Origin of the sequence: Asanoa siamensis (assembly GCF_016862555.1) — a bacterium.
Taxonomy (GTDB): domain Bacteria; phylum Actinomycetota; class Actinomycetes; order Mycobacteriales; family Micromonosporaceae; genus Asanoa; species Asanoa siamensis.
The window spans coordinates 56,791-111,124 of sequence record NZ_BONE01000024.1 but is presented as its reverse complement, the minus strand read 5'-3'; the positions used below and the strand labels follow the sequence as shown (position 1 = coordinate 111,124).

The 54,334-nt window shown below is 72.3% G+C and carries 47 protein-coding genes, 1 pseudogene and 1 riboswitch (1 of these 49 cut by a window edge); of the genes and pseudogenes, 26 read left to right on the top strand and 22 right to left on the bottom strand.

Annotated elements, in window-relative coordinates; translation table 11 throughout:
* Together Asi02nite_RS16940 and Asi02nite_RS16935 are read right to left on the bottom strand one after the other, a co-directional pair.
* On the bottom strand, positions 1–1,634 hold a 1,634-nt coding region (locus Asi02nite_RS16940; protein ID WP_203713994.1), incomplete at its 3' end, for a DUF4832 domain-containing protein.
* A gap of 48 nt (positions 1,635–1,682) precedes the next feature.
* On the bottom strand, positions 1,683–3,044 hold the full coding sequence (locus Asi02nite_RS16935) for a DUF4832 domain-containing protein (RefSeq protein WP_203713993.1): 1,362 nt from the start codon (positions 3,042–3,044) through the stop codon (positions 1,683–1,685).
* A 136-nt stretch (positions 3,045–3,180) separates the two neighbouring features.
* Between Asi02nite_RS16935 and Asi02nite_RS16930 the strand changes: the two genes are divergently transcribed.
* From Asi02nite_RS16930 to arfA, 10 genes are all read left to right on the top strand, one after another.
* A complete protein-coding gene (locus Asi02nite_RS16930) occupies positions 3,181–4,080 on the top strand; it encodes a carbohydrate ABC transporter permease (protein WP_203713992.1) in 900 nt (299 codons plus the stop codon).
* A gap of 8 nt (positions 4,081–4,088) precedes the next feature.
* Positions 4,089–4,970: a carbohydrate ABC transporter permease gene (locus tag Asi02nite_RS16925; RefSeq protein ID WP_203713991.1), complete on the top strand. Its 882-nt coding sequence runs from the start codon at positions 4,089–4,091 to the stop codon at positions 4,968–4,970.
* 27 nt (positions 4,971–4,997) lie between these two features.
* Positions 4,998–6,347: an ABC transporter substrate-binding protein gene (locus tag Asi02nite_RS16920; protein ID WP_203713990.1), complete on the top strand. Its 1,350-nt coding sequence runs from the start codon at positions 4,998–5,000 to the stop codon at positions 6,345–6,347.
* A 71-nt stretch (positions 6,348–6,418) separates the two neighbouring features.
* Positions 6,419–7,906: a glycoside hydrolase family 36 protein gene (locus tag Asi02nite_RS16915; RefSeq protein ID WP_203713988.1), complete on the top strand. Its 1,488-nt coding sequence runs from the start codon at positions 6,419–6,421 to the stop codon at positions 7,904–7,906.
* Between the two features lie 51 nt (positions 7,907–7,957).
* Positions 7,958–9,127: an ROK family transcriptional regulator gene (locus Asi02nite_RS16910; RefSeq protein WP_203713987.1), complete on the top strand. Its 1,170-nt coding sequence runs from the start codon at positions 7,958–7,960 to the stop codon at positions 9,125–9,127.
* Complete coding sequence (locus Asi02nite_RS16905) at positions 9,124–9,864, top strand: LLM class flavin-dependent oxidoreductase (protein ID WP_203713986.1); 741 nt, start codon at positions 9,124–9,126, stop codon at positions 9,862–9,864. The genes Asi02nite_RS16910 and Asi02nite_RS16905 overlap by 4 nt, the downstream gene beginning before the upstream one ends.
* Before the next feature lie 314 nt (positions 9,865–10,178).
* Positions 10,179–11,504: an extracellular solute-binding protein gene (locus Asi02nite_RS16900; protein WP_203713985.1), complete on the top strand. Its 1,326-nt coding sequence runs from the start codon at positions 10,179–10,181 to the stop codon at positions 11,502–11,504.
* Between the two features lie 23 nt (positions 11,505–11,527).
* On the top strand, positions 11,528–12,481 hold the full coding sequence (locus Asi02nite_RS16895; RefSeq protein WP_239126765.1) for a carbohydrate ABC transporter permease: 954 nt from the start codon (positions 11,528–11,530) through the stop codon (positions 12,479–12,481).
* 2 nt (positions 12,482–12,483) lie between these two features.
* A complete protein-coding gene (locus Asi02nite_RS16890; RefSeq protein ID WP_239126764.1) occupies positions 12,484–13,335 on the top strand; it encodes a carbohydrate ABC transporter permease in 852 nt (283 codons plus the stop codon).
* A 6-nt stretch (positions 13,336–13,341) separates the two neighbouring features.
* The gene (gene arfA, locus Asi02nite_RS16885; protein WP_203713984.1) at positions 13,342–14,838 is read left to right on the top strand and encodes an arabinosylfuranosidase ArfA; all 1,497 of its coding nucleotides are present in this window, start codon (positions 13,342–13,344) and stop codon (positions 14,836–14,838) included.
* Positions 14,839–15,023: 185 nt separating this feature from the next.
* Here the strand turns inward: arfA and Asi02nite_RS16880 are convergent, their stop codons facing one another.
* From Asi02nite_RS16880 to Asi02nite_RS16865, 4 genes are all read right to left on the bottom strand, one after another.
* On the bottom strand, positions 15,024–16,034 hold the full coding sequence (locus Asi02nite_RS16880) for a LysR family transcriptional regulator (protein ID WP_203713983.1): 1,011 nt from the start codon (positions 16,032–16,034) through the stop codon (positions 15,024–15,026).
* Between the two features lie 81 nt (positions 16,035–16,115).
* Entirely contained in the window at positions 16,116–17,123 is a 1,008-nt protein-coding gene (locus Asi02nite_RS16875; RefSeq protein WP_239126763.1) for a LacI family DNA-binding transcriptional regulator, read from the bottom strand.
* Between the two features lie 30 nt (positions 17,124–17,153).
* Positions 17,154–17,957, bottom strand: coding sequence for an SDR family NAD(P)-dependent oxidoreductase (locus tag Asi02nite_RS16870; protein ID WP_203713982.1), 804 nt, complete (start codon positions 17,955–17,957; stop codon positions 17,154–17,156).
* Positions 17,958–17,968: 11 nt separating this feature from the next.
* Entirely contained in the window at positions 17,969–18,931 is a 963-nt protein-coding gene (locus Asi02nite_RS16865) for an SDR family NAD(P)-dependent oxidoreductase (RefSeq protein ID WP_203713981.1), read from the bottom strand.
* Between the two features lie 109 nt (positions 18,932–19,040).
* Here Asi02nite_RS16865 and Asi02nite_RS16860 point away from each other — a divergent pair, with 109 nt between their 5' ends.
* Entirely contained in the window at positions 19,041–19,622 is a 582-nt protein-coding gene (locus tag Asi02nite_RS16860) for a TetR/AcrR family transcriptional regulator (protein ID WP_203713979.1), read from the top strand.
* Here the strand turns inward: Asi02nite_RS16860 and Asi02nite_RS16855 are convergent.
* Positions 19,619–20,254, bottom strand: a complete 636-nt coding sequence (locus Asi02nite_RS16855) for a response regulator (protein ID WP_203713977.1) — start codon at positions 20,252–20,254, stop codon at positions 19,619–19,621. The genes Asi02nite_RS16860 and Asi02nite_RS16855 overlap by 4 nt on opposite strands.
* A gap of 109 nt (positions 20,255–20,363) precedes the next feature.
* On the opposite strand from Asi02nite_RS16855, the gene Asi02nite_RS16850 reads away from it, so the two are divergent.
* Positions 20,364–21,329, top strand: a complete 966-nt coding sequence (locus tag Asi02nite_RS16850; protein ID WP_203713976.1) for an Acg family FMN-binding oxidoreductase — start codon at positions 20,364–20,366, stop codon at positions 21,327–21,329.
* Here Asi02nite_RS16850 and Asi02nite_RS16845 read toward each other — a convergent pair.
* Both Asi02nite_RS16845 and Asi02nite_RS16840 read right to left on the bottom strand, forming a co-directional pair.
* Positions 21,310–23,010, bottom strand: a complete 1,701-nt coding sequence (locus Asi02nite_RS16845) for a GAF domain-containing sensor histidine kinase (protein WP_203713974.1) — start codon at positions 23,008–23,010, stop codon at positions 21,310–21,312. The two genes, Asi02nite_RS16850 and Asi02nite_RS16845, sit on opposite strands and share 20 nt — an antisense overlap.
* A gap of 34 nt (positions 23,011–23,044) precedes the next feature.
* Entirely contained in the window at positions 23,045–24,025 is a 981-nt protein-coding gene (locus Asi02nite_RS16840) for an Acg family FMN-binding oxidoreductase (RefSeq protein ID WP_203713972.1), read from the bottom strand.
* A gap of 137 nt (positions 24,026–24,162) precedes the next feature.
* On the opposite strand from Asi02nite_RS16840, the gene Asi02nite_RS16835 reads away from it, so the two are divergent.
* Positions 24,163–24,975, top strand: coding sequence for a universal stress protein (locus tag Asi02nite_RS16835; protein WP_203713971.1), 813 nt, complete (start codon positions 24,163–24,165; stop codon positions 24,973–24,975).
* Here the strand turns inward: Asi02nite_RS16835 and Asi02nite_RS16830 are convergent.
* On the bottom strand, positions 24,968–25,528 hold the full coding sequence (locus Asi02nite_RS16830) for a hypothetical protein (RefSeq protein WP_203713969.1): 561 nt from the start codon (positions 25,526–25,528) through the stop codon (positions 24,968–24,970). The two genes, Asi02nite_RS16835 and Asi02nite_RS16830, sit on opposite strands and share 8 nt — an antisense overlap.
* 219 nt (positions 25,529–25,747) lie before the next feature.
* Between Asi02nite_RS16830 and Asi02nite_RS16825 the strand changes: the two genes are divergently transcribed.
* On the top strand, positions 25,748–26,833 hold the full coding sequence (locus tag Asi02nite_RS16825) for a DUF808 domain-containing protein (protein WP_203713967.1): 1,086 nt from the start codon (positions 25,748–25,750) through the stop codon (positions 26,831–26,833).
* A gap of 23 nt (positions 26,834–26,856) precedes the next feature.
* On the opposite strand, the gene Asi02nite_RS16820 is transcribed toward Asi02nite_RS16825, so the two are convergent.
* The 3 genes from Asi02nite_RS16820 to Asi02nite_RS16810 all read right to left on the bottom strand — a co-directional run bounded on the left by Asi02nite_RS16820 (position 26,857) and on the right by Asi02nite_RS16810 (position 30,627).
* Complete coding sequence (locus Asi02nite_RS16820; protein ID WP_203713965.1) at positions 26,857–27,432, bottom strand: dihydrofolate reductase family protein; 576 nt, start codon at positions 27,430–27,432, stop codon at positions 26,857–26,859.
* A gap of 83 nt (positions 27,433–27,515) precedes the next feature.
* On the bottom strand, positions 27,516–29,168 hold the full coding sequence (locus tag Asi02nite_RS16815; protein WP_203713963.1) for a RecQ family ATP-dependent DNA helicase: 1,653 nt from the start codon (positions 29,166–29,168) through the stop codon (positions 27,516–27,518).
* A gap of 70 nt (positions 29,169–29,238) precedes the next feature.
* Positions 29,239–30,627: a short-chain fatty acyl-CoA regulator family protein gene (locus Asi02nite_RS16810; RefSeq protein ID WP_203713961.1), complete on the bottom strand. Its 1,389-nt coding sequence runs from the start codon at positions 30,625–30,627 to the stop codon at positions 29,239–29,241.
* Positions 30,628–30,799: 172 nt separating this feature from the next.
* Here Asi02nite_RS16810 and aceA point away from each other — a divergent pair, with 172 nt between their 5' ends.
* On the top strand, positions 30,800–32,065 hold the full coding sequence (aceA, locus tag Asi02nite_RS16805; protein WP_203713959.1) for an isocitrate lyase: 1,266 nt from the start codon (positions 30,800–30,802) through the stop codon (positions 32,063–32,065).
* Positions 32,065–33,606, top strand: coding sequence for a malate synthase A (gene aceB / locus Asi02nite_RS16800; protein ID WP_203713957.1), 1,542 nt, complete (start codon positions 32,065–32,067; stop codon positions 33,604–33,606). The genes aceA and aceB overlap by 1 nt, the downstream gene beginning before the upstream one ends.
* Positions 33,607–33,668: 62 nt before the next feature.
* On the opposite strand, the gene Asi02nite_RS16795 is transcribed toward aceB, so the two are convergent.
* Positions 33,669–34,031 (bottom strand): hypothetical protein, encoded by a 363-nt coding sequence (locus Asi02nite_RS16795; protein WP_203713955.1) that lies wholly within the window; start codon positions 34,029–34,031, stop codon positions 33,669–33,671.
* Positions 34,032–34,071: 40 nt separating this feature from the next.
* Here Asi02nite_RS16795 and Asi02nite_RS16790 point away from each other — a divergent pair, with 40 nt between their 5' ends.
* A complete protein-coding gene (locus Asi02nite_RS16790; RefSeq protein WP_203713954.1) occupies positions 34,072–34,647 on the top strand; it encodes a cadmium resistance transporter in 576 nt (191 codons plus the stop codon).
* Here the strand turns inward: Asi02nite_RS16790 and Asi02nite_RS16785 are convergent.
* Both Asi02nite_RS16785 and Asi02nite_RS16780 read right to left on the bottom strand, forming a co-directional pair.
* Positions 34,642–35,535, bottom strand: a complete 894-nt coding sequence (locus Asi02nite_RS16785) for an aldo/keto reductase (protein ID WP_239126762.1) — start codon at positions 35,533–35,535, stop codon at positions 34,642–34,644. The two genes, Asi02nite_RS16790 and Asi02nite_RS16785, sit on opposite strands and share 6 nt — an antisense overlap.
* Before the next feature lie 87 nt (positions 35,536–35,622).
* Positions 35,623–35,814, bottom strand: coding sequence for a hypothetical protein (locus tag Asi02nite_RS16780; RefSeq protein WP_203713952.1), 192 nt, complete (start codon positions 35,812–35,814; stop codon positions 35,623–35,625).
* A gap of 373 nt (positions 35,815–36,187) precedes the next feature.
* Between Asi02nite_RS16780 and Asi02nite_RS16775 the strand changes: the two genes are divergently transcribed.
* Entirely contained in the window at positions 36,188–36,865 is a 678-nt protein-coding gene (locus Asi02nite_RS16775) for a hypothetical protein (RefSeq protein ID WP_203713950.1), read from the top strand.
* A 42-nt stretch (positions 36,866–36,907) separates the two neighbouring features.
* Here the strand turns inward: Asi02nite_RS16775 and Asi02nite_RS16770 are convergent, their stop codons facing one another.
* From Asi02nite_RS16770 to Asi02nite_RS16745, 6 genes and pseudogenes are all read right to left on the bottom strand, one after another.
* Positions 36,908–37,426 carry a 2'-5' RNA ligase family protein gene (locus tag Asi02nite_RS16770; protein WP_203713949.1) on the bottom strand — a complete coding sequence of 173 codons (519 nt, stop codon included), beginning with the start codon at positions 37,424–37,426 and terminating at the stop codon, positions 36,908–36,910.
* On the bottom strand, positions 37,427–39,037 hold the full coding sequence (locus Asi02nite_RS16765; protein ID WP_203713948.1) for a SpoIIE family protein phosphatase: 1,611 nt from the start codon (positions 39,035–39,037) through the stop codon (positions 37,427–37,429).
* A 59-nt stretch (positions 39,038–39,096) separates the two neighbouring features.
* Positions 39,097–43,005 carry a ThuA domain-containing protein gene (locus tag Asi02nite_RS16760; RefSeq protein WP_203713947.1) on the bottom strand — a complete coding sequence of 1,303 codons (3,909 nt, stop codon included), beginning with the start codon at positions 43,003–43,005 and terminating at the stop codon, positions 39,097–39,099.
* 133 nt (positions 43,006–43,138) lie between these two features.
* Complete coding sequence (locus Asi02nite_RS16755; protein WP_203713946.1) at positions 43,139–43,627, bottom strand: MSMEG_6728 family protein; 489 nt, start codon at positions 43,625–43,627, stop codon at positions 43,139–43,141.
* Entirely contained in the window at positions 43,627–45,432 is a 1,806-nt protein-coding gene (locus Asi02nite_RS16750) for a glycoside hydrolase family 15 protein (RefSeq protein ID WP_203713945.1), read from the bottom strand. The genes Asi02nite_RS16755 and Asi02nite_RS16750 overlap by 1 nt, the downstream gene beginning before the upstream one ends.
* An 11-nt stretch (positions 45,433–45,443) precedes the next feature.
* Positions 45,444–46,385: pseudogene (locus tag Asi02nite_RS16745) on the bottom strand (glycoside hydrolase family 5 protein); the annotation flags it as partial.
* A 132-nt stretch (positions 46,386–46,517) separates the two neighbouring features.
* Here Asi02nite_RS16745 and Asi02nite_RS16740 point away from each other — a divergent pair.
* The 8 genes from Asi02nite_RS16740 to Asi02nite_RS16705 form a co-directional block, all read left to right on the top strand.
* Positions 46,518–47,936 carry an MDR family MFS transporter gene (locus tag Asi02nite_RS16740; protein ID WP_239126760.1) on the top strand — a complete coding sequence of 473 codons (1,419 nt, stop codon included), beginning with the start codon at positions 46,518–46,520 and terminating at the stop codon, positions 47,934–47,936.
* A 135-nt stretch (positions 47,937–48,071) separates the two neighbouring features.
* The gene (locus Asi02nite_RS16735) at positions 48,072–49,259 is read left to right on the top strand and encodes a DUF1996 domain-containing protein (RefSeq protein ID WP_203713943.1); all 1,188 of its coding nucleotides are present in this window, start codon (positions 48,072–48,074) and stop codon (positions 49,257–49,259) included.
* A gap of 374 nt (positions 49,260–49,633) precedes the next feature.
* On the top strand, positions 49,634–50,278 hold the full coding sequence (locus Asi02nite_RS16730) for a DUF1275 family protein (RefSeq protein WP_203713942.1): 645 nt from the start codon (positions 49,634–49,636) through the stop codon (positions 50,276–50,278).
* A gap of 44 nt (positions 50,279–50,322) precedes the next feature.
* A riboswitch (TPP riboswitch) is annotated at positions 50,323–50,435 on the top strand.
* Complete coding sequence (locus Asi02nite_RS16725; RefSeq protein ID WP_203713940.1) at positions 50,425–51,741, top strand: cytosine permease; 1,317 nt, start codon at positions 50,425–50,427, stop codon at positions 51,739–51,741. (Overlaps the previous riboswitch by 11 nt.)
* Entirely contained in the window at positions 51,738–52,343 is a 606-nt protein-coding gene (gene thiE, locus Asi02nite_RS16720; RefSeq protein WP_203713938.1) for a thiamine phosphate synthase, read from the top strand. Before Asi02nite_RS16725 ends, thiE begins: the two co-directional genes overlap by 4 nt.
* Positions 52,340–53,434: a glycine oxidase ThiO gene (gene thiO / locus Asi02nite_RS16715; RefSeq protein WP_203713937.1), complete on the top strand. Its 1,095-nt coding sequence runs from the start codon at positions 52,340–52,342 to the stop codon at positions 53,432–53,434. Before thiE ends, thiO begins: the two co-directional genes overlap by 4 nt.
* The gene (thiS, locus tag Asi02nite_RS16710) at positions 53,431–53,628 is read left to right on the top strand and encodes a sulfur carrier protein ThiS (RefSeq protein ID WP_203713935.1); all 198 of its coding nucleotides are present in this window, start codon (positions 53,431–53,433) and stop codon (positions 53,626–53,628) included. Before thiO ends, thiS begins: the two co-directional genes overlap by 4 nt.
* Before the next feature lie 5 nt (positions 53,629–53,633).
* Positions 53,634–54,334 carry the 5' portion of a thiazole synthase gene (locus tag Asi02nite_RS16705; RefSeq protein ID WP_203713933.1) on the top strand. The gene runs 70 nt beyond the window's last position, so the window shows 701 of its 771 coding nt (coding positions 1–701); its start codon is at positions 53,634–53,636; the stop codon falls past the right edge of the window.

The following is a 54,334-nucleotide window of genomic DNA, read 5'->3' as shown; positions in this document are numbered from 1 at the left end:
CCCGTGCAGCCGCCGGTGCTCATCGCGCCGAGGTTGACCCAGCCGTCGCTGCCCTGGTTGGCGTTGGCGAACGAGAGCGGCAGCCGCGGCCGCCACTGGTCGATGACCCAGTCGGTCAGCCGGCTCGCGGCCGGCCGCGCCCGCAGCACATCCGGCGTGACCGCCTCGAGCGGGCTGCGGACCTTCAGCACCAGGCTGTAGGATCCGGCCGGGACGCCCGCCGTGCTCAGTGTCGCCGAGAAGTTCACCGGGCGGCCGAAGTCGAGGTAGGTCGGGTCGCCGCCCACGTTCCAGTCGGGGAACGCGCGGATTCGCAACGGCTGCACCTGCCGCAGGTCCCAGTTCGTGTCCCAGGTCTTGACGATCGCGCCGGCCGAGTTACGCAGGCCGATCACGGTCGTCCACGGGTAGTAGAAGGGCGCCACACCGTTGTTCTGCATGGTGACGCCGACCTTGAACGAGGACCCGGACGCGGTCGCGTTGAAGTTGGCCTGCGGGATGTGCAGGTTGTAGCCCATCTTCCGCACGCCGGCCGAGACCTTCGGGTCACTGGTGCTGTAGCCGCCCGCGCCGGTCTGGTTGATCATCCAGCTGATGTGGGTGAGCTCGGTGGCCGCGAGCACGTCGTCGACCTGCCCCGAGCCGCCGGGCCAGTTCGCGTACAGGCTGCCCTGGATCTCGGGCCGGGCCTCGCCGCCGATCGACTGCGTGACCCACCGGTTCTCGGTGCCGGTGTTGAGCTGGAGCTGGAGGAACGCGTCGTCCCAGCCGTTCATCGACTGCGGCAGCGTCATGCTCTTGAGCTGCCCGCCCCGGAACTCCTTGTAGGGCCACGAGTCGTCGTGGAACCCGATGTTCGCGTTCTCGGTGCCCGCGAGCGGGTAGCGCACCTCGAGTTGGATGTTCGAGAACGCGCTGTCGTACGCGCCGATGATGGTCCTGATGGTGGTGTCGGTCGGCATCAGGTTGGGATAGCCGTCGGCGGTGTCCCGGTCGTAGGGCCACGTGTGCCACTCGCCCCAGAGGCCGACCAGGCCCAGCGACATGAACCCGACGCGCGGGTCCGCGGTGCCGCCGGGTCCGGCCCGGTCATAGCGCGCGGCGAAGGCGTTGATGAAGCTGACGAGCGCCGCGATGACGTCGGGATCGTCGTAGTCGGGGCTGACCGTGCCCCAGAACCCGTTGGTGCGCAGGGCCATCTTGCCGTTGAGGCACGGCGGGATGCCGTTGCCGGGATGGGTGCCGCTGCCGCCCGGGTACTCGACGTAGAACCGGAACGCGACCTGGCGGCCCCAGACCGCGGCCTCGTCGAGCGCCTTCTCGAAGACGCTCCAGTCGAACGTGGCGCAGCTGTTGGGGTCCTTCATGACCTCGTTGAGCGCGAAGTAGCTCCAGACGAGGCCGCCCGGGTACTTGGTCGACAGGTTGTCGCCCGGGAAGAGGTAGGGCGCGAAGCCCTTGAGCGGCTGCCCGAGCGGGGCGTCGGCGTAGGCGTAGGTGCGGGTGGTCAGGCTCGTGTCGGGGCCGGGGCCGGCCGGCGGTCGCGGTGGTGGACCCGCCGGCGCCGCGGCCGCGCTGGTCGAGACGAGCACGACGGCCAGCACGGCCGCGGTGAGGGCGAACAGTCTTCGCATGAACCGTGTTCCCTTCGGGACGGAGGAAGGAACAGGTGCGTGGTGCCGTCAGCGGGTGGTGACGGCGCCGAGCCGCAGCCAGCCGGACGCGTTGTCCTGGCTGGTGTTGGCGAACCGCAACGGGATGCCGTTGCGCAGTGGGTTGGGCACGCGCAGCACGATGTCGTAGCTGCCGCGCCGCAGACCGCGCGTGTCCACGCGGGTCGACAGGGTGACCGGGTCGGCGCCGGGCTGGATGCCCGTCATCGTCCACGGGGTGTGCCAGCGCCGCACGACGCGGCCGTGGCGGTCGACGGCGGCCAGTTCGGCGCGCCAGTCGTAGTAGAACGGCGCCGCGCCGCGGTTGGCGATCCGCACCGACACCCGTTCGCGGGACAGCGCCGCCTCGGTCACCGTCAGCTCGTAGCCGAGGGAACGGGACGCGACCAACGCGCGCTCCTTGTTGTCGCCGGTGTAGCCGGTGCCGGCGAACGCCGCGTGGTTGATCAGCCACGACGCGTGGGTCTGGTCGACCGACGCGGCGAAGTCCTCGTACTGCGGGCAGCTCACCGGCTCGTCCCACAGGCACGTCTGGATCTCGGGCCGCAGCTCACCGCCGATCGGCTCCTGGCGCCACTTCTCTGTCACGCCGTTGTCGACGAGCCGCTGCACGAAGTGCCACGAGGTCGGCGGCAGCGTCTCGAACGCGAACGAGTCGTCGTGGTAGCCGATGCCGAGGTCCTTGTTCTCGGGGCTCGGATAGCGGGCCAGCAGCCGGGTCTCGTCGAAGGCGCGCTCGTAGCGGTCGAGGATCCGGGTCAGGATCGCGGTGTCCGGCATCCAGTTCTCGGGCTGGGTCCAGCCGTCGTAGGGCCAGGTGTGCCACTCGCCCCAGAACCCGATCAGGCCCAGCGTGACGAACCCGATCCGCGGGTCGCCGTCGTACCGCCGGCCGAAGGCGGTGATGAAGTTCTCGAGCGCGGAGACCAGCCGCGGGTCGCTCCAGTCGGGCGCCACGCTGACGCCGTTGTTGCCGAAGTCCGGGTACGGGCGGGTGAGCAGGCCCTGGTCGAGCAGGTACTGCGGGATGCCGGTGGGCCTGCCGGGATAGTCGACGTAGAACCGGAACACGGCCTGGTGCCCGCGCGCGGCGATGGCGTCGAGCTGCTGCTCCAGGGCGTCCCAGCGGAACTGCTTCGGGCCGGTCATCACGTCCCGCAGCGGGAGGTAGAACCACTCCATGCTGTAGGGGAACGTCGCGTAGTCGCCGGCGTACGGCAGGAAGCCCTTGAGCGGGTTGTCGGCGGGCGCGGGCGTGTAGGCCAGCGCCGTCCACTGTGAATGGTGCGCGGGCGTCGCCACGGCGGGCGTGCCCGCGGCCAGGCTGAGGGTCGCCACCAGGGCGGTGGCGAGGCGAAGTGCGCTCTTCATGACGGTGGGTCGTCCTCCTCGGAAGATCAACGAAGTAATACGAAGAGGTATTGACAAAATTTCGAAGGTCTACATCATTATTCGAGAACGGGGCGCCTGGCAAGAGGTCGACGGGGACACGGATCAGAGGCGATCGATGACAAGCTCGACACCGCACCATCCCGCGAGACGGCGCGACGACCGCCGCGCGGCGTGGTGGTTCCTCGTGCCGGTGCTGGCCGGCTTCGGGGTCTTCTACGGCTACCCGGCCGTCCGCGGCCTGTGGTACTCGGTCACCGACTACACGATGCTCAACACGCCCTCGTTCGTCGGCGCGGAGAACTACTCCGCGCTGATGCGCGACGGCGACTTCTGGAACGCGCTGAAGGTCACGGCCTGGTACGTGCTGCTCAACATCGGCTCGCAGACGTTGCTGGCCCTGGCGATCGCGGCCCTGATGCACCGGCTCACCCGCTCGGTCGTGCTGCGGGCGACGCTGCTGCTCCCCTGGCTCGTCCCCAACGTGACCGTCGGCCTGCTGTGGATGTGGTTGCTGGACACCAACCTCGGCTTCCTCAACCACCTGCTCGGCACGGTGGGGATCGGCCCGGTCGGGTTCCTGTCCGACGCGAGCCTGGCCATGCCGTCCATCGCGGCCATCAACACCTGGTCCTACACCGGCTACACGGCGCTGCTGCTCTACGCCGGCATGCTGCAGATCCCGCAGTACCTCTACGAGAGCGCGGCGATCGACGGCGCCGGCGAGTGGCGGATGTTCCGCCGCGTCACCCTGCCGCTGCTGCGACCCGTACTCGCGCTGGTCCTCGTGGTCTCCCTGATCGGGTCGTTCCAGATCTTCGACACGATCGCGGTGACCACCAAGGGCGACCCGGTCGGCGCGACCCGCGCCATCTACTTCTTCATCTACGAGGAAGCCTTCCGGTTCTTCCACCTGGGGTACGCCGCCGCCGCGGCGATCTGCCTGGCGCTGATCCTCGGCGTCCTCACCGCGGTACAGATGCGCCTGCTGCGCGCGTCCCGCTCGGATCTGGCGTAGGGGGCGTGATGCGCAGGAGGTTCAGTCCCGGCCGGGTGCTCGGCTGGACGGTGCTCACCGTGGTCGTCGTGGGCAGCGTCTTCCCCTTCTGGTGGATGGTCCGCACCGCGATCACCCCGGCCGCCGACATGTACACCGACAGCTCGGCACTGCTGCCCGACAACCCGACGCTCGTCAACTTCGCCCGGGTGCTGGGCCTGACCAGCGAGGCCGAGGCCCGGGCCGCCGGCGGGTCGGGCGCGCACGTCGACTTCGCCCGCTACCTGGTCAACTCGGTCGTCTACTGCGCGCTGATCGCCGGGTTCCAGACGCTGTTCTGCGCGATGGCCGGTTACGCCTTCGCCCGCCTGCGCTTTCCCGGCCGGGACCTGGTGTTCGGCATCCTGATCAGCGCGCTCATGGTGCCACCGATCTTCACGCTGCTGCCGAACTTCGTGTTCGTCAAGGAGCTCGGCCTCATCAACACGATGGCCGGCATGGTCGCGCCCAGCCTGCTGATGACGCCGTTCGCGGTGTTCTTCCTCCGCCAGTTCTTCCTGTCGCTCCCGCGCGACGTCGAGGAGGCGGCGATCCTCGACGGCAACGGCCCCTGGGGCGTCTTCTGGCGCATCGCGCTGCCGATGAGCCGCGGCCCGCTGATCACGATCGGGCTCACCACGATCGTCTGGGCCTGGAAGGACTACCTCTGGCCGCTGCTGGTCGGCCGGGCCGAGGAGAACCGGCTCGTCACGGTCGCGCTGGGCGTGTTCCTGCAGCAGTCACCCAACACGCAACCCGACTGGACCGGCCTGATGGCCGCCTCGACGCTCTCGGTCGTGCCCGTCCTGGTGCTGCTCGTCTTCATGGGCCGGCGCCTGGTCCAGTCCCTGAACTTCACCGGAAGCAAGTGACCCCTTTCCCGCAGAGAAGAGGCTGAGATGATCCGCAGATCACGAGCCGGGGCAGCGCTGCTGTCGTTGGCCGTCGCGGCCGGGCTGGCCGCCTGTTCGTCCTCCGGCGACGAAGCCGGCGGCGACGCCGTCACCCTGGACTACTGGCTCTGGGACGACAACCAGAAGGCGTCCTACCAGGCCTGCGCGGACGCGTTCCACGCGGACAACCCGAACATCACCATCAAGATCAGCCAGTCGGCCTGGGACGTCTACTGGCAGAACCTGACCACCCAGGTCGCCGCCGGCGACGCCCCCGACGTCTGGACCAACCAGGGCTCCTACTACCCGCAGTTCGTGACGTCGGGCCAGATCCTCGACCTGGAGCCCTACGTCAAGGCCGACAACGTCGACCTCTCGCAATATCAGGCGGGCCTGGCCGGCCTGTTCGAGAAGGACGGCAAGCGGTACGGCCTGCCGAAGGACTGGGACACGATGGCCGTGGTGTACAACACCGACCACCTCAAGGCCCAGGGGCTCGACGCGGCCGCGCTCGAGGACCTGTCCTGGAACCCGACCGACGGCGGCACCTTCGAGCAGGCCATCGCCAAGGCCACTGTGGACAACAACGGCAAGAACGGGTTGGATCCGGCGTTCGACAAGACCAAGGTGAAGGTGTACGGGTTCCTGCCCGAGTGGGGCGACGGCTCGCAGGGCCAGAACGGCTGGGGCAACTTCGCCGCCATGCTCGGGTTCACCTACCTCGACAAGAACCCGTGGGGCACCCAGTTCAAGTACGACGACCCGCGGCTCGCGCAGGTGATCGACTGGTACAAGTCGCTGATCGCCAAGGGCTACAGCCCGGCGCTGGACCTCAAGTCGACGTTGGCCAGGGACGCGCTGCTGAACGCCGGCAAGGGTGCGATGACCATCACCGGCTCCTGGATGATCAACAGCTACCTGGGTGACTCGGCGAAGGTGAAGTTCGCGTTCGCGCCGCTGCCGGCCGGGCCACAGGGCCGAAAGTCGGCCATCAACGGCCTCTCGGACGCGATCTGGGCGGGCACCGAGCACAAGGACGAGGCCTGGAAGTGGGTCAAGTTCCTCGCCTCCAGCGACTGCCAGGACATCGTCGGCGGCAACGCGGTCGTCTTTCCGGCCATCAAGACCGCCAGCGACAAGGCTCTCGCGGCCCACGAGGGCAAGGGCCGGGACGTGCGGGCATTCATCGACCAGGCCACGGCACCGAACGGCACGTTCTTCCTGCCGATCACCGACCACGGCAGCGAGGTCAGCAAGATCGTCCAGGACGCCATCCAGTCGGCGGTGCTGGGCCGGACCGACTCGGCGACCGCGCTGAAGAAGGCCAACGAGCAGGTCAACGCGCTCTTCAAGTAACTCTGATCGACTCCGGCGCGGCGGGCACGACCCATCTGCCCGCCGCGCCGCCCTACCCGCCGAGGAGAACAATGGCACTGCTCATCGAGCTGTCCGGCCGTACCTTCGCACTCGAGCACGATGGCCCTGGCAGCCCGCAAGCAGCCGACGGGGGTTTGGTCCTCCCGCCGGGCCGGGTGGCGCTGCTGCACGGACTGGGCGACGCCCTGTTCTACCGGCACGGGCAGAACTCGTGGAGTCCCTGCGGCTGGCGGCGGCTGTCCGAGCCACCGCTGCGGATCGCGAACCCGCAGCGCCGGGTGACGGCCGACGACGACGCCTGGGACGAGGCGGGCCGGCACCACTCCTCGGCGGTGGCCGCGCTCGACGCCGGCGACGGCAACGTGCTGCTCCTCGGCGCCCTCGGGCTCGGCGTGCCGCGCCTGACCTCCGACCGCGACGCCCTGGCGGGCTTCTACGAGAGCGGTGCCGCGCCCTGGTTCGCCGCCTACGGGCCGGAGGACGAGGTGTTCGCCGCGTACACCCGGCAGTTGGCCGCCCGGCTCGGCAGCAGCTCACGGACGGCGGGCAACGTCTGGTGCTCCTGGTACGCGTACTACGAGACGATCACCGAGCAGCAGCTCGCCAAGGACCTCGACGACCTGCGCGGCCTGCCGTTCGACGTCGTGCAGGTCGACGACGGCTGGGAGCGGCTGGTCGGCGACTGGGAGCCCAACCAGAAGTTCCCGTCGGGGATGCGGGCGCTGGCCGACCGGATCACCGACGCCGGTATGACGCCCGGGCTGTGGCTGGCGCCGTTCATCGCCCTGCCGGACGCGCCGGTGGCGCCGGAACTGCTGCTGCGCGACGGCCGCGGCGACCGGGTGATCGCGGGCCACAACTGGGGCAGCGGCTACCACGCGCTCGACCTGTCGCGACCGGCCACACTGGACCACATCGCCGCGCTCACGCACCGGGTGGTGCACGAGTGGGGCTTCAAATATCTCAAGCTCGACTTCATCAACGCGGGGGCCGCGCCCGGCGCGCGGGTCGACGCCGCGGAGCGCGAGCAGACCTACCGCGACGCGCTCGCGCTGATCCGGCGGGTCGCCGGCGACGACGTCTACCTGCTCGGCAGCGGGGCGATCCTGCTGCCGTCGCTGGGCATCCTGGACGGGCTGCGCAGCGGGCCCGACGTCGCGCCGATGTGGCAGAACTACGCCAGCGACGACCCGTCCGACGCGATGGCCCGCAACGCCGTGGTCAACACCGTGCACCGGCTGTGGCAGCAGCCGCTGGTCGAGGTCGACCCCGACGTCATCTATTTCCGCAGCCGGCTCAACCTGCTCACCGACCAGCAGCTCGCCTGGCTGCGGGACCTGGCCGACATCTGCCGGTTCCGGGCGATCTCCGACCCGCCGAGCTGGCTGACGCCGACGGAGCTCGACGCGATGGTGGGCTACCTGACGGCGCGGCCGTCGGTCCAGCGGCTCTCCCGGTACGCGTACTCCGTCGATGGTCGCCCGGTGGACTTCACCGCCGCGATCGGTCCCACCGCCGGGGCGTACCCGATCTCCTGACCCTCGGCTATTTTGTAAAGGTCAAAGCGTATTAGGAAAAAGGGACACAGTGTGACAGAGCTGGCGACCACCGGAACGGACCTGTCGCGGCTGCGCGAGCTCAACTCGTTGAGCATCGTGCGCGCGCTCCGCGACCACCCGCCGTCCACCGTCACCGAGCTGTCGCAGCGCACCGGGCTGTCCCGGCCGGCCGTCGACGTCATCGCGCAGGGGCTCGTCACCGACGGTTGGGCGAGCGTGCTGGAGCCCGGTGCGAGCAGCGCGGTCGGCCGGCCCGCACGCCGCTACCAGTTCCGCTCCGGCGCCGGGCACGTGCTCGGCGTCGACGTGGGCGTCCACAAGATCCTGGCGCTGCTCGCCGACCTCGACGGCAACATCGTGCATTCGGTACGCCGGTCCGTCGCCGCGGACGCCGGCCCCGCCAAGCGGCTCGCCGAGCTCGACAAGGTGATCAACGCCTGTGTGTCCGACGCGGGCAAGGACTTCACGGACATCTGGGCCGTGACGGTCGCGGTCACGGGCGCCGTCGACGCGGCCGGGCAGACCAGCTTCTTCACCCCGCTGCCCGGCTGGAAGAGCGTCGACCTGCCCGCCCACCTGGCCGGCCGGTTCACCTGCCCGATCCTGGTGGAGAACGACTGCAAGCTCGCCGCGCTGGCCGAACGCTGGAAGGGCGCCGCCACCGACGCCGACGACATCGTCTACCTGCTCGGCGGCATGCGGAACGGCGCGGGCCTGATCATCGACGGCGTCCTGCGCCGCGGCTTCGGCGGCGCGGCCGGCGAGATCGGCGCCCTCAAGCAGGTCCGCTGGCTCGACGCACCCGAGCACCTGCAGAGGTGCCCGGGCGTCCCGGCCAGCGTCAGCCCGGACGACGCGGCGGCCTGGGTGTTCAACGCGGCGCGCGAGGGCGACCGGGCGGCGCGCACGGCCGTCCGCCGCTACGTCAAGGACCTCGCCGTCGGCGCCGCCGCCCTCGTCCTCACCCTCGACCCGCAGGTCGTGGTCTTCGGCGGCGGCTTCTCCCGCTCGGCCGACCTGGTGCTCGACCCCCTGCGCCGCGAGCTCGAGCGGCTGTGCCTGCGGATGCCGGAGGTCCGGGCGTCGACGCTGGGCGCCGACTCGGTGGCGCTCGGCGCGCTGAAGCTGTCGCTCAACGAGGTCGACGCCCGCCTGTTCAGCGCGGGCCTGTCGGCGCCGGTCGCACCGCGCCGCGCATGAGGTACGCGCTCGGCCTCCCGACCGTCGGCATCTTCGGCGAGATCGGTCCCCTGGTCGACCTGGCGGTCAGCGCGGAGTCGCACGGCTGGGACGGGATCCAGCTCTGGGACCACCTGCTCTTCGACGAGCCCGGCTGGCCGGTCACGAGCTCCACGGTCGCGGCGGCGGCGATCGCGGCCCGGACCTCGCGGGTCCAGCTCATCCTCACCGTGGTGCTGCCGCGCCGTCAGGTGCAGGACGTGGCCCGCGACACGGCGGCGCTCTCGGCGCTCTCGGGCGGGCGGCTGACGGTGCTGGCGACGATCGGGTCGCTCGACGAGGAGTACGCCGCCTTCGGGCTGGACCCTTCCCTGCGGGCGCGGGGGCGGGCGCTCGACGCGGGCCTCTCGACGCTGACGGGGCTCTGGTCGTCGTGGGGCGTGCCGCGGATGCCGATCTGGTGCGGTGGGCGCTGGCCCCGCCGGGCGGGCCTGCGTCGGGCGGCCCGCTTCGACGGCGCGGCACCGCTGTTCGACGCGGCGCGCACGGTCGAGGACGTCGCGGAGGCGGGCCGCTTCCTGCGCGGGCTCGGCGGCGACCACCTGGACCTGACGATCGAAGGAGCGTCGTCGACGGCGGCCGAGGTCACCCCGTACGCGGCGGCGGGCGCCACCTGGTGGGTGGAGGCGCTCGGCTGGTGGCGCGGCGACCTGGCCGCGGCGGCCGCGCGGATCGCGCAGGGACCACCGCGCGCCTGACCGACTTATCAGTCGGGGTGATTTCTGCTTTGCGTTTCGGTCCTTGCCCACGGAGAGCCACGCGGCGTCCGCCGGCCGCCTGCCGAGCGGGCCCCGTCGCGCCCACCGACCACGCCGCGCCTACGCAAACCTGACGCGAACGTGTCACCCGGGCGACGCCGAGCCCTGCGGATCTTTCTCGATTCGTGCCCGGCCTTTCTGAGTTTGCGAAAGCCAACCTGTGGACGCGCCCTCCACACGACGGCGAGGCTCAGTCAACGCGCCGACGCGGAAAGGGTTGAAACGATATGGCGAACGATCCCGATCGGCGGAACATGGCAGTGAGTCGCCGGCGGCTGTTGGGGGTGGCGGCCGCGGCCGTGGGGCTGGGCGCGAGCGGTGCGCTCGGGGCGTGCTCGTCCGTTGTCGGTGGGCTCGGGGCCGAGCGGGACACCGGCACCCTGGACTTCTGGAATCTGTTCGGTGGCGGCGACGGCGTACGCATGCAGCAGATGCTCGACGGCTACCGGAGCGCGCACCCCGAGGTCGAGCTCGCCGCCGTCACCCTCGCCTGGGGCAATCCCTACTACACCAAGCTGTCCCTGGCCACCGTCGGTGACCGGCCGCCCGAGGTGGCGATCTCGCACCTGACCCGGATGAAGAACCTCGTCCGCGCCGACCTGCTCGAGGAGCTGCTCCCCGACGACCTGGCCCGGCACGGGATGTCGCCCGACAAGTTCAACCGGCGCGCGTGGGAGGCCGGGCTCGTCGACGGCAAGGCGTACGCGATCCCGATCGACACCCACCCGTTCGTGATGTTCTACAACACCGAGATCTGCCAGCAGGCCGGCCTGCTCGACGCGGACGGCAAGCTCAAGCCGTTCGAGGGTGAGGCGGGTTTCGTCGACGCCATGCGGCGGGCGAAGGAGGTGACCGGCACGTTCGGCGGCGCGGTCGCGTTCACCTCGGAGACCGCGACGCCGTGGCGGATGTTCCAGTCCTTCTACGCGCAGCTCGGCGGGAAGATGCTGGCGGAGGACGGCACGAAGGTCGTCATCGACGACGCGAAGGCCGCCCGGGCGCTGGAGTTCATGCAGGGCCTCACGCGGGACGGCCTGTTTCCCAACCCGATCGACTACCAGGGCTCGATCGCGATGTTCGCCAACGGTGAGATCGGCTTCTTCTTCCAGGGCGAGTGGGAGATCACGACGTTCCAGACCGCCAAGCTGCCGTTCAGCATGACGTTGTTCCCCAACGTCTTCGGCGGCGGCTCGTACGCGGTCCAGGCCGACTCGCACACGTTCGTGCTCCCCAAGCAGCCGCACCGCGACCAGGCGCGGCTGGACCGCTCGCTGACGTTCGTGCGGTCCATGTTGGACCAGAGCAGGACGTGGACGGAGGGCGGCCACGTCCCGCTCTGGTTGCCGTTCGCGGAGAGCCCCGAGTTCGCCCGGATGAGCCCGCAGTCCGAGTACGCCTCGGCCGCGGACTCCGCCGCCTACGACGAGGACGGCTGGTACTCGGGATCCGGCTCGAACTTCGAGATCATCACCGGCTCGGCCATCGGCGACGTGCTGGCCGGCGCCGCGACACCGCAGCAGGCCATCGCCCAGATGCGCGGCAACCTCGAGCAGCTCGCAGGCACCGCGTCACCGCTGTAGACCGCGCGTCCCGGGAGGCACCCGTGTCAACGCAGACATCCGCACAGACCGACACCGACGCGCACCGCGGCATCGCACCGACCGCCCCGCGGGCGAGCGCCGGGACGCTGGGCCACGGCCGGCCGGCCGCCGGCTTCCTGGCCCCGTTCGTCGTCCTCTATCTCCTGTTCATCATCGGGCCGGCGGTGTACGGGCTCATCCTCAGCTTCACGAACGCCAGCCTCGTCAAGCCGGGCCTCAACGGTTTCGCTGGGCTCGGCAACTACGGCGAGGCGTTGGGCAGCGCCGCCTTCTGGTCGTCGCTGTGGCACACGCTCTGGTTCACGATCCTGACCACGCCGCCGCTGGTCATCCTCGGCTTCCTGCTGGCCCTGCTGGCCAACCGGGTCGCCCGTGGACGGTGGTTCTTCCGGCTGGCGTTCTTCGCGCCGTACATCCTGCCGTCCGCGGTCGTGGCCCTGATCTGGATGTGGCTCTACACGCCGGCGCTGGGGCTGCTCGACACCGCGCTCGCCAAGGTGGGCATGACGCCGCCGAGTTGGCTCGGCGACGCGGCCTGGGCGATGCCCTCACTGGCCATCACGACCGTGTGGTGGACGCTCGGCTTCAACTTCGTGCTCTACCTGGCGGGCCTGCAGGAGATCCCGCGCGACCTCTACGAGGCGGCCGCGATGGACGGCGCCGGGCCGTGGCAGCAGATCCGCAGCATCACCATCCCGATGCTGGGCCGCACGACCACGCTCGTCGCGGTGCTGCAGGTGATCGCGTCGTTGAAGGTCTTCGACCAGATGTACCTGATGACCGCCGGCGGACCGAACTTCGCGACCCGCTCGATCCTGCAACTCGTCTACGACGAAGGCTTCACCAACTTCCGTGTCGGCTACGCCGCGGCAGTGTCGATGCTGTTCTTCCTCGTGGTCCTCGCGGTGTCGGCCGTGTGGTTCACCCTGGTCCGCCGGCAGGAGAAGGTGGTTTAGCCATGACCAGCACTGGTGTGACCATGGAACGGATCCAGAGCCGGGAGAGGCTGTTCAACCGCATCTGCGCCGGCGTGCTCATCGCGTTCGCGCTGCTCTGGCTGCTCCCGTTGCTGTGGGCGGTCGACACGGCGCTCAAGCCCAACGAGGAGACCACGCGAACGACCTGGCTCATCGACAACCCGACGGTCGACGCGTTCACGCGTACGTTCCGCGACACCGACATGTGGAGCTGGTACGGCGCCTCGTTCATCATCTCCAGCCTGACGGCGCTGGGCGTGGTGGTCGTGGCCAGCATGGCGGCGTTCGCCATCAGCCGGATGCGGTTCCGCCACAAGAACCTGGTGTTCTGGGGCATCCTGGCCGGCATCATGATCCCGGGCCAGGTGCTGATCGTGCCGTGGTTCCGCGAGTTCGACGCGGTGAACCTGCTCAACACGTACTGGGCCGTGATCCTGCCCCAACTCCCGGCCGCGATCGCGGTGTTCATCTTCAAGCAGTTCTTCGACGGCCTCCCCCGCGACCTCGAGGAAGCGGCCAGAATGGACGGTGCGAGCTTCTTCCGGGTCTACCGGCGGATCGTGCTGCCGCTGGCCCGCCCCGCGGTGGCGGCCGTCGCCATCTTCACCTTCGTCACGACGTGGAACGACCTGTTGTGGCCGCTGCTGGTGCTGAGCAACCCCGACCTGATGACGGTGCCCGTCGGGCTCGCCACGGTGCAGGGCGCCTTCGGCATCCGGTACGCGGACACGATGGCGTCGGCCATCCTCGGCGCGATCCCCCTCGTGGCCGTCTTCCTGCTGTTCCAACGCCAGATCGTCCAGGGCATCGCCGGCTCCGGCCTGAAGGGTTGATTCTCCGTGCACTTCGCTTCGCTCACCATCGATCCCGCGTTCCGTGTCGGCGAGGTCGACCCGCGGCTCTACGGCAGCTTCGTCGAGCACCTCGGCCGGTGCGTCTACGAGGGAATCTACGAGCCCGGCCACCCGACCGCCGATCCGCGCGGCTTCCGTGGCGACGTCGCGTCGTTGACCCGCGAGCTCGGTGTCCCGATCGTGCGGTACCCGGGCGGCAACTTCGTCTCCGGCTACCACTGGGAGGACGGCATCGGGCCCGTCGAAGAGCGGCCGACCCGGATCGACCTGGCCTGGCGCACGATCGAGCCCAACCACGTCGGCGTCGACGAGTTCCAGCGCTGGGCGGGCTCGGTCGGCGCGGAGACGATGATGGCGGTCAACCTCGGCACCCGGGGCATCGACGCCGCCCGGTCCATCGTGGAGTACTGCAACCACCCGTCGGGCACCTACTGGTCCGACCTGCGGCGGGCGAACGGCGCCGCCGACCCGTACGACATCAAGGTCTGGTGTCTGGGCAACGAGATGGACGGCCCGTGGCAGATCGGGCACAAGACGGCAGTGGAGTACGGCCGCCTCGCGGCCGAGACGGGCAAGGCGATGCGCCTGGTGGACCCGTCCATCGAGCTGGTGGCCTGCGGGAGCTCCAACCGCGCGATGCCGACGTTCGGCTCGTGGGAGGCGACCGTGCTGGGGTCCTGCTACGACGTGGTCGACTACGTCTCGCTGCACGCGTACTACCAGGAGCGCGACGGCGACCGCGGCAGCTTCCTCGCGTCGGCGGTCGACATGGACGCCTTCATCGAGGCGGTGATCGCGACGGCCGACCACGTCCGCGCGGTGGGCCGCCACCGGAAACGGATCAACCTGTCGTTCGACGAGTGGAACGTCTGGTACCAGACCCGCTTCGCGGGTGAGAAGAACCTGTCCATCGAACGGACGCCGCGCCTGATCGAGGACGTCTACTCGGTGACCGACGCGGTGGTGGTCGGCAACCTGCTGATCAGCCTGCTCCGCCACGCGGACCGCGTCCGGATCGGCTGCCAGGCCCAACTGGTCAACGTGATCGGCCTGATCATGACGGAGCCGGGCGGCCCGGCGTGGCGGCAGAGCAGCTACCACCCGTTCGCGCTGACCTCACGCCACGGCCGCGGCACGGTCCTGCGCCTGGAACCGACCGGCCCGTCCTACGACACCGCGGTCCACGGCCGGGTCCCGGTCCTGGACGCGGTCGCCGTCCTGACCGAGGAGGACGGGGTGGTGCTGTTCGCGGTCAACCGGGACCAGTCGCAGGAGCTCACGCTCGACGTCGACGCCCGCTCGCTGCCGGCGCTGACGGCCGCGGACCACGTGGCGCTCTTCGACGAGGACCCGGACGCGGTCAACGACGCGACCGACCCGGACCGCGTGGTCCCTCGCCCGCTGGACCCCCCGAAGCTGGACGGCGGCCGGCTGCAGGCGGTCCTCCCGCCGCTGTCGTGGAACATGATCCGACTGACCTGACCCCCGACCCGGTTTCTCGGTGGCTTTGCTCTGCTTCCAGATACGCACCGCAGGTCAGGGCGGGTGGTGCGTGGATGGAAGCAGAGCAGAGGGCGGGCGGCGGTGGGTGTGCGGGCTGATCGGTGGATTCGGGTTAACCGGCCAAATCGCCGCGGGCCAGCCGGCCAGATGGGCGCCGGCTCCGGCTAGCTGGCCAGATCGACGCGGGGTGCGCGGGGGTCGCGCCAGCCTTCCGCGCGTGATAGTTCGCGGGCCAGGGCGACGAACAACCGGACCTCGCGGGTCGGGCGTTCCGCGCGCCACAGGATCGACCACGGGTAGCGCGGGACCGCCGGGGCCAGTGGGCGCCAGCGGGCCGGGGCCGCCAGGTCCGCGGTCGAGGCCGGGGCGCAGGTGACGCAGCCGCCGCCGGCCACCAGGTCGACGGCGGCCCGGAGGTGTTGGACCGTGTGCGGGTGCGGCGCCGGGACGAAGCCCGCCGCGCGGCAGATCTCGGTGACGAACTCCGCCAGCTCCGGCGCCCGCGTCTCGTCGGGGAGCAGGAACGTCTCGCCGGCCAGCGCCGCGAGCGGGACAACCGGGAGGCGGGCCAGCCGGTGGTCGGGTGGGAGCAGCACCCCGAGGGGGTCCAGGCGGAACAGGTCCGAGGCGATCCGCGCCGGGATCGCGCAGCCCCGGCCGATGCCCGCGTCGAGGCGGCCGTCGGCGAGCATGCGGCACTGCTCGGGGACGCCCGCCTGCACCTGGTGGAGCTCCACCTCGGGGTGGCGGGCGCGGAACGCGCGCAGCACCGGGCGGACCGCTTCGTAGCCCTCGTCCAGCAGGCCCATGCGCAGCGCCGGTGGGGTCGACGTCAGGCGCTGGGCCAGGCCCGCCGCCCGGTCCACGTGCTCCAGGATCTGGCGGGCCTCGAGCAGGAAGCGGGCACCCGCCGGGGTCAGCTCGATGTGGCGGGTCGTGCGATTGACCAACAGCACGCCGAGCGTGCGCTCCAGGCGCTGCACCTGCTGGCTCAGCGCCGACTGCACGATGTGCTCGCGGGCCGCCGCCCGCCCGAAGTGGAGCTCCTCCGCCAGCGAGACGAAGTAGCGCAGCTGCCGCAGCTCGATGCGGGCCGCGGCCACGGCGTCGGGGACGCCGTCGGATCGGTTCACCAGGCGGCGGGGGAAGGCGGGGGATGCGCCCAACTCGGCCATGTCGGCGCGCCTCTCTGGATATGAACTTGAATGTTAGCGCTAACATTTGTCGACCGGTCGATGAATGTCAAGCGTCCGACCTCAGCGGGTGGAGCTCTGCCGGACCACCAACTCGGCCGGGACGACCGCGCGCCGCTCGAGCGGGCGGCCGGCCGTCACCTGCTCCAGCAGCAACTCGATGCTGCGCCGGCCGACGGTCGTGAAGTCCTGCCGGACCGTCGTCAGGGGCGGGGTGAAATAGGCGGCTTCGGGCACATCGTCGAAGCCGGCGACGAGCACGTCACCGGGTACGCGTACGCCCGCCTCGTGGAACGCCCGCAGCAACCCGAGCGCCATCTGGTCGTTGGCGACGAACACGGCCTCCACATCGGACCGTGCCGCGAGCCGCCGCCCCGCCGCGTAGCCCGACGACGGGCTCCAGGTGCCCCGCAGCGGCCGGTGCACCGTGGCGCCGGCCGCGCGCAACTCCGCGCGCCAGCCGAGCACCCGCCCCTCGGCCTCGATCCAGTCCCCCGGGCCGGCCACGTGCCACACCGTCGCCGCGCCACGGTCGAGCAGGTGCCGGGTCACCCGGCGCGCGCCCGACTCCTGGTCGACGCTGACCGAGCCCAGCCCGGGCACCGCGCCGCCCTCCACGACGACGGCCGGCACCTCACCGGCGAGCGCGGCGAGCACCTCGGCCGTGCCCGACAGCGGCGCGATCACGATGATCCCCTCCACCGCCTGCTTGGCCAGCCGGTCGAGCGCCGCCCGCACGGACGTGGCGGTCAGCGCGGTGAGGCTGTCGATGCTGACGACGAACCCCGCGTCGCGGGCGGCCTGCTCGATGCCGAACAGCGTGCTGGCCGGGCCGTACAACGTGCTGTTGAAGGTGATCACACCCACCGTCCCGGAGCGGCGGGTGACGAGCGCACGGGCGGCGGAGTTGGGCCGGTAGCCGAGATCCTCGATCGCCTGGCGCACCCGGGCCCGCGTCTCGGGCCGCACCAGGGGATGGTCGTTGAGCACCCGCGAGACGGTCTGGTGCGAGAGGCCGACCGCACGGGCGACATCGGCCATCGTGGCGGGCCGCCGGCCTGGTTCGGGCACGGCTCACATCGTACACATAGGACCCAAGCCCTATCTCGGGTCGACGCCGATCGGGGACAGCAGGGCCGCGGTGCGGTCCATCAGCTCCGATTGCACCGCCGGCTCCAGGGCCAGCGGGTTCGGGCGGGCCGGTTCGCTCTCGTCGAAGTAGCGGCCGTTGATCGACTCCGGGCGGCCCGCCACGCTGAGGATGTTGTCCGCGCCGCGGGACGGGGGGTCGCCCTCGATCGAGAACATGCCCGCGAGCAGGCCCGACTGGATGATGCCGGGGTGCATGCTCGCCGCCTCCGCCGTGGGGCCGTCGAGCCGGCCCGCCAGCCAGCACGTGTACGTGACGATCGCGAGCTTCGACTGGGCGTACGCCCCGACGCCCGAGTAGCCCGGCCCCGCGAGACCGAGATCCGCCAGGCGCAGCTTCGCCGACAGGTGGGTCGCGGACGCGATGTCGAGCACGCGGCCCACCCGGTCGAGCAGCGCGGTGGTCAGCACCACAGTGGACAGGTAGTTGGTCTGCAGCGTCGCCTCGATGCCGTCGGCGCTGACCTCGCGGCGCGGCGTGCCGGCCCGGCCCGCGTTGTTGACCAGCAGGTCGACCCGGTCGACGGCGGCGCGGATGCCCTCGCCGAGCCGGACGATCTGGTCCAGGTGCCCGAAGTCGGCCGTCAGGTAGGTGACCCGCCCGCCGAGGCCGTCCAGCAGGCCCGCCATCGCGGACCGCGGCTGCGGGCCGTGCAGCACCAGGTGCCCCACCCGGCCCGCGAGCCGCAGCGCCAGCACGCGCCCGATGCCGTCGGTGGCACCGGTCAGCACCACGGTGCGATCGGTCAGGTCCATCAATGATCAATCTAGCGGGACAACAGCCGGTTGGTGGCCTCCCACAGGCGCTCGGCCAGATCCGGGTCGACCGCGTAAGCCGCGACGCCCCCACTGCGGACGCCCGCCGGGTCCGCCAGGACGGGCACCTCGTTGGCGTCCTCGAAGTAGCGCCCGGTGACGCCCTCGACGAGCGGCGACGCGGCGAGCAGCACCGTCGTGGCCGCGCCCTGGGCCGGGGTCTTCCAGCCCGGCGGCACCTCGAACGGCACTCCGTCCGCGTCGACGGCGCCGACGAAGCGGAGTTGGGCGTCGTCGAGGTGGCGCTGCAGGTTGGTCCTGATGCCGCCGGGGTGCAGCGCGTTGACCGTGATGCCGTCGGCCGCCCAGCGCTTCGCGAGGGCCACCGTGAACAGGATCGACGCGGTCTTCGACTGGGCGTACGCGGTCCACGCCTCGTACGGCCGGCCCGTGAAGTTGAGGTCGTCGACGTCGACCGGTGCCATCAGGTGCGCCGACGAGCTGACCGTGACCACCCGGGCCCCGCCGGCCGCGGCCAGCGCGGGGTGCAGCCCGAGGGTGAGCGCGGCGGTGCCGAGGTGGTTGACGGCCAGTTGCTCCTCCCAGCCGTCGGCCGTGCGCCGCAGGTCGGGGATCGCCATCACGCCGGCGTTGTTGACGAGGACGTCCAGCGGCCCGGTCCAACCCTTGACCAGGGCGTCGATGCTGCCCCGGTCGGCCAGGTCGAGGTGGGCGACGTGGACCCGGTCGTGGCCCGCCGCACGCGACACGGCGGCGGCGGCGCGCTCCCCCGCCGCTGTGTCGCGTGCGGTCAGCGTGACCTCCGCACCGGCTGTGGCCAGGGCGAGCGCGGTCTCCAGGCCGATGCCGGAGGTGGCGCCGGTCACCAGGACGCGCTTGCCGGTCAGGTCGACACCGGCGATGACCTCGGCGGCGGTGCTCCGCGCGCCGAACGGGGTGGTGAGACGGGACATCGAAAGCCTCCGCGTACGAAATTTGAATCCAACTGGTTGGTTGGATATCGACGCTACGTCGGCCAGCCCCCGATCGTCAAACCAGGCGGTTGGTTTTATCCTGGACGCCATGGCGGCCTACGACTCGGCGGCGACCCGCGCCCGGCTCCTCGACGCCGCCTACGCCGAGTTCGTCGAGCGCGGCCTCGCCGGCGCCCGGGTCGACCGCATCGCCGCCGCCGCGGCGGCCAACAAACAGGCCATCTACGCCTACTTCGGCTCGAAGGACGCGCTCTTCGACGCCGTCCTCGCCGGCCGGCTGACGGTGCTTGCCGACCTGGTCCCGTTCCGGCCGGCCGACCTCCCGGCCTACGCGGGCGCCCTGTTCGACCAGTTCACCGAGGACCCGTGGCTGCTGCGGCTGGTCCAGTGGAAGACGCTCGAGCGCCCGGAGGCCTCCGAGCAGGAGCTGGCGGCCCACCTCGACAAGGCCGGCGACATCGCGCGCGTGCACGGCACGACGGTGGAGCTCGCGATGGACGCGCTGATGATCGCGCTGGCGGCCGCCCAGGCGTGGCACCACACCGCCCCGCAGGTCCGCAATCCCACGGGCGACGACGACGCCGCCCGCCGCACCCGCCACCGGGCTGCCGTCGTCGCCGCGGTCGCCGCCGCCACGGACGCGCTCCTCCCGGCCGCTCCGACCGTCTAGGACCTGCCGAGCAGCCGGGTGGCCAGCACCGCGGCCTGCGTACGCCGCTCCAGGCCGAGCTTGGCCAGCAGGCTGGACACGTAGTTCTTGACCGTCTTCTCGGCCAGGAACATCTCCGCCGCGATCTCGCGGTTGGTGCGCCCCTGCGCGATGTGCTCCAGGATCCGCCGTTCCTGGTCGGTGAGGCCCTTCAGCTCCTCGGGCTGCTCGACCCCGCTGCGGATGCGGTCCAGCACGCGCTGGGTGACGGCCGGGTCCAACATGGACTGCCCGGCCGCCACCCGCCGCACCGCGTCCACGAGGTCGGTGCCGCGCACCTGCTTGAGCACGTAGCCCGAGGCGCCGGCCATGATGGCGGCGAACAGCGCCTCGTCGTCCTCGTACGAGGTGAGCACGAGCCCTTTGACGGCCGGGTCGACGGCCCGCACGTCCCGGCAGACGTCGATGCCACTGCCGTCCGGCAGCCGGGCGTCGAGGATCATCACGTCGGGCCGCAGCGCCGGGATGCGGGCGCCGGCCTCCCGGGCGAGCCCGGACTCGCCGACGACCTCGATGTCGCCCTGGCTCTCCAGCAGGTCGGTCAGGCCGCGCCGGACCACCTCGTGGTCGTCGAGCAGGTACACACGGATCACGACGCCCATTCTCCACTTCGGCCGGCCGCCCGACCTACCGCCGGAGGACCCGGGACCTCGGGACCTCTGCCCCTGCGCACGGCGCCCGGCGCGGCACACGATGAGGGGCATGGGGCAGAGAACCATCATCGGGTACGCGCGGGGCGACCTGACCGCGGCCGCCGAGCTGGCCGTGCGGGCGCCGTCGCTGCACAACAGCCAGCCGTGGCGGTTCAGGCTCGACGGCGGCGCGATCGAGGTGCTGCTGGATCGCGCGCGGCTCCCCGACATCCCGGCGCGGGAGTGGGCCGGTCGGGTCAGCTGCGGCGCCGCCGTCCTCAACCTGCGGCTGGCCCTGGCGGTGCTCGGCAAGCCGGCCGTGGTCCTCGTCCAGCCCCGTTCCCGGGACCGGGACGTGGTCGCCCGGCTCGTGCCCAGCACCCCGCGGCCCGCGGCCGGCGCCGAGGAGGCCCTGTTCGTCGCGATCCCCCGCCGCCACAGCAACCGCATGCCGTTCAGCACCGAACCCGTCCCGGCCGACCTGCGCGCCCGGCTGCGCGCCGCGGCCGCCGCGGAGGGTGCCTGGCTCGACCTGATCATCGGCAGCAGCGCGGTCGACGCGCTCGCCGAGGTGGTCAACGCGGCGAACCGGGTGCTGCGCCGCGACCACGCGTACGCGGCGGAACTCGCCCGGTGGGGGCGCACCGAGGTCACCGGGGACGGCGTCACCGCTCGCGCCGCCGGGTACGCCCCCGAGCCGCAGGACCTGCTGCCGCTGCGCGCGTTCGGCGGGCGCCCACGGCCGCTCGGCCGAGGCTATGAGCCCGAACCGCTCGTCGCGGTGCTCGGCTGCCCCGACGACCGCGACGCCGACCGGGTGAACGCCGGCCAGGCACTCCAGCGGGTGCTGCTCACCGCCACGGACGCCGGCCTCGCCACCTCGATGTTCTCGCAGCCCATCGAGGTGCCCACCGCGCGCGAGCGGCTGCGGGCGGCGCTGGGCAGCCAGGGCCTGCCCCAGATGGTGCTGCGCGTCGGCTACGGGCAGCCGGGCCACCCCAGCGCGCGCCACCCGGTCAGCGCGGTGGTCGAGTAGGCGCCGACCAGCGCAGCAGCGTCCCGCCCGGCGCGGCGACGGAGACCGACAGCGTGCCGCCACGCCGTTCGGCCCGCGCGCGCAGATTGGCCAGTCCGCTGCGCCGGGTGGTCTCCCCCAGTCCCCGGCCGTCGTCGCGGACCTCCAGGGTGACCTCGTCGGACGCGACCGCCAGCGACACGTCGACGGACCGCGCGCCGGCGTGCCGGGCGACGTTGGTCAGCGCCTCGCCCAGCACCGCCTCCAGGTCGTCGACGAGGTCCGGCGGCACCTCGCTCTCGACGACGCCGGCGAACCGCACGCCGGGCTCGAACCCGAGCGCCGGCCCGACCCGCGACGCGACGTCGAGCAGCCGGGCGCGGACGCCGGTCGCCACCCCGCCGGGCGGCCGCTGGAGCTGGAAGATCGTGGTCCGGATCTGGCTGATGGTGGTGTCGAGGTCGTCGATGACCCGGACGACCCGGTCGGCCGGCTCGCCGGGCCCGAGCCGCGCCGCGAGGCCCTGCAGCGACAGCCCGGCCGCGAACAGCCGCTGGATGACGTGGTCGTGCAGGTCGGCGGCGATCCGCTCGCGCTCGCGGAGCATCGCGGCCCGCTGCTGCTCGGCGCGCGCCTCGGCCAGCTCGATCGCCAGCGCGGCCTGGTTGGCGAAGCTCGCCGCCATCTCCACGTCGTCGGCGGTGAACAGGGGACGGCCTGGCGCGCGGACCGTCCACAGGACACCGTGGACCTGTCCCGAACCGAGCAACGGCACGGCGAGCACCGGCCCGAGGTCAGGCACCTCCACAGGGGACGACGCGCCGGGATCGGCCAACCGCAGCGGCTGCCCGGTCGCCAGCACCCGCGCGGACAGACTGTCCCGCGCGGGGACCCGGGTGCCCGCCAGCCGCTCGGCGGACAGCCCGACCGCCACGTCGACGCGCAACTCGGTGTCGTCGTCCGGGTCGGGCAGGATGACGGTCACGAGGTCGGCGTCCGCGACCTCCTTCGTGCGCTCGGCGATCTGCCGCAACGGATAGCTGGGCGAGCCCTCGACGGCCAGCACCTGGCGCGTGATGGCGGCGGAGGCCTGCAGCCACTCGCCGCGCGAGCGCGCCGACGCGTACAGGTTGGCGTTGTCGATGGCCACCGCCGCCGTCGCCGCCAGCGCCTTGACCAGCTCCTCGTCCTCGGCGCGGAACGCACCGGACGCGCTCTCGGCGAGGTAGAGGTTGCCGAACACCTCGTCCCGGATGCGGATCGGCACGCCCAGGAAGCTGTCCATCGGCGGATGTCCCGACGGGAAACCGGTCGACCGCGGGTCGTCGGTGATGTGCCGCAGCCGGATCGGCCGTGGATCCTCGATCAGGGCGCCCAGCAGACCCTTGCCCTCCGGGAGATGGCCGATCACCTCGACCGCGTCCGGCGGCATTCCACTGTGGATGAACTCGGCGAGCCCGCCGCGGGGCGACACCACCCCGAGCGCGGCGTAGCGCGCGCCGACCAGCTCGCGGGCGGCCTCCACGATGCGCCGGAGCACGGCCGGCAGGGCCAGGTCGCCGATGATGAGCTGGTTGGCCCGCAACAGCCCGCGCAGCCTGCCCTGGGTGTCCATGACCTCCTGGGCGCGGGCCACCAACTGCGCCAGCAGCTCGTCGAGCTCGAGCCGCGGCGCGTCCGGAAAGGTCAACGGTTCAGGCATCCCGCTCGGCTCCTTCGACCACTCACGAAGGAGTTTAGGTCCTGTCCACGTCCACGGTGCGCTCCGCCGGCAGGCGCGGCGTGGCCGGCGGGCCACCGGCGCCCATGATGCCCAGGCGCAACACGAGGTACGGGAAGCCGATGCCGGACAGCAGCCCGCGCAGGATCCCGCGGGTCGCGGGCACCTCGACGGCACCGCTGAGCGGCACCACGGATACGCCCTCCCCCACCGCGGTGAGCCAGACGGCGGCCAGCGCCTCACCCGCGCGCAGCCAGGCGGTCGGCTCGTCGTCGTCGCCGTAGAGCACCGCGTACCGCGCCTGCCTGTCGTGCCCGGGGCCGATCGGCAACGTCCCGGGCGACCCGTAGTCGCGGGCCGGGACGGTCGTCTCGGGCGGTCGCGCCGGCAGCACGTCGGGCGGCAGCCCGGTGCCGGCGGGCGCGGACCGGCTGGTCCAGTACGCCAGCTCGGCGCGGACCAGTGGATCCTCCGCCGCGATCTCGCCCGCCCGGCACGCGGCGGCGGCCAGCTCGACGACCTGGTCGGCGGTGAGCCAGTGCAGCCGGGCCAGCCCGTCGGCGGCCGCCGTCAGCGTCGCCTCGACGGCCGGCGGGACGGGCTCGTCGGAAACCGGCCGGCGGTCCGTGTGCCGGACCCGCATCGCCCACACCATCCGTACCGCGTCCGGGGTCATCTCGACCGGCTCGTCGGCGACCAGGTCCGCCAGCAGGTCGGGCCGCGCCGGGTCGGGCAGGTGCCGCACGCGCGCGCTCCAGCCGTGTGCCAGGAGCGCGAGCCGGGCGTGGTGGAGCGCGGCGCCACAGCTGAGGGTCATGAGGCGGGCGTCCGGATCCGTGGCGGCGAGCTGCCGGTCGCGCACGGCGAACAGCTCCAACCTCTCCGGCCCCACCCGCCAGGACCAGGGCTGGGTGTTGTGGATCGACGGCGCGTACCCGGCGGCGTTGGCGGCCTCCGCGAGCGCGGTGGCGACGGGACTCGCGATCTGCTGCGACATCGGGACGGTCCTCTCGTCGTACGGGCGCCGGTTCTGAGCCAACTCCGTCACCCGCGGGCCGGGCAGGGCCGACCGGCACCCGGCCATCGGGCCGGATGGCCCTGCCCGGCGGGTCGCGGCGTGCCAGGCTGGAGGTGATGGACAACCGGGAGATCGTCGTGGGTACGGACGGCTCCGGATGTGCGACCACCGCCGTCAGGTGGGCCGCCGCGGAGGCGGCGCTGCGTGACGTGCCGCTGCGGGTGCTCTTCGCGCACGAGGGCGAGCCACCGGGCGACGTCCTCGACGCGGCCAGCGAGGCGGCCCGCGGCGTCGAGAGCGACCTCGACGTCCGCGCCGTCGCGGTGGCCGGCCCGCCCGTACCGGCCCTGCTGGAGGTGGCCGAGGACGCCGCGCTGGTCGTCGTCGGCGGCCACGGTCACGGCGGTGTCCGCAGCCTCGTGCTGGGCTCGGTGAGCCGGCAGGTGGCGACCCGCGCCGCCGGTTCGGTCGCCGTCGTCCGCGGCGGCGATCCCAGCGGGCCGGTGATCGTCGGCTGCGACGGCTCGGATCCGAGCCGGCTCGCGGTGGAGCTCGGCTTCCAGCTCGCGGCCTCGCACGACGCGCGGCTGCTCGCGGTGCGGGCCTACTACCCGCCCTCGCCGTCGCTCGGCTTCGGCTACCAGCCGCTGCTCTACGCCATGGACGACCAGGACCCGTCCATGGTCGCGGACCTCGTCGGCGACCTCGAGCCGTGGCACAGCCGGTATCCCCAGGTGCCCGTCCGGCACGCCGTCGTGCACGGCGGTGCCGCCGGCGCCCTGGTCGCGCGGTCCCGCTCGGCGCTCGCCATCGTGATCGGCAGCCGCGGCCACGGTGCGGTCGCCGAGACGCTGCGGGGAGCGGTGTGTCCGCAACTGCTGCACAGGGCGCAGTGCCCGGTCGTGGTCACGCACGGCACCGCTACCTGAGCCAGGGCAGGCGCCGCACGATCGGCAGCCGCTCCCACCGCGCGCCGAGGCCGAGGGTGCGGCCCGCGCCGACCAGGGCCAGACCCACCATCACGGCCGCGCTGATCAGGTGCTCGTCGAGGAAGGGGTTGGTCGCCGGCGGGAGCGCCACCGACCACATCAGCACGTAGAGCAGGGCGCCCGCGGCGGCCGCGACGCGCATGCCGACGCCGAGGGCGAAGGCGAGGCCGATCCCGAGCAGGCCGAGCATGAACGCCCAGTCGGCGAAGCCGGTGCCGGCGAGCCGGTGGTGCAGGCCGGCGAACGGGCCCTCCGCTCCACTGAGGAACCCGTTGGTCGGGCTGCCGCCGTTGAGCCAGGAGCGCGCGCCGGGGGTGGCGAAGCCGAGGCCGAAGAGCTTGTCCAGGAACGCCCACAGGAAGGTGAAGGCGAAGGCCAGGCGCACGCCCGCCCACACGTACCGGGCCGCCCTTCCCGCCGTCGTCTCGAAGCCGACCGACGGGGTGGTCGTCCGCGCGGTGTTCCGCTCGGCCATCGCGGTCATGGTGTCCACGTCCTCTCGTGTCCTCGGGTGGCCCGGCGCCCGGGCACACCTCGATTCCACGCCTGTCACGGCGGCCACAGCAGTGCCGGTGGACCACAGCCGCCCGGGACCGCGGTCACGGACTCGGCAGGACCTTCGTCCCCGCCCGGCGGGGGCTGCCGTGCGTGTTTTGCGCTGGCGGGCGAGAATAGGCGCTCACCCGCACGTGTCGATGGCGAAGGAGCTTTGGTGAGCGCTGGACTCGCAGCACTGTTGGACGATGTGGCGGTCCTGGCGCGTGCGGCGGCCGCGTCCATCGACGACGTCGGCCTGGCGGCTGCCAAGGCCGGCTCGAAGGCCGCCGGGGTGGTCATCGACGACGCCGCGGTCACCCCGCAGTACGTGCGCGGCCTGGCGGCGGAGCGCGAGCTGCCCATCGTCAAGCGCATCGCGATCGGCTCGCTGCGCAACAAGTTCCTGATCATCCTGCCGGTGATCCTCGTCCTCAGCCAGTTCCTGCCGTGGCTGCTGACCCCGCTGCTCATGCTCGGTGGCGCCTACCTCTGCTACGAGGGCGCCGAGAAGGTCTGGGCCAAGATCGCGCACCACGACACCCACGGCGCGGGCGAGGAGCGGCAGCCCGACGAGAAGACGCTGGTCTCCGGAGCGATCCGGACCGACCTCATCCTGTCGGCGGAGATCATGGTGATCTCGCTGAACGAGGTCGCCGACGAGTCGTTCGTCGCCCGCCTGACGATCCTCGTGATCGTCGCGATCGCCATGACCGTGCTGGTGTACGGGGCGGTCGGACTGATCGTGAAGATGGACGACGTCGGCCTGCGCCTGGCCGAGCGCCAGGGCGAGGCGATCGCCCGGTTCGGCCGGGGCCTGGTGCGGGCGATGCCCCGGGTGCTGGCGGTGCTCACGGTGGTCGGCACGGCGGCGATGCTCTGGGTGGGCGGCCACATCCTGCTGGTCGGCGCGGACGAGCTGGGCCTGCACGCGGTCTACGAGTTCGTGCACCACCTGGAGGAAGGCGCCCACGACGCCACGGGCCCCCTCGGCGGGGTGGTCGGCTGGCTGGTCAACACCCTCGCGAGCGCGATCATCGGCCTGGTCGTCGGCGCGTTGATCGTGGTGGTCATGACGCTGACCTTCCACCGGGCCAAGAAGCCGGACCACCCGGCGCCGACCACGGACGACGCGAAGCCGGTTGACCGCATCGCGCCGGCCGGCGACGAGCCGACGCCGGCGGACCACATCGCGCCGGCCCCGGACGGGCCGAGGCCGGCGGACGCGGCCGGCACCCGCGCCGGGAAGGACGCCGAGGAGTAACGGCCCGCACCCGGGCCCGAGGGTCAGCCGTGCAGGGTGGGGCGGTAGGTCAGCTCCTGGATGTGGTCGTCGAGCGTACGGCTCTCGATCAGCTCCAGGTCGAAGTCCTCCGCACCCGCGAAGACCGCGTTCGTCCCGTTCCGGCCCGTGATCACCGGGAAGATCGTCACCTGGACGCGGTCGACCAGGCCGGCCGCCATCAGCGCCCGGTTCATCGACAGGCTGCCGTGCGAGCGCAGCGGGACGTCGGACTCCTCCTTGAGCCGCGCGACGACCTCGACGGCGTCGCCGCTCGCCAGGGTCGCGTCGGGCCAGTCGAGCGGGTCCCGCAGCGTGCGCGAGACCACCGTCGCCGGGAGGTGGCGCATCCGGGTGACCCACGGGTCGCCGAAGGTCTCCTCGGTGTTCGCGGCCAGGAACTCGCGGAACACCCGGTACGTGTTGGCCCCGAAGACCATCCGCTGGTCCTGGTCGTAGACGGCGAGGCGGTGCGCGAGCAGCTCCGGGCCCTGCTTGCCCCAGTAGCCACCCCAGTCGCCCTCCGCCGTGCCGTAGCCGTCGAGGCTGGAGAAGACGTCGAAGGTGTAGGTAGCGGTCACGGTGCTCTCCTCGATAGATCGGCGCGCCCTGCTGGGCCGCCCTCATCAGTACTACGAACGCCGTGGGCCCGATACGACAGACGTCAGTGTTCGACCGTCAGGATGCCGTTCTCCAGGACCGCCGGGGTGAGGTGGCGGTAGCCGACCGTGTCGAAGGCGACCGTCAGCTCGTGGTCGTCGCGGGACAGCAGCGTCCCCTCGCCCCAGACGCGGTGCCGGACCCGGGTCGCCGCCGTCTCGGGCTCGTGGTGGCGGCGGCCCACCTGCGCCTTCGACGGCTGGGCCCGCACCGCCGCGGCCGCCTCGTCGTTGTCGCACGCACCGCACGGCGGCTCGTAGTGCTCACCGAAGTAGGCGAGCAGCTCCGCGCGGCGGCAGCGGACCGTCTCCGCGTACTCGCGGGCCGCCTCGATCCGGGAGCAGAGGATCGACTGCTGGCGCCCGCCCTCCCGGTAGACGAGCGAGAACGCGTCCGGCGGCAGCTCGTCGGGCTTGACCATGCCGTCGCTGCCGTCCGGTTCCAGGAAGCCGAGCCCTTCCAGCTCCTCGACCACCCGCAACACCTGCTGCCGGCTGACCCCGCTGGTGTCCACGACGGACCTGACCGAGACCCGCCCGGGCGTCGCCTCCAGCACGTCGATCACCTTGTGCACCACCGCCGGCGACATCCGGGAGCGGGCCGCGAGCAGGCGCGGGATGCGGATCGTACGGGGGTCGTAGACCACCACCGCGCGGGCCGGCTGACCGTCGCGGCCCGCCCGGCCGATCTCCTGGTAGTACTCGTCGAGGCTGCCCGGCACGCCCGCGTGCACCACCGTGCGCACGTCGGGCTTGTCGATGCCCATGCCGAACGCGCTCGTCGCCACCACCACGTCGAGCCGGCCGGCCAGGAAGTCGTCCTGTGTCCGCGCGCGCTGCGCCGCCGGCAGGCCCGCGTGGTACGGCGCCGCCCGGTACGCGTCGAGGTTCAGCCGCTCGGCCAGCGACTCGCAGCGCGCGTGCGTCAGCGCGTACACCAATGCGGGTGTCTCGTGCGCCAGCACCACCTCCACCGCCCGGTCGTCGACCGCCCGGTCCTCCGGCAGATCGTTGCGCGTACGCCGGACCGCGAGGTGGATGTTGGGCCGGTCGAAGTCGGTGACCACGACGTTGGCGTCCCGCATCTTCAGCTCGCGGGTGATGTCGGCCTGCACCGGCGGCGCCGCGGTGGCGGTCAGCGCCAGCACCGGCGGGCTGCCCAGCGACTCGCAGACCGACGGGAGCCGCAGGTAGTCGGGCCGGAAGTCGCGGCCCCACTGGCTGATGAGGTGCGCCTCGTCGAGCGTGAACAGCGTGACGTTCGTGATCGCGTCGACCGACTCGTCGTTGGCGAACTGCTCGGGGCCGAGCATCACGAAGTCGACCTCGCCGGCGCGCAGGGCCGCCAGCGAGTCCCGCCGTTCGGCCTTGTGCTGCGCGGAGTTGAGCGTGACGACCCGGATCGGCGTGCCGTCGGGCTTCGTCCGGCGCCGCAGGTTGACCGCCTGGTCGCGCTCGAGCGCGATCAGCGGCGAGACGACCACCGTGAGCCCGCCGAGCACGAGCCCGGCCACCTGGTAGATCGCGCTCTTGCCGCTGCCGGTCGGCAGCACGGCCAGGGTGTCGCGGCCCGCCGCGATCGACGTCGCGGCCGCGCGCTGGCCGGGCCGCAGGTCGAACCCGAACACCTGGCGAGCGACGCGGTCGACTGCCTCCATCGCTTCGAGGTTACAGGCCCCGTCCGACGTCTGGGTCCGCCGCAGCCCGGTCCACACCTCAAGACGGGGCCTAACTCTGCAGGGGGTACGGGATGAAAGTGCTGCGGTTCTCGTCGAGATCCAGTCGGCGGCCGATCGGGGCCGCGGCGCGCTGTGGGCAGGTCAGGCGCTCGCACGTCTTGCAGCCCGGGCCGATGGGGGTGGCCGCGTCGACCGCGTCGAGGTCCATTCCCGCCGAATAGACCAGGCGGCCGGCGTGCCGGATCTCGCAGCCCAGGCCGATCGCGAACGCCTTGCCCGGCTGGCCGTAGCCGGCGTGCTGGTGGATCACCGTGCGGGCGATCCAGAGATAGCGCTGCCCGTCGGGCATCGCGGCGATCTGGGTGATCACCCGGCCGGGCGCGTTGAACGCCTCGTAGACGTTCCAGAGTGGACATGTGCCGCCCGAACGGGAGAACGGGAAGCCGGTCGCCGACTGCCGCTTGGACATGTTGCCCGCCCGGTCGACCCGGACGAACGAGAACGGCACCCCGCGCGCCTTCGGCCGCTGCAGCGTGGACAGCCGGTGGCAGACGGTCTCCCAGCCCATCCCGAAGTGCTCGGTCAGCAGGCCGATGTCGTAGCGCATGCGCTCGGCGGTCGCCAGGAACACCTCGTAGGGCAGAATCAGCGCGGCCGCGAAATAGTTGGCCAGCCCGACCCGCGTCAGAATCTGCGTCTGGACGTCGTCGAACTTCTCTTCCTCGATGATTTCGTCGATCGTGTCGGCGAATTCGAGCAGGCCGATCTGGGCGCCCATCCGAATCGCCTGTTGGCCCGGTCGCAATGACAGCGACAAATGCAACGTGCGGGACTGCGGTTGATAGCGGTGCAGATCGCCGGCCAGCCGGTCATGGTCCTCGCGGACGATCCGCACGCCGTGCCGGTCGGCCAGCCGGGCGCGCAGGGCCGACAGGATCTCGCCGCGCCGGACCCCCATCCGGCCCGCCAGCTCTTCGGCGGCCTCGTCCAGCGCGGGCACATAGTTCTGCCGGCGGTAGAAGAAGTCGCTCACCTGGTCGTGCGGGCTGCGGCCGGCGACCAGGTCGCGGTCACCGACGACCTCGGCGAGCTGGTCGTCGGTCTGCCGGTAGCGCCGGTAGAGGTCGATCACCGCCTCGGCCACCTCGGGCAGCTTGGTGGCGAGCTCCGTCAGGTCGTGCAGGCCGGCCCGGGCCGGCAGCGCCTCGCGCAGGTCGGCCACCAGCCGCGGCGTGTCGTGCGGCGCGAAGAAGGCCGGGTCGACCCCGAACACCTCGGTGATGCGCATCAGCACGGGCACCGTCAGCGGCCGGGTGTCGTGCTCGATCTGGTTGAGGTAGCTCGGCGAGATGCCGAGCTGGCGGGCCAGATCGATCTGCGAAACGCCGCGGTCGTCGCGCAGGCGGCGCAGCCGGGCTCCTGCGAACGTCTTGGCCAACGCGCCTCACCTCCACCATCCGTCGCGATGTTAGCACGTTGCTAAATGGTCATTCGCAACTTCGCAAAAACGGGGTCGACACTTTTCAAGAATTGGCTGTTTCCGTACCTCGCGGCGCTTTTCCCGCTGTGCGACGGTGACCACAGAGGCTTTTCGACGTAAGGAGTCGGCGATGACCATATCGGCGGAGCAGTTGCGGCAGGAGTGGGCGACCGCGCCGCGCTGGCGCGGTGTGGAGCGCACCTACAGCGCGGACGACGTGGTCCGGCTGCGCGGTGCGATCCAGGAGGAGCACACGCTGGCCCGCCGGGGCGCGCAACGGCTGTGGACGCTGTTGCACGAGGAAGATTACGTGCACGCGTTGGGGGCGCTCACCGGCAACCAGGCGGTGCAGATGGTGCGGGCGGGGCTCAAGGCCATCTACCTGTCCGGCTGGCAGGTCGCGGCCGACGCCAACCTGGCCGGCCAGACCTACCCCGACCAGAGCCTCTACCCCGCCAACTCGGTGCCCGCCGTGGTCCGCCGGATCAACAACGCGCTGCTGCGCGCCGCGCAGATCACCACCGCCGAGGGCGACACGGAAACGGAGTGGCTCGCCCCGATCGTCGCCGACGCGGAGGCCGGGTTCGGCGGTGTGCTCAACGCGTACGAGCTGATGACCGCGATGATCACCGCGGGCGCGGCCGGCGTGCACTGGGAGGACCAGCTCGCGTCGGAGAAGAAGTGCGGCCACCTCGGCGGCAAGGTGCTGATCCCGACCGGGGCGCACATCCGCACGCTCGAGGCCGCCCGGCTCGCCGCCGACGTCGCCGGCGTGCCGACACTGATCGTCGCCCGCACCGACGCGCACGCGGCGAACCTGCTCACCACCGACATCGACGAGCGCGACCAGCGGTTCCTCACCGGCGAGCGGACCGCGGAGGGCTTCTACCGCGTGCACGAGGGCATCGAGCCGTGCATCGCGCGCGGTCTCGCGTACGCGCCGCACAGCGATCTGATCTGGATGGAGACCAGCACGCCGGACCTCGAGGAGGCGCGCTCGTTCGCCGAGGCGATCAAGTCGCGGTATCCGGACCAGCTGCTGGCCTACAACTGCTCGCCGTCGTTCAACTGGCGCAAGCACCTGGACGACGCGACGATCGCCAAGTTCCAGCGGGAGCTGGGCCACATGGGGTACGCGTTCCAGTTCATCACCCTGGCCGGCTTCCACGCGCTCAACTACTCGATGTTCGACCTGGCGCGCGGCTACGCGGCGGAAGGCATGCCGGCGTACGTGTCGCTCCAGGAGAAGGAGTTCGCGGCCGAGCAGCACGGCTACACGGCCGTCAAGCACCAGCGTGAGGTCGGCACCGGCTACTTCGACCTCATCAGCACGGTGCTCAACCCGGCGGCCGAGACCACCGCCCTACGCGGATCGACCGAGGAGGCGCAGTTCTGATGAGGATCGAGGTCCAAGGCCGCGGCTACGAAGACATCCTTGACCCCAAGGCGCTGGACTTCCTGGTCGCGCTGGACAGCGAGTTCGCCGGCCGCCGGGTGGCCCTGCTGGACACCCGGCGCGCCCGGCGGGCGCGGTACGCCGCCGGGCAGCTGCCCCACTTCCTGCCCGAGACGGCGCACATCCGCAACGACCCGACCTGGCGAGTGGCCCCGCCGGCGCCGGGCCTGCTCGACCGGCGCGTCGAGATCACCGGTCCGCCCGACCGCAAGATGACCGTCAACGCGCTCAACTCGGGTGCCCGGGTCTGGCTGGCCGACTTCGAGGACGCGCTCGCGCCCACCTGGGACAACCTGATGGGCGGCCAGGGCAACCTGATCGCGGCGCTGGACGGCGAGCTCGACTTCACGGATCCCGGCAACGGCAAGCGGTACGCGGTGGGCCCGAACCCGGCGACCATCGTGGCCCGGCCCCGGGGCTGGCACCTGGCGGAGAAGCACATCGTGGTCGACGGCCGGCCGATCTCGGCGAGCCTGGTCGACTTCGGACTTCACTTCTTCCACTGTGCCCAGCGCCAGCTCGACGCCGGCAAGGGTCCCTACTTCTACCTGCCGAAGCTGGAGAGCCATCGCGAGGCTCGACTGTGGAACGACGTCTTCGTCTTCGCGCAGAACTACCTCGGCATCCCGCAGGGGACGATCCGGGCGACCGTGCTGATCGAGACGATCACCGCGGCGTTCGAGATGGACGAGATCCTCTGGGAGCTGCGCGACCACGCCGCCGGCCTCAACGCCGGGCGCTGGGACTACATCTTCAGCATCGTCAAGCAGTTCGGGCAGCGCGCCGACTTCGTGCTGCCGGACCGGGCCGACGTGACGATGACGGTGCCGTTCCTGCGGTCCTACACCGAGTTGCTGGTGAAGACCTGCCACCGGCGCGGCGCGCACGCGATCGGCGGCATGGCCGCGTTCATCCCGAGCCGGGACCCGGCGGTCAACGAGGTCGCCTTCGCGAAGGTCCGCGCCGACAAGGAGCGCGAGGCCGGTGACGGCTTCGACGGCTCGTGGGTCGCGCACCCGGGCCTGGTCGACACGTGCGAGGCCGCGTTCACCGCGGTGCTCGGCAGCCGGCCGCACCAGGTCGAGCGGCAGCGGGCCGAGGTCGCGGTCAACGCCGACGACCTGCTGGCGGTCGACCTGACGCCGGGCGCGGTCACCGCGGCCGGGCTGCGGTCCAATGTGGCCGTGGCGCTGCGGTACTTCGACAGCTGGCTGCGCGGCACCGGCGCCGCCGCCATCTTCGACCTGATGGAGGATGCGGCCACCGCCGAGATCGCGCGCTGCCAGGTCTGGCAGTGGGTGCACCACCGCACGCCGCTGGTCGAGGGCGGCGCGGTCACCGAGGACCTGGTGCGGTCCATCGTGGACGACGAGGAGGCCGGCCTGCGACCGGCGGCCGCGCGGATCTTCCTGGAGACCGCGCTCGCCGAGGAGCTGCCGGCGTTCTTCACACCCGACGCGTACGCGCGGTATCTGGTCTAGCCGGTGATCCCGGCGAGAGTGCCCCCGGCGGAACACGGCAGCCGCCGGGGGCACTCTCGCGCTCAGCCCGGCAGGGCGGTGAGGACGGCCTCGTCGATCTCGCTCGGGTCGAGCCAGCGTTGGTAGGAGGCAAGGGCGGCGCCGTGGTCGGCGACCCGGACGTACACGGTGGTGCTCGCGCCCCGGCCGGCGGACCAGACGACGGCGATCTCGTGCTGCTCGTGCCGACCGTCGACCACCGCGATCGGCAGTGTCACGACCGGCAGCCAGTCGATCTCGGCCGGCGTGGGGCGCAGCCGCCAGCCCGCGCCGTCGGCCCAGGAGCGCAGGGCGTGCCAGCGCCGAACGGCGGCACCCTGCCGCCAGGCCGCCACCGCGACGCTCACCGCGAGGGCGGCCACCAGCGCGATCACGGCAAAGGCCACCACCCGAGGGTACGCGGGTTCGCGTAAGGTCCGGGCCGTGATGGATCTCGTGGGTACCGTCGCGGCGGCGGCCGGCCTGTTCGCCGGCACCAACGTCGACGACCTGGTCGTGCTCACGGTCCTGTTCCTCGCCGCCCGAACCACGGGACTCCCCCGGCCGTGGCAGATCTGGCTCGGCCAGTACGCCGGGATCGCCACGCTCGTCGCGATCGCCGGCGCCGCCGCCCTCGGGCTCACGCTGCTGCCGGACCGCTGGGTCGGGCTCCTCGGGCTCGTCCCGCTCGCGCTGGGCGTCCGCGGCCTGGTCGCCGCGTTCCGGTCCGACGGCACGGCCGCGCCCCCGGTGGCCAGCGGGCTCGTCTCGGTCGCCGCGGTGACGATCGCGAACGGCGCCGACAACATCGCCGTCTACACGCCGGTGTTCCGCGCCATCGGGTTGGCCGACACGCTGCTCACGATCGGGGTGTTCGCGGTGCTGACCGCGGTGTGGTGCCTGGCCGGCGCCTGGCTCGGCGGCCACCGCCGGGTGATCGACGTGCTCGGCCGGTGGGGCCACTGGCTGGTGCCGCTCGTCTTCGTCGCGATCGGCCTCGTGATCCTGGGCGGCCTGCTATGACCAGGGCAGCGCCGCGCGCTGCTGCCAGTAGTCCGGCGGCGCCTCGGCAGCGGGCAGCGGCCCCGGGTCGCTGATCTCCAGCGCGCGCAGGTTGCTGGCCAGCTGCGCGGTCGTCGCCGCTCCGGAGAGCACGACGTCGACCCACGGCTGGGCCAGCGCGTGCGCGAGCACCTCGGCGTCGCGGTCGGCGAGCCGCCCGTTGGCCACCGCCTCCTTGATGATCACGTGCCGCCCGGCGTCGTGGGCGGCCGCCAGCGCGGGCCCGGCCGAGGGCTCCAGCGGGTTCCAGGTCGCCTGGAAGCTCTCGAACAGCGGGACGCCGTCGACCTCGATCGCCAGGGCGGCCCGGATCGCGTCGCCCTGCCGCGGCCCGCTGGTCGACACCCCGACCGTGACGCCGCGGCTCTTGAGGTCGGCGAGATGGCGGTGCAGCACGGGGTCGGTCAACGCGGTGCTGTCCGGCACGAGCGAGTGGATCTGGTAGAGGTCGAGCCGGTCGCCGAACAGCTCGAGGCTCTCGGCGACCTGGCGGTCGAACGTACCCACGCTGTGGTCCTTGGTCTCGTGCACCTTGGCGTCGACCCGCCACCCGGCGACGTAGGTGTAGCCCCACTTGGACCCGACCACCACGTCCCGGTGCCCGGGGAGCCAGCTCGCGAGGAACTCCTCGGCCCGGCCGTAGGAGCGGGCGGCGTCGAAATAGCGCACCCCGGCGGCGTACGCGGCGTCGAGCACCTCGTGGGTCCGGCGCCGCATGGCCTCGACGGAGCGCTCCGCGGGCAGGTCCCGGTCACGGCCGAGATTGATGTACGCCGGCCGCCCGAGCGCCGCGAGCCCGAGCCCGATCCGGTGCACCGGCACGGTCAAGTCCAGTCGATCGAAACCCACCCCGACAGCCTGTCAGGTCAGCCCCGCGTGGAAGCGCAGAACCCTGGTCGTGTCGCCGCGCGACCGGATCTGGCACCGCGGCTGACGCTACGGGCGCGCGCTCCGCTGGCCCGGCAGGTACGGGCGGCGGCCGAGGACGGTGACCAGCCACTGCGCGTTGGCTTCGGTGAGGCCGTCGGCGATCACCCGCGGGCGCGTGCCGTCGTGCACGGTGAGTTGGCACCAGTCGCCGCTGTGGATGACGTCGTAGACCGGTGCGTCGGGTGTCGGGTTGTTCATGCCCTGCCCAACGATCGAGAGCCGGACAGGTCAGCGCAGACCGGCGTAGAACCGCAACGCCCAGACCGTGCCGCGCAGCTTCGGGCGGGTCGGGTCGAGCAGTCCGTCCAGTTCGGCGCGCTGCGCCGGCGTCGGCGGGGCGCTCACGTCGGTCGCCCGGCGCGGGCGCGGGCGCGTCCACCAGCCGCCGGTAGTGCCCGGCCGGGTCGGTGCAGGCGTTCCGCGGCGCCCGCTGCGCGGCGGCGCGCACGGTCGGGCTGCGGTCCGGCAGCGGCCGCCACGGCGGCCGCCTCGTCACCGCTGCCGCGAGCGCCGTCACCGCGGCCGCGCGCACCAGGTCCGTCCCGCAGGACGCCAGCCGGACGAGGCCGGCATGATCGCCGGCGCGGTCGACGGCGGCGCGGGCGGCCCGCAGCCGGATCGACCGGTCGGGGTCCCGCCGGGCCGTCCTGACCAGGGCGTCCTCGTCGAGCAGCCGACGCGCGACGGCGACCTCGTGGACGATCCGGCGGAGCCGCGGGTCGATGGCCAGGAGCATGGTGCGCAGCCGCTGGTCAGGCAGCCCGCGCAGGGTGGCGTCGACGCGGTCGGCCAGCCAGCCGCCGTGCCGGCGCGGCTCGACCGCGAACGCGGCAGCGGCCAGTGCCGACAGGGTCCGGTTGTCGGGCCGGTCCAGCACGGGCCCGGCGAGGTCCCGCGCGGCCTCCCGCACCGGCTCGGCCGGGTCGGCGCAGCGCAGCGCCAGCGCGGAGGCGGCCGCCGGCCGGTGCACCGTGCGGCACAACCTCACCGCCCGCGCCCGGACCCGCCCGTCGGGATGGCAGGCCCCCAGCAGCACGTCGAGTTCGTCCTGCGGTTGGGTCAACTCCGGGGGTGCGTCCGTCCAGCACCCGCGCAGCGCCTTGTCGACCGCCACCCACCAGCGCGCCCGGGCCCGGTCGAGCACGTCCAGCGCGATCGTCCGCTCGGCCGGGCGCCCGGCGGCGGCCACCCGCAGCAACTCGGTCGCCGCCGATCGCGGCGACTCCGTCCAGACTCCCCGCATGGATGATCATTATCGCGGATCGGCGCCACCCGGTGTGACCGCGCGACGTCAGCCCGGCAGCGGGTGGGCGATGTCGTTGGCGTGGTCGGTGACCGAGGCGCCCGTCACCGTCGCGCGCAGCGGGAGGATCTCCAGGCAGCGGCGGACCGCCGGGCCCATCAGCGGGTTCGGCACCCGCAGCGAGACCGTGCAGTGCGGCACCCAGCGGCCCGGCCGGTAGTGCTCCCAGACCTCGATCCCGCCTTTGGCCAGGCGCTCGTGCGCCTCCCGGTGCAGGTCCAGCAGCGCCGGGGTCGGGGTGACGCCGAGCCAGAGCACCCGCCCCACGAACTGCCCGACGAAGTCCATGTCCAGTGCGAGGCCGCGGCCGAGCGGGGCGTCGCCGAGTGCCGCCACCACCTCGTCGGGTGCCAGCCGGGACGCGGCGGCCAGGGAGACGTGCGGGCGGTGCTTCGAGTCCTGCAGGGAGGCCAGCGTCGGGATCCCCTCGGCCTCCAGGGCGCGCCAGAGCGTACGGAGCCGCCGGGTCGCGGTCGTGTCCAGGTAGAGCTCGAGGGCCGCGACCATTCAGCCGGCCGCGGTGATCCGCACCAGCGTGCCGGCCGGACCGCTCTCGATGCGCAGGGCGTAACTGGTCTGCTGGGCGATCCACAGGCCCATGCCGCCGGTCGACGACGGCGTCGGCCGTTCCCGCCGGGCCAGGAAGTCGCCGGCCGGGAAGCCGGCGCCGTGGTCGCGGACCTCGCAGACCAGCCGGCCGTCGGTGACCAGCAGGCGCAGCATGCCCGAGCCGCCGCCGTGCCGGATCGCGTTCGTCATCACCTCGTTGACCGCGGCCACGAAGTCGTCGGACGCCTCGCCGGCCAGGCCGTGCCGGTCGGCGGCGTCGGCGACCCGGCGCCGCAGCGTCGCGACCCCGGCGCGGTCGAACGCGCCGTCGAGGACGACGTCGGGCTCGGGCGGGGCCGGCGGGCCGAGCCGGCGGATGGCGAGCAGCGCCGTGTCGTCGCTCGGGCGCTCCTCGCCGACGGCGAGCATCAGCGCCGTGCAGACCTCGTCGGGATGGCCGGGCCAGACGGTGGCGCGCAGCCTGTCGAGGCCCACGTCGATCGCCTCGCGGCGGCGCTCGATCAGGCCGTCGGTGTAGCAGACCAGCAGCGCGCCCGGCGCGAAGTCGACGACGGTGGTGCGCCGGGAGGTGGTGGGCCGACCCATGCCCAGCGGCACGTCGGTCGGGGCCGGCAGCAGCTCGACCCGACCGTCCGGGCCGACCAGCACCGGCTGCGGGTGACCGGCGATCGACACGTGGATGGTGTCGCGCTCCGGCGGGATCATCGCGTAGAGCACGGTGGCCAGGTTGCCGGTCTCGAAGTGGTGGACCTTCGCGTCCAGGTGCACCAGCGCGTCGGCCGGGTCGGCACAGACCAGCGCGTAGGCCCGCAGCGCGCTGCGCAGCCGGCCCATCACCACGGCCGACTGCAGGCCGTGGCCGGAGACGTCGCCGACGACGACGCCGAGCAAGCCGGACGGCAGGGTGAACACGTCGTACCAGTCGCCGCCGACGCCGGAGTCGTGGCCGGGCAGGTAGCGGGCCGCCATCTCGACGCCGGACACCTGGGCCAGCGCGGTCGGCAGCAGGCTGCGCTGCAGGGCGAGGGCGGTGTCCCGGTCGACGCTGCCGGCCCGGGTGTGGGTGCCCACGCTGGCCCGGTCGGCGACCATCTCCAGCAGGCGCACGTCGTCGGCGGAGAAGGCGCGCGGCGCCGTGCTGCCGACGTGCAGCACGCCGGCCAGCTCGCCGCCGCCGAAGATCGGGACGCCGAGCAGCGAACGGACTCCCCCGCCCCGGACCAGTGGACTGGTGTCGCTCTCGGCGGCGATGTCGTCGACGATCAGCGGACGGCGGTCACGGGCGATCCGCCCCGCGAAGCCGCGGCCGACGGGGACGCGTACGCCCGGCTTGAAATGGTCGTCGAGGCCCTTGGCCGCGGTCGCCACGAGCTGGCGGGCGTGCGGGTCGAGCAGCAGGATCACGGCGGTGTCGACGCGCAGCAGCTCGAAGACCCGGTCGAGCAGCTCGGCGAGGAGCTCGTCGACGTCGAGGTGGGACAGGGCGGCGTCCGTGACGGCTTCGAGCCGCCGCAGCCGCTCGTCGCTGTCCGTCGCCGCGTCGATCACGTGAACAGCCTAGACCGAGGAGCGGTGGGGGGCGCGCGCACGCACCCCCCACCGATCAGTCAGCTTCCGAACACCTCGAAGTTGAAGAGCGAGTAGCCGTACGGCGTACCCCGGGCGGTGCCGTTGATCCGGACATATCGACCACTGGCGTTGAGGGCCGTGTTGTCGTCCTCACCGCCGTTGCCGCCGGTCACCGACCGGACCGTGGTCCAGGTCGTGCCGTTGGTCGACGTCTGGATCTGGTACGCGGACCCGTAGGCGGCCTCCCAGAGCAGCCGGACCCGGCTGATCGAGTAGGTCTGACCCAGGTCGACCTGGATCCACTGCGGGTCGCTGAACGCGCTCGACCAGCGGGTCGTGGTCGACGCGTCCACCGCCAGCGAGGCCGGGAACGCCGCGTTCTCGACGCTCGACGCCGTGGCCGGCTTGTTCAGCGCCACGTTGCTCTCCGTCGGCGGCTGGCCGCCACCGCCGTACACCTCGAACGAGAACAGCGAGTAGCCCCACGCCGTACCCCGGGCGGTGCCGTTGATCCGGACATACCGCCCACTGGCGTTCAGGGCCGTGTTGTCGTCCTCGCCGCCGTTGCCGCCGGTCACCGACCGGACCGTGGTCCAGGTCGTGCCGTTCGTCGACGTCTGGATCTGGTACGCGGACCCGTACGCCGCCTCCCAGAGCAACCGCACCCGGTCGATCGCGTACGTCTGGCCCAGGTCGACCTGGATCCACTGCGGGTCGCTGAACGCGCTCGCCCAGCGGGTGGTCGCCGAGGCGTCCACCGCGTTCGAGGCCGGGTAGACCGGGTCCTCGACGCTCGAGGCCGTCGCCGGCTTGTTGAGTGCCAGGTTGGTCCCGGTCGGCGGCTGGCCGCCCGTGGTGAACGTGATCGAGTCGACGTTGAACAGCGCCGCGCCCGTGCCGCCGGTGAAGACCGCGAACAGCGGCCCGGACCCGGTCGGCGCGGTGACGGTGCCGGTCACGTTGGCGAAGGTGTCGAACGATCCGGTCGCCGCCACGGTGGCCGTGCCGATCACCGTGCCCGTCGCGGAGCCCGACCGCAGCGTGATCGTGCCCCCGCCACCCGCCGGCGCCGACACCCGGGCGGTGAACCCGGTTGCCAGGCCGTTCAGGTAGTACGGGTTGTAGGAGATCCAGTCGCCGTTGCTGACGTTGCCGACCGCGCTGCCGCCCTGCGCGGCCGTCGAGGTCACGATGCTGACGCCCTGCTGGTTGCTGAAGTGCTCCGCCTGCCGCTGGCGCGGCTGGAGGACCACCGGGGTCGCGTTGATCGCGGTGGTCGAGCCCGGCGGGGTGTACGCGGCGTTGATGATCCCGAAGATGTTGGCCGACACGTCGTGCTCGCCGTCGACCGTCGTCTGGATGTTGCCGCTGCACCCGTTGACGTTGGTGATCGGGTGGCCGTGCGAGTCGTGCCCGAGCACGTAGGTCACCGTGACCCGGGAACAGTCGATCGTCGGGTTGGCCGGGTCGGTGACGTTGACCGTGAACGGCACCTGGTCACCGAAGTTGAACAGCCGGCCGGGCTGCGGCAGCGAGACGCTGATCGTCGGCCCGCCGACCCCGATCACCACGCTGGCGGTCGCGGAGGCGCCGGACGGGTCGCGCACCGTCAGCGTCGCCGTGTACTGCCCGTTGGCGGTGTAGGTGAACGTCGGGTTCGCCGCCGTCGAGTCGACGGAGCCGTTCGTCTGGAAGTCCCAGGCGTACGTCAGCGGGTTGCCGTCGGGGTCGGTGGAGCCGGCCGACGAGAACTGCACCGTCAGCGGTGCCGCGCCGCCGGTCGGGCTGCCGCTCGCGACCGCGACCGGTGGCCGGTTGCCGCCGGTCACCTGGTACTCGATCCGGTAGACGGCCGAGTTGGCGTCGCCGCCGAACCAGCCCGTGCCGTAGTCGAGCACGTAGAGCGCGCCGTCCGGCCCGAACTCGTAGTCCATCACCTGGGTGCCGGTCCACGGGAAGTTCGTGATCGTGCCGGGCGTGCCGTTGGCGTTGATGTTGATCGTCTTGATGAACCGGCGACCGAACTCGGTGGCGAAGAACTTCCCGTCGTACGAGGGCGGGAACTTCACCGACGAGTTGAGGCCGGCGTTGTAGCGGTAGACCGCGCCGCCCATCGGCGAGAGCGAGCCGCAGCAGATGCCGGGCGGGTCCTGGCCGCCGCCGTAGCCCAGCCACGCCGCCCGCGACGCCGGCAGGGTGGTCAGGCCGGTGTTGTTGCGCGAGTTGTTGGTCGGGCCGCCGGCGCAGTTGTACTGGCCGAGCGACGGTCCACTGGGGAACGTGTACTCGTGGTACGGGGTGTTGTAGTTCGAGCAGTACGGCCAGCCGTAGAAGCCGGGCTGCGTGATCCGCTCGTACGACACCGTGCCGGCCGGCCCGCGGTTCGGGTCGGCGGTGCCCGCGTCGGGGCCGTAGTCACCGAGGTAGACGATGCCGGTCGCCTTGTCGACGCTCATCCGGAACGGGTTCCGGAAGCCCATCGCGTAGACCTCGGGCCGGGTGTTCGCGGTGCCGGGCGCGAACATGTTGCCGGCCGGGACCGTGTAGCCGCCGGCCGCCGACGGCTTGATCCGCAGGACCTTGCCACGCAGGTCGTTCGTGTTGCCCGAGGAGCGCTGCGCGTCGAAGGCCGGGTTGCGGTCGGTCCGCTCGTCGAGCGGCGCGTAGCCGGCCGAGTCGAACGGGTTGGTGTCGTCGCCGGTCGACAGGTAGAGGTTGCCGGCCGCGTCGAAGTCGATGTCGCCGCCGACGTGGCAGCACTGGCCGCGGCTCGACGGCACCTCGATGACGGTCACCGCGGACGCGGGGTCGATCGTGTTGTCCGCGCGGACCGTGTAGCGGGCCAGCCGGTTGACACCGTTGAACGGCGCGAACTGGGCGGCCGTGCCGGTGGTCGGCGCGTCACCGGCCGGTGTGGACAGTGGCGGCGCGAAGTAGAGGTAGACCCAGCGGTTGGTGGCGAAGCCCGGGTCCGCCTTGATGCTCTGCAGGCCCTCCTCGTCGTGTGTGTAGACCGGGATCGTCAGCGCCACCTTGGTGTTGCCGGCGGCGTCGGTGTGCCGCACCGTGCCGTCGCGCGAGGTGTGCAGGACGCCGCGGTCCGGCAGCACGGTCAGGCCCATCGGCTCACCGGTCTCGGCGACGCCCTTGGCCAGCGTCACCTGGGCGAAGGAGCCCGGCGGGTCGACCGGTCCGGAGCCGACCGCGCAGTTGCCGGTGCCCTGGGCCGCGTACCGGATGCCGCCCAGCAGGTGGTTGCGGAAGTTCGTGTCGGCGTAGCTCTCCTGGGTGTGGCCCATGCCGGAGTACCAGGACCGGCCGCCGTCGAAGGCGCGGCACCAGACGATCGGGTGGTCGCCCATCCCGCCGCCCGTGTACGTGGCCTCGTTGAGGTTGGCCAACACCCGCACGTTGGCCCGCGGGTTGGTGCGGTAGCTGTACCACTCGTCGGTGCGCACCCAGTTGGCCGGGAGGCCCGCGGTGGACGGGTGGCTGGCGTCCTCGATCCGGACGGTCGCCTGCTGGATCGCGGGGTGCTGGAGGAAGTAGGCGCCGACGAGGCTGCCGTACCAGGACCAGTCGTACTCGGTGTCGGCCGCGGCGTGCACGCCCGCGTAGCCGCCGCCGGCGCGGATGTAGCTCTCGAACGCGGTCTGCTGCGACGCGTTGAGCACGTCGCCGGTGGTGGACAGGAAGATGACGGCCTGGAACCGGCTCAGGTTGGCCGTGGTGAACGCCGCGGCGTCCTCGGTGGCCTCGACAGTGAAGTTGTTCTGCGCGCCCAATTGCTGGATCGCGGCGATACCCGCCGGGATCGAGTCGTGCCGGAACCCCGCCGTCTTGCTGAACACAAGCACGGTGAAGTCGGCCGCGAAAGCAGGAGTCGCCGGAATACCGACGAGGGTCGCTGCCATCAGGGCGACGCAGAGCAGCGCTCTGCGCAACATGATCGGACCTTTCTCATGGGGACGGTCATGAAGCGTGCGCCGACCACGCCGTGGGAACACGATGGCCGATAGAGCGCTCTCCGTCAATACGCAAGAGGCCGTTATTGCCGCTTCCCGAATGAGGAAAGAACCTTTATGGAAGCTCGGGCGCGCAGCCGTTGGGGCGGTCCGAGGGCGGCCAGACGTACGGCAGGTCCGGCGGCACGTCGCCGAAGGTCGGTGTGTAGAAGGCCGCGTCCTTGCGGATCAGGGCCGACTGGTGCGAGCGGTGGAACGCCTCGTCGCCGAGCCAGGGTGGGAGGTCGCCGGCCGCCGCCAGGGTGGGTTGGTCGCGTACCAGCGTGATGCCGCAGGCCGCCGCCAGGTCGGCCGTCATCGTCGCGGCCGTGGTGTCCGCCCGGCCGGTCGCCGTCCACGTCGCGACCATCGTCAGGCCGTAGCGGACCAGGGCCTCCTCGTAGCCCGCCCACATCTTGACCGCCGGGTGGTGGCGCCAGCCGTGACCGGTGACGGTCAGCCCGCGCAGCACCTGCAGCGTCTCGACCCGCTGCTTGCCGAGGCGGGGCACGTCGAGCACCTCCGCCGACCGGAAGAAGTCGGGGAACGGCAGGAACGTCTGCATCAGCCGAGGGCGCGGTCGATGTTGAAGGCGGCGCTGATCAGCGCCAGGTGGGTGAACGCCTGCGGGAAGTTGCCGAGCTGCTCGCCGGTCGGGCCGAGCTGCTCCGCGTACAGGCCCAGGTGGTTCGCGTACGTGATCATCTTTTCGAAGGCCAGCCGGGCCTCGTCGACGCGGCCCGCGCGGGACAGTGCTTCCACGTACCAGAACGTACAGATGGACATCGTGCCCTCTTCGCCCGTCAGGCCGTCGGGCGACAGGTGCGGGTCGTAGCGGTAGACCAGCGAGTCCGAGACCAGCGTGTCGCCGAGCAGGTCGAGTGTGCTCAGCCAGCGCGGGTCCGACGGGGCCATGAACTTCGACAGCGGCATCATCAGCACCGATGCGTCGAGGACGTGGCCGTCGCGGTGCTGGACGAACGCCTTCAGCTCCGGATCCCAGAACCGGTCCATGATCTGGTAGTAGATCGCGTCCCGGGCCCGGTCCCAGCGCACCAGGTCGGCCGGCAGGCCCCGCTGGTGCGCGACCCGGATCGCCCGCTCGATGGCCACCCAGCACATCAGCCGCGAGTAGAGGAAGTTGCGCCGCCCGCCGCGGATCTCCCAGACACCCTCGTCGGGCTGGTCCCAGTTGTCGCAGACCCACTCCACGAACGTGGTGACGCCCTCCCAGACGCCGCTGGAGATCGGCTGGCCCCACTTGTTGTAGAGGTAGATCGAGTCGACCAGCGCGCCGTAGATGTCGAGCTGGAGCTGGTTGACCGCGTCGTTGCCGACCCGTACCGGCGCGGAGCCCTCGTAGCCCTCCAGGTGGTCGAGGCGGCGTTCGGAGAGCGACTCGCTGCCGTCCACCCGGTACATGATCTGCAGCGGGCCCTCCGGGTCCGGCGAGCTCGCCCGCACCCGCGCCGCGAGGAAGCCCATGAACTGGTCGGCCTCCTCGGTGAAGCCGAGCCGCAGCAGCGCGTACACGCAGAACGCGGCGTCCCGGACCCAGACGTAGCGGTAGTCCCAGTTGCGCTCGCCGCCGAGCCGCTCGGGAAGCGACGTCGTGGGTGCGGCCACGATCGCACCCGTCGGCGCGTACGTCATCAGCTTGAGCGTCAGGGCCGACCGGTGTACGGCCTCCCGCCAGCGACCCTTGTAGCGGGACGCCGACAGCCAGCGCCGCCAGTACTCCACGGTGTCGGTGAACGCCGCCTCGGCCTCCTCGGCGCTGCCGAACCGCGGCGCCGGCTGCGTCTCGGCGCGGTCCAGGCAGAAGATGTGCGACTCACCCTGCTTGAGCCGGAACGAGCTGAGCACGTCGCCGTCGACGAGCTCGAACGGCGCGGTCGAGTTGAGCGCGAGGCTCAGCGACGCCGACTCGAAGATCGCCCGCCCGTCGTGCTCACGCAGCGTGTGCGGCTGCAGGCCGTAGTCGAACCGGGGCGCGACGTGGGCCCGGAACGGCAGCTCGCCGCGGACGCAGGTCACCCGCCGGATGAGCCGGAACTGGTTGGCCTCGTGCCGGTCGGCGGGCACGGGCATGAAGTCCTGGATCTCCGCGATGCCGTCGTCGGAGAGGAAGCGGGTGATCAGCACGTTGGTGTCGGGGAAGTAGAACTGCTTGGTGGTGGCCGGGACGTCCGTGGTCAGCGCGAAGAACCCGCCGCGGTCGCGGTCGAGGATCGAGGCGAAAACGCTCGGTGCGTCGAACCGGGGGACACAGCACCAGTCGATGGTCCCGTCGGTTCCGACGAGGGCCACGGTACGCAAGTTACCGATGAGGCCGTGCTCGCCGATGGGTAGATACCGTTGCTCGTCCACCGGATCTGACGCTACGCGACCGGCCGTCCCGCGCGCAGCCGGTCGCGGATCCACACCCCCGCCGGCTTGAGCCGCGCCGGGTCCGCGTATGCGTTCGCCGCGCAGGTGCCCCGTTCGAAGACCGCGCCCGAGCGCTTGTCGTCACTCCAGTTCCAGTTGACCCACCCGATCCCCTTGGCCGCCATCAGGTCCAGATAGGACTGTGCGCGGGCGAAGTCGTTGCCGCCGTCGCCGGTGTAGGTCTGGGTGCCGAACTCGGTGACGAACATCGGGAGCCTGTCGGCGGCGCGGGACAGGGTGTCGAGGTAGCGCCGGTCGTGCGACGCCGCGTAGAAGTGGAAGGTGTACATCACGTTGGCCGCGCGCACCGGGTCGGCGACCACCTCCCGCTCGTCGGCGCCCTCCGAGACGCCGAGCGAGGACCACCCGCGGGTGCCGACCAGCACGACCGCGTCCGGGTCGTGGGTGCGGATCACCGGGATGAGCTGCTCCGCGTACGACCGGATCCGGCTCCAGGACACGCCGCTGGGCTCGTTGGCGATCTCGTAGAGGATGTTGTCGGCCCCCGCGTGCCGGCGGGCGATCTCGGCGAAGAAGGTGCGGGCGCGGGCGAGGTTGGCCATCGGGTCGCCCGGGTCGAGGATGTGCCAGTCGACGATCACGTAGAGGCCGCGCGCGGTGGCCAGGTCGACCAGGTCGTCGACGAGCTCGGTGAACCGCCGCGGGTCGCTCGCGTAGCCGTCCTCCTGCACGTAGGTCGAGACCCGCAGCACGTCGGCGCGCCAGTCGCGGGCCAGCACGTCCAGGGCGGGGCCGGTGACGCACTGCGCGTACCACTGGATGCCGTGCGTGGACATGCCGCGGAGCTGCACCGGCTGGCCGGCGCTGTCGCAGAGCCGGGTGCCGCAGACGCGCAGCGCGCCGTGGGTGCCGACCGGCGTGGCCATCACAGGTCCTACACCGACAGTGAGCGTCGCAACGACGGCCAGTAACCAGCTCCACATGATGCGAAGAGATCACGCGAACCCGGAAGTGACCGGACACACCCTGGCTTTGTCACCCGTCCGGGTGGAAGGTGGGAAGACGTGCCCGCCACCCCCTCGGTAACGACCGGTATCGGCCTGCGGTCCGAACGCGGCCCCGTGCTCGCCGCCGTCATGCTGTCGACCGCGCTCATCGCCATCGACTCGACGATTATCGCAACCGCCGTCCCCTCGGTGGTCGCCGACATCGGCGGGTTCGCCCAGTTCCCCTGGCTGTTCTCGGTCTATCTGCTGGCCCAGGCGGTCACCGTGCCGGTCTACGGCAAGCTGGCCGACCTGTTCGGACGCAAGCCCGTGATCATGTTCGGCATCGCCACGTTCCTCGTCGGTTCGGTGCTCTGCGGCGTGGCCACCAGCATGACCATGCTGATCGTCTTCCGGGTGGTGCAGGGCCTCGGCGCCGGCGGCATCGCGCCGATGACGGTGACGATCGTCGGCGACCTCTACACGGTCGAGGAACGGGCCAAGGTGCAGGGCTACGTCGCCAGCGTCTGGGGCATCTCGTCCGTGGTCGGCCCGACGCTCGGCGGCGTGTTCAGCGAGTACGTGTCGTGGCGGTGGATCTTCCTCGTCAACATCCCGCTCTGCCTGCTGGCCGGCGGCATGATCATGAAGCACTACCACGAACGGCGTACGCCGGCCCGTCCGGTGATCGACTACCGGGGCGCCGTGCTGCTCACCGCCGGCCTGACCCTGCTGATCCTCGGCGTGCTCGAGGGCGGCCAGGCGTGGGCGTGGGACTCCGGCCCGAGCATCGCCACGCTCGGCATCGGCGCGCTGCTGCTAGCCGTGTTCCTGTTCGTCGAGCGGCGGACCACCGAACCGATCCTGCCGCTCTGGGTGTTCCGCCGCCGGCTGCTGGTGGCCAGCGGCGTGGTCTCCGCGGGCGCCGGCGCGATCCTGCTCGGGCTGACCTCCTACGTCCCGACGTACGCTCAGGAGGCGCTCGGCGTCGGCCCACTGGTCGCCGGCCTCGCCCTCGCCGCGCTGACCCTCGGCTGGCCGATCGCGGCGTCCCAGTCCGGCCGGGTCTACCTGCGGTTCGGCTTCCGGCGGTGCGCGCTGGCCGGCGCGAGCATCATCGTGGTCGGCTGCGCGCTGCTGCTCCTGCTCGACGGCGGCTCGTCGGTCTGGCAGGTCGGCGTCACCAGCCTCGTGATCGGGCTCGGGATGGGGCTCACGGTCAGCCCCACGCTGATCGCCTCGCAGTCGAGCGTCGGGTGGCGGGACCGCGGCGTCGTCACCGCCAACAACCTGTTCCTGCGGTCGGTCGGCAGTTCGCTGGGCACCGCGGTGTTCGGCGCGGTGGCCAACGCGACGTTGCGCGGCGGCCACGACGATCCGGTTAGGCTGGTCCGCGCCGTGCACGGCGTGTTCGTCGGCGTGCTGATCGTGGCCGTCGTCGTCGCGGTGGCCGCGGCCTTCTTCCCGCGGGGCGATGTGCTCGCGCCGGCCGAATAACAGCAATTCGCGGGCCGTTTTCTGTTATCCGGACGGGCGACCCCGTATGCCAGTCGAGTGATTTCCAAAGCTCGCTTATGTTCGCCTTAAGGACCGGCTGAACGCATTCCGGCGTACCTACATTCGGGCTGCCCCATGACCGGATCCCGAGAGGCCCCGATGTACGAACCGACTCCCCCGCCCCGGCGCCCGTTCCTGCGCCGGCGGTCCACCATTCTCGTCGCGATCCCGGTCCTCGTGGCCCTGGCGGCGACCGGGGCGGTGGCAGCCGCCGGCGCGCGCTCTTCAAACCCGGCCCCGGCTTCCGCGACCGACGTGGTCGAGGCCGGTACCACCGACGTCCTGCCGGACTCCGCCGCCTATGCCGACCCTGGGGCCGCGCCGACCGCCGGGCCGACCACGGCCCCGCCGGAACCGACCACTGCGCCGGCAGCCACCAAGACGCCGGGGTCGCCGCCGGCCGCCAAGGGCGGCTGGGTGCCGGTCGACCCGGCGAAGCAGGCGGCGGACGTGCGGGCGTTCTTCGCGCGCACGCCGCGGAAGGTGACCGGCAACCCGGTCAAGGTGCCCGAGTTCAACGCCTCGTGCAAGGTCAGCCACCGCAACGACGACGACCCGATCGTCGTGCCGGGGTTGGTCGGCGCCTCGCACAACCACACGTTCATGGGCAACACGAGCACGAACGCGCACTCCACCGCCGCGTCGCTGTTCGCCAACAAGAAGACCTCGTGCACGCCGGCCCAGGACCACTCCGCGTACTGGATCCCGACGCTCCTGCAGAACGGCAAGGCCGTCAACCCGAGCGGCGTCACCGTCTATTATGGATCGCGGTTGAAGGACCCGAGCCGGACGGTGCCGTTCCCGCTGGGCTTCCGCATGATCACCGGTGACGCGAAGCGGCAGACGGACACGCCCGACAAGCAGGGCAACCGCTTCTGGTGCGGTGGCATCGGCGGCGAGACGGGTCGCACCCCCGACGGCGAGTGGCCGGTCTGCGCGAAGACCGCCAACCTGGTGCGCCAGGTGACGTTCCCGGACTGCTGGGACGGCAAGCACCTCGACAGCCCCGACCACAAGTCGCACGTCGGCCCGGCGGACCGCGACGGCAGGTGCTCGGGCAGGTTCCCCGTGGCGATCCCGTCGGTCTCGTTCGTCATCGGCTACCCGCTGAGCACCAACACGACGGGCCTCAAGCTCTCGTCCGGTACGGGATTCTCGATGCACGCCGACTTCTTCAACGCCTGGGAGCCCGACGCGCTCGCGCAGCGGGTGCGGAACTGCCTCAACCAGGGCTACAAGTGCGGCTCTGACGGCGCCTTCTAGAGCGCCCACGCGACCTCGGGCCGCCGCACGCCGACTGGCGGCCCGGGGGTGCTCGTCGCCACGGCCGCCGCCGTCCCGCCGGCCGTGGCGGCGGCATCTCAAGGTGGCATTAGGTCTCGGTTAAGGACGCACCACCGGCGACGAACGCCTCGTAGAGTCGGGCCGCCCCACCCGCTCCAGAGAGGCCGCTCGATGCTCCGTCCACATCGCTCCACCCCGTGACCGCCGGACCACCGCCCGGCCCGCGCCGCCGGCACCGCCGCAGCGGGCCCCGCCGGCCGCGCCCGCGCCGCCCCTCGGCCCGGCGCCCACCCCGTCGGGTGGGTTGATCCGGTTTCGGGCACATAGTCCGGATCAACGCGTACCGTGTGCCTGTGGAGCCGGCGGGGTTGGCCAGGCGCGGCGGGCGCCGGGTCACCCCGCTCTCCCTCGCCGCCTGCGCCGGCGCCGTCGACCTGATCGCGATCGTCGGCCTGGGCGGCGCCTTCGCCAGCGTGGTGACCGGAAACCTGGTCACCGTCGGCCTCGGCATCGGCAGCACGTCCGACCACGCGTTCGCCGCACCGGCGGTCGCGGTCGGCGCGTACGCGGCCGGGGTGGCACTGGCGCTGTGGGTGCCCCGCTTCCGCTGGCCGGGGCATCTGCTCGTCGAACTGGCCCTGCTGGGCGCGTTGACCGGGGGCTGGATCGCGACCGACGGCGAGCCGGGGCGGACCAACCGGTTGCTGCTGCTGGCCGCCGGCAGTCTCGCGATGGGCCTGCAGAGTGTGGTGGCGCGGTGGCTGCACGAGTCGACCACCTACCTGACCGGCACCCTCACCGGGGCCGTGCACGACCTGGTCACCGGCAAGCGGGGGCAGCGGGCGGCCGCCGTCGGGCAACTCGCCGCGCTGACCGCCGGGGCCACCGTCGCCGCCGCGCTGCTCGTGGCGGCCCGCTGGTCCGTACCCCTGCTGGCGCTGTTCCTGCTCGTGGTGGCGATGCTCGGCCGCTCGCGACTGCCGGTGACACGCGGGTGATCTGCGTAACCATGGCGTCGCGGGCTGGATTGTCGTAGCCTGCCGGAAGTCACAACGGGAGCTCGGAGCACCGGGCTGAGAGGGCGGCTGACGCGCCGCCGACCGTCGGAACCTGGTCCGGGTAATGCCGGCGTAGGGAGCGTCCCGTGTCACTGTCCTCTGTCGCCGCCGTGGCCGACGAGCGCGCGCAGCCCGCGCGGGCCCTCGGCTTCCGCGACACCGCCGGTCTGTTCGGCAGCCTCGGCGTCAGCCTGTTGCTTCCCGTCGCGGCCACCTTCGCCGTGCTGCCGGGGCGGTCCCTCTGGGTCACCGCCGCCGCCATCGTCGTCGGGGCCGTCATCGGCTCTGTGCTGCTCGGCCTCGGCGCCGCCGCCGGTGCCCGCGAGGGCGCGCCGGCGATGGTGCTGCTGCGCGGCCTGCTCGGTCGGCGGCTCTCGTACCTGCCCACCGTGGTCAACGTGGTCCAGTGCGTGGGTTGGGCCACCTTCGAGATCTTCATCATCGCGTCGGCGGCGTCGGCCGTGCTGGACGCGCCGAAGTGGCCCTTCGTGCTGCTCGCCGGCGTCGCCGCCACCTGGATGGCGATGCGGCCGCAAGGTGCCGTCCGGTTGCTCGCCCGGTACGCCGTCTGGGCGGCGCTGATCGCCGGCGCCTACCTCTTCGTCGAGGTGCTGCGGGCCGCGCCCCAGCCGGTGCCGGGCGACGGCGGCTCGTTCTGGACGGCCGTCGACGTGGTCATCGCGTTGCCGGTGTCGTGGTTCCCGCTGGTCGCCGACTACACCCGGCACACCCGCACGGGCCGGGCCGCGTTCGCGGGCGCCGCGGTCGGCTACGGCACGGCGACGATCGCCTGCTTCCTGCTGGGTGCCCTCGCCCTGGCCGCGTACGGGGCCGGCGGGCTGGACGTGGTCGACGCGCTGCTGGCCGTGCCGCTCGGCGCCGTCGCCCTGGCCGTGCTGGTCGTGGTCGAGGTCGACGAGGCCTTCGCGAACGTCTACTCGACGGCGGTGTCGACGGGGAACATCCTCGAGCGGCTCTCCCGGCGCGTGCTGGCCGTCGTGGTGGGCGCCGTCGCCACGGTGCTGGCCCTCGTCGTCGACATCGTCTCGTACGAGCCGTTCCTGTTCCTGATCGGCGCGGTCTTCGTGCCGCTGGTCGGGGTGTTCGCGATCGCCTACTTCGTGCTGCCGCGCGGGCGCTGGGACGTGTCCGCGACCGCGCCCGCCCGGCCGTGGCTGCTGCTCCCCTGGGCCGCGGGCTTCGTGGCGTACCAACTCACGCTGCCGACGTTCTTCCCGTCGGTCGGGCAGGGCTGGACGGCCTGGTGGACGGCGCGGCAGCAGGACCTCGGCATCGACCCGGCCAACGGCTGGTCGGCCTCGTTGGTCAGCCTCGCGGTGGCGGCGGTGCTGACGACGGTGATCCTGCTGCCGGGGCGGCGACGGAAGGTGGTGGCGCCATGATCGGGCGCCTGCACGTGGTGACGTCCGCCGACGGTGGTCTGGCGGCGGTGCGGGCCGCGCTGGCGGGTGGGGCGCCGGTGGTCCAGGTCCGCACCAAGACCGGCAGCGACAGGCAGCGGTACGCGTTCGCGCGTGAGGTCGTGTTGCTCTGCCGCGCGGACCGGGCGCTCTGCATCGTCAACGACCGGGTCGACCTGGCGCTCGCCGCGCGGGCGGACGGCACCCACGTCGGCGCCGACGACCTGCCGATCGAGGTCGTACGCCGGATCGCGGGGCCCGCCCACCTCATCGGCGGCACCGCCCGGGACCCGGTGACGGCGGCCGCGCTGGTGACGGCGGGCGCCGACTATCTGGGTGTGGGGCCGGCGTTCGCGACGACCACGAAGGACGGCCTGCCCGACCCGATCGGGCCCGCCGGTGTCGCGGCGGTGGCCGTCGCGGTGCGGGTGCCCGTGATCGCGATCGGCGGGGTGACCGTCGACCGGGTGCCGGCGCTCCGCAAGGCCGGGGCGCACGGCGTCGCGGTCGTGTCCGCGGTGTCGGGGGCGGCGGATCCGGCCGCGGCCGCGGCGGAGTTCCTGGCCGCGCTGGACGTGACATGACCGTCGTGGTGGCCGGCGGCGGGCTGATCGGGCTCGCGGTGGCCTGGCGGGCGGCCACGCGCGGGCTGTCCGTGACGGTGGTCGACGACGCGCCCGGCGACGGTGCGTCGCGGGCGGCGGCCGGGATGCTGGCGCCGCTGACCGAGGCGGCGTACGGCGAGGAGGCTCTGCGGGCGCTCAGCCGGGAGTCGCTGGCCCGGTATCCGGGCTTCCTCGCCGATCTCGGCGGCACCGTCGCGCTGCGTACGGCCGGCACCGTGGAGGTCGGTTTCGACGCCGACGACATGGCGGCGCTGGACCGGCTGCACGCCTACTACGTCGAGTCCGGGCTCCCGGTCGAGCGCCTGACGGCGGGACAGGCCCGGCGGCGCGAGCCGGCGCTGAGCCCGCGGGTGCGCGGCGCCCTGCACGCGCCGACGGACCACTCCATCGAGCCGCGGGCGCTGCACGCCGCGCTGCTGACTGCCGCCGTCGACGCCGGGGTCGAGATCGTCCGGTCGCGGATCGCCGCGTTGGCCGTCACCGACGACCGCGCGACCGGGGTGGTGCTGTCGAGCGGCGCTGTGCTGGGCGGCGACACCGTCGTCCTGGCGCTCGGCGCCTGGAGCGGTGCCCTGCCCGGCACTCCCCCACTCCCGGTGCGGCCGGTGAAGGGCCAGATCCTGCGCCTGCGCGGCGGCGACGGGCTGCTCGCGGGCACGATCCGGGCGCTGGTGCGCGGCCGGCACGTCTACCTGGTGCCCTCCGCCGACGACCGGCTCGTGGTCGGCGCGACCAGCGAGGAGCTGGGGTTCGACGCGACGGTGACGGCCGGCGCCGTGCACGACCTGCTCCGCGACGCGATCGAGGTGGTCCCGGAGGTCGCCGAGCTGGAGCTGGTGGAGACGCTGGCCCGCTGGCGCCCGGGCACGCCCGACAACGCACCGCTGCTCGGCCCGTCGCCGCTGCCGGGGCTGGTGCTGGCCACCGGCCACCACCGCAACGGCGTCCTGCTGACCCCGGCGACCGCGGACGCGATCGCCGACCTGTTGACCGAGGGGACGCTGCCCGCCTACGCGGCACCGTTCACGATGGACGGGAGGTTCCGATGACGGTGACCGTCAACGGTGAGACCGTCGACCTGGCGCCGCCGGTCACGGTGGCCGCGCTGGTCGCGACCCGCACCGACCAGCGCCGGGTCGCGGTGGCCCGCAACGGCGAGGTGGTGCCGCGCTCGGAGTGGGCGAGCACCCCGCTGTCCGACGGCGACGAGGTCGAGATCCTCGTCGCGGTGGCGGGCGGGTGATCGCGATGGCCGACGTCTTCTCGATCGGTGGCGTGTCGCTGCCGTCCCGCCTGATCCTGGGCACCGGCGGGGTGCCGAGCCTCGAGGTGCTGTCGCGCGCCGTCGCGGCGTCGGGCACCGCGCTCGTCACCGTGGCGCTGCGCCGGGTCGAGGCGTCCACCAGCGGTGCGCTCGCCGAGGTGCTGGAGCAGTGCGGCGTGCGGCTGCTGCCGAACACGGCCGGCTGCTTCACGGCCCGCGAGGCCGTGCGTACCGCCCGGTTGGCCCGCGAGGCGTTCGAGACCGACTGGGTGAAGCTCGAGGTGATCGGCGACGAGCGGACGCTGCTGCCCGACCCGGTCGAGCTGCTGGACGCCGCCGAGCAACTCGTCGCGGACGGCTTCACGGTGCTGCCGTACACCAACGACGACCCGATCACCGCGCGCCGCCTGGCCGACATCGGCTGCGCGGCGGTGATGCCGCTCGGCTCCCCGATCGGCAGCGGCCTCGGCATCCGCAACCCGCACAACATCTCGCTGATCCGCGAGGTCGTCCAGGTGCCGGTGATCCTGGACGCCGGCGTGGGCACGGCCTCGGACGCGGCGCTGGCGATGGAGCTCGGCTGCGACGGGGTGCTGCTGGCGTCGGCCGTGACCCGGGCCCGTTCGCCCGAGCTGATGGCACTTGCCATGCGCAACGCGGTGGACGCGGGCCGGCTGGCGTTCCG

Coding starts and splice junctions, on each gene's coding strand:
- Asi02nite_RS16935 (WP_203713993.1), bottom strand. CDS start 3,044: ATGAAGAGCGCACTTCGCCTCGCCACCGCCCTGGTGGCGACCCTCAGC.
- Asi02nite_RS16930 (WP_203713992.1), top strand. CDS start 3,181: ATGACAAGCTCGACACCGCACCATCCCGCGAGACGGCGCGACGACCGC.
- Asi02nite_RS16925 (WP_203713991.1), top strand. CDS start 4,089: ATGCGCAGGAGGTTCAGTCCCGGCCGGGTGCTCGGCTGGACGGTGCTC.
- Asi02nite_RS16920 (WP_203713990.1), top strand. CDS start 4,998: ATGATCCGCAGATCACGAGCCGGGGCAGCGCTGCTGTCGTTGGCCGTC.
- Asi02nite_RS16915 (WP_203713988.1), top strand. CDS start 6,419: ATGGCACTGCTCATCGAGCTGTCCGGCCGTACCTTCGCACTCGAGCAC.
- Asi02nite_RS16905 (WP_203713986.1), top strand. CDS start 9,124: ATGAGGTACGCGCTCGGCCTCCCGACCGTCGGCATCTTCGGCGAGATC.
- Asi02nite_RS16900 (WP_203713985.1), top strand. CDS start 10,179: ATGGCAGTGAGTCGCCGGCGGCTGTTGGGGGTGGCGGCCGCGGCCGTG.
- Asi02nite_RS16890 (WP_239126764.1), top strand. CDS start 12,484: ATGACCAGCACTGGTGTGACCATGGAACGGATCCAGAGCCGGGAGAGG.
- Asi02nite_RS16880 (WP_203713983.1), bottom strand. CDS start 16,034: ATGGCCGAGTTGGGCGCATCCCCCGCCTTCCCCCGCCGCCTGGTGAAC.
- Asi02nite_RS16870 (WP_203713982.1), bottom strand. CDS start 17,957: ATGGACCTGACCGATCGCACCGTGGTGCTGACCGGTGCCACCGACGGC.
- Asi02nite_RS16865 (WP_203713981.1), bottom strand. CDS start 18,931: ATGTCCCGTCTCACCACCCCGTTCGGCGCGCGGAGCACCGCCGCCGAG.
- Asi02nite_RS16860 (WP_203713979.1), top strand. CDS start 19,041: ATGGCGGCCTACGACTCGGCGGCGACCCGCGCCCGGCTCCTCGACGCC.
- Asi02nite_RS16850 (WP_203713976.1), top strand. CDS start 20,364: ATGGGGCAGAGAACCATCATCGGGTACGCGCGGGGCGACCTGACCGCG.
- Asi02nite_RS16845 (WP_203713974.1), bottom strand. CDS start 23,010: ATGCCTGAACCGTTGACCTTTCCGGACGCGCCGCGGCTCGAGCTCGAC.
- Asi02nite_RS16840 (WP_203713972.1), bottom strand. CDS start 24,025: ATGTCGCAGCAGATCGCGAGTCCCGTCGCCACCGCGCTCGCGGAGGCC.
- Asi02nite_RS16835 (WP_203713971.1), top strand. CDS start 24,163: ATGGACAACCGGGAGATCGTCGTGGGTACGGACGGCTCCGGATGTGCG.
- Asi02nite_RS16815 (WP_203713963.1), bottom strand. CDS start 29,168: ATGGAGGCAGTCGACCGCGTCGCTCGCCAGGTGTTCGGGTTCGACCTG.
- aceA (WP_203713959.1), top strand. CDS start 30,800: ATGACCATATCGGCGGAGCAGTTGCGGCAGGAGTGGGCGACCGCGCCG.
- aceB (WP_203713957.1), top strand. CDS start 32,065: ATGAGGATCGAGGTCCAAGGCCGCGGCTACGAAGACATCCTTGACCCC.
- Asi02nite_RS16790 (WP_203713954.1), top strand. CDS start 34,072: ATGGATCTCGTGGGTACCGTCGCGGCGGCGGCCGGCCTGTTCGCCGGC.
- Asi02nite_RS16780 (WP_203713952.1), bottom strand. CDS start 35,814: ATGAACAACCCGACACCCGACGCACCGGTCTACGACGTCATCCACAGC.
- Asi02nite_RS16775 (WP_203713950.1), top strand. CDS start 36,188: ATGATCGCCGGCGCGGTCGACGGCGGCGCGGGCGGCCCGCAGCCGGAT.
- Asi02nite_RS16770 (WP_203713949.1), bottom strand. CDS start 37,426: ATGGTCGCGGCCCTCGAGCTCTACCTGGACACGACCGCGACCCGGCGG.
- Asi02nite_RS16760 (WP_203713947.1), bottom strand. CDS start 43,005: ATGTTGCGCAGAGCGCTGCTCTGCGTCGCCCTGATGGCAGCGACCCTC.
- Asi02nite_RS16755 (WP_203713946.1), bottom strand. CDS start 43,627: ATGCAGACGTTCCTGCCGTTCCCCGACTTCTTCCGGTCGGCGGAGGTG.
- Asi02nite_RS16735 (WP_203713943.1), top strand. CDS start 48,072: ATGACCGGATCCCGAGAGGCCCCGATGTACGAACCGACTCCCCCGCCC.
- thiE (WP_203713938.1), top strand. CDS start 51,738: ATGATCGGGCGCCTGCACGTGGTGACGTCCGCCGACGGTGGTCTGGCG.
- thiO (WP_203713937.1), top strand. CDS start 52,340: ATGACCGTCGTGGTGGCCGGCGGCGGGCTGATCGGGCTCGCGGTGGCC.
- thiS (WP_203713935.1), top strand. CDS start 53,431: ATGACGGTGACCGTCAACGGTGAGACCGTCGACCTGGCGCCGCCGGTC.